55 protein-coding genes, 2 tRNA genes, 2 pseudogenes and 2 riboswitches (1 of these 61 running past the window's edge) are annotated in these 57,671 nt (G+C 35.3%); of the genes and pseudogenes, 11 read left to right on the plus strand and 48 right to left on the minus strand.

Annotation, left to right across the window (positions count from 1 at the left end; genetic code table 11):
* Positions 1–106: 106 nt before the first annotated feature.
* Positions 107–535: a hypothetical protein gene (locus FEU33_RS07880; RefSeq protein WP_146548846.1), complete on the minus strand. Its 429-nt coding sequence runs from the start codon at positions 533–535 to the stop codon at positions 107–109.
* 463 nt (positions 536–998) lie between these two features.
* On the opposite strand from FEU33_RS07880, the gene FEU33_RS07885 reads away from it, so the two are divergent.
* The 3 genes from FEU33_RS07885 (at position 999) to tatA (ending at position 3,283) form a co-directional block, all read left to right on the plus strand.
* On the plus strand, positions 999–2,033 hold the full coding sequence (locus FEU33_RS07885) for a PTS sugar transporter subunit IIC (RefSeq protein WP_146548847.1): 1,035 nt from the start codon (positions 999–1,001) through the stop codon (positions 2,031–2,033).
* A 286-nt stretch (positions 2,034–2,319) separates the two neighbouring features.
* On the plus strand, positions 2,320–2,841 hold the full coding sequence (locus FEU33_RS07890) for a hypothetical protein (RefSeq protein ID WP_146548848.1): 522 nt from the start codon (positions 2,320–2,322) through the stop codon (positions 2,839–2,841).
* Between the two features lie 238 nt (positions 2,842–3,079).
* On the plus strand, positions 3,080–3,283 hold the full coding sequence (tatA, locus tag FEU33_RS07895) for a twin-arginine translocase TatA/TatE family subunit (RefSeq protein ID WP_146548849.1): 204 nt from the start codon (positions 3,080–3,082) through the stop codon (positions 3,281–3,283).
* Positions 3,284–3,424: 141 nt separating this feature from the next.
* Here the strand turns inward: tatA and FEU33_RS07900 are convergent, their stop codons facing one another.
* Complete coding sequence (locus FEU33_RS07900) at positions 3,425–3,616, minus strand: hypothetical protein (protein ID WP_146548850.1); 192 nt, start codon at positions 3,614–3,616, stop codon at positions 3,425–3,427.
* A gap of 160 nt (positions 3,617–3,776) precedes the next feature.
* Here FEU33_RS07900 and FEU33_RS07905 point away from each other — a divergent pair, with 160 nt between their 5' ends.
* Together FEU33_RS07905 and FEU33_RS07910 are read left to right on the plus strand one after the other, a co-directional pair.
* Entirely contained in the window at positions 3,777–4,667 is an 891-nt protein-coding gene (locus FEU33_RS07905) for a ComEC/Rec2 family competence protein (RefSeq protein ID WP_146548851.1), read from the plus strand.
* Positions 4,668–4,883 carry a DUF3006 domain-containing protein gene (locus FEU33_RS07910; RefSeq protein WP_146548852.1) on the plus strand — a complete coding sequence of 72 codons (216 nt, stop codon included), beginning with the start codon at positions 4,668–4,670 and terminating at the stop codon, positions 4,881–4,883.
* A gap of 351 nt (positions 4,884–5,234) precedes the next feature.
* Here the strand turns inward: FEU33_RS07910 and FEU33_RS07915 are convergent.
* The 13 genes from FEU33_RS07915 to FEU33_RS07975 all read right to left on the minus strand — a co-directional run bounded on the left by FEU33_RS07915 (position 5,235) and on the right by FEU33_RS07975 (position 19,919).
* A tRNA-Phe gene (locus FEU33_RS07915) sits at positions 5,235–5,307 on the minus strand.
* Between the two features lie 100 nt (positions 5,308–5,407).
* Positions 5,408–5,479 (minus strand) — tRNA-Gly (locus FEU33_RS07920).
* 301 nt (positions 5,480–5,780) lie between these two features.
* Positions 5,781–6,158, minus strand: a complete 378-nt coding sequence (locus tag FEU33_RS07925; RefSeq protein WP_146549937.1) for a PH domain-containing protein — start codon at positions 6,156–6,158, stop codon at positions 5,781–5,783.
* Positions 6,159–6,270: 112 nt separating this feature from the next.
* Positions 6,271–7,875 (minus strand): M20/M25/M40 family metallo-hydrolase, encoded by a 1,605-nt coding sequence (locus FEU33_RS07930; protein ID WP_243881412.1) that lies wholly within the window; start codon positions 7,873–7,875, stop codon positions 6,271–6,273.
* Between the two features lie 791 nt (positions 7,876–8,666).
* Positions 8,667–8,888 (minus strand): hypothetical protein, encoded by a 222-nt coding sequence (locus tag FEU33_RS07935; RefSeq protein ID WP_146548854.1) that lies wholly within the window; start codon positions 8,886–8,888, stop codon positions 8,667–8,669.
* A gap of 254 nt (positions 8,889–9,142) precedes the next feature.
* Positions 9,143–9,328, minus strand: a complete 186-nt coding sequence (locus FEU33_RS07940; RefSeq protein ID WP_146548855.1) for a hypothetical protein — start codon at positions 9,326–9,328, stop codon at positions 9,143–9,145.
* 200 nt (positions 9,329–9,528) lie between these two features.
* A riboswitch (cobalamin riboswitch) is annotated at positions 9,529–9,709 on the minus strand.
* A gap of 677 nt (positions 9,710–10,386) precedes the next feature.
* Positions 10,387–11,001, minus strand: a complete 615-nt coding sequence (locus FEU33_RS07945) for a YdhK family protein (protein ID WP_244950995.1) — start codon at positions 10,999–11,001, stop codon at positions 10,387–10,389.
* A 327-nt stretch (positions 11,002–11,328) separates the two neighbouring features.
* Positions 11,329–11,991 carry a reverse transcriptase-like protein gene (locus FEU33_RS07950; RefSeq protein WP_146548856.1) on the minus strand — a complete coding sequence of 221 codons (663 nt, stop codon included), beginning with the start codon at positions 11,989–11,991 and terminating at the stop codon, positions 11,329–11,331.
* A 570-nt stretch (positions 11,992–12,561) separates the two neighbouring features.
* Positions 12,562–13,188: a class I SAM-dependent methyltransferase gene (locus tag FEU33_RS07955; RefSeq protein ID WP_146548857.1), complete on the minus strand. Its 627-nt coding sequence runs from the start codon at positions 13,186–13,188 to the stop codon at positions 12,562–12,564.
* 102 nt (positions 13,189–13,290) lie between these two features.
* Complete coding sequence (locus FEU33_RS07960) at positions 13,291–14,262, minus strand: NAD(P)H-dependent flavin oxidoreductase (protein WP_146548858.1); 972 nt, start codon at positions 14,260–14,262, stop codon at positions 13,291–13,293.
* A gap of 218 nt (positions 14,263–14,480) precedes the next feature.
* Complete coding sequence (gene metE, locus FEU33_RS07965) at positions 14,481–16,778, minus strand: 5-methyltetrahydropteroyltriglutamate--homocysteine S-methyltransferase (RefSeq protein ID WP_146548859.1); 2,298 nt, start codon at positions 16,776–16,778, stop codon at positions 14,481–14,483.
* Between the two features lie 538 nt (positions 16,779–17,316).
* A riboswitch (cobalamin riboswitch) is annotated at positions 17,317–17,495 on the minus strand.
* Between the two features lie 360 nt (positions 17,496–17,855).
* On the minus strand, positions 17,856–19,031 hold the full coding sequence (locus FEU33_RS07970; RefSeq protein ID WP_146548860.1) for an MFS transporter: 1,176 nt from the start codon (positions 19,029–19,031) through the stop codon (positions 17,856–17,858).
* A 57-nt stretch (positions 19,032–19,088) separates the two neighbouring features.
* On the minus strand, positions 19,089–19,919 hold the full coding sequence (locus FEU33_RS07975) for a MerR family transcriptional regulator (RefSeq protein ID WP_146548861.1): 831 nt from the start codon (positions 19,917–19,919) through the stop codon (positions 19,089–19,091).
* A 192-nt stretch (positions 19,920–20,111) separates the two neighbouring features.
* Between FEU33_RS07975 and FEU33_RS07980 the strand changes: the two genes are divergently transcribed.
* The gene (locus FEU33_RS07980) at positions 20,112–20,927 is read left to right on the plus strand and encodes a BRCT domain-containing protein (protein ID WP_146548862.1); all 816 of its coding nucleotides are present in this window, start codon (positions 20,112–20,114) and stop codon (positions 20,925–20,927) included.
* Between the two features lie 209 nt (positions 20,928–21,136).
* Here the strand turns inward: FEU33_RS07980 and FEU33_RS07985 are convergent, their stop codons facing one another.
* The 7 genes from FEU33_RS07985 to FEU33_RS08010 all read right to left on the minus strand — a co-directional run bounded on the left by FEU33_RS07985 (position 21,137) and on the right by FEU33_RS08010 (position 27,151).
* A complete protein-coding gene (locus tag FEU33_RS07985; protein WP_146548863.1) occupies positions 21,137–21,559 on the minus strand; it encodes an OsmC family protein in 423 nt (140 codons plus the stop codon).
* A 12-nt stretch (positions 21,560–21,571) separates the two neighbouring features.
* A complete protein-coding gene (locus FEU33_RS07990; protein WP_146548864.1) occupies positions 21,572–22,318 on the minus strand; it encodes an amino acid ABC transporter ATP-binding protein in 747 nt (248 codons plus the stop codon).
* Between the two features lie 44 nt (positions 22,319–22,362).
* Positions 22,363–22,962 (minus strand): amino acid ABC transporter permease, encoded by a 600-nt coding sequence (locus tag FEU33_RS07995; RefSeq protein WP_425328584.1) that lies wholly within the window; start codon positions 22,960–22,962, stop codon positions 22,363–22,365.
* A gap of 17 nt (positions 22,963–22,979) precedes the next feature.
* A complete protein-coding gene (locus FEU33_RS08000; RefSeq protein WP_186731355.1) occupies positions 22,980–23,798 on the minus strand; it encodes a substrate-binding periplasmic protein in 819 nt (272 codons plus the stop codon).
* A gap of 14 nt (positions 23,799–23,812) precedes the next feature.
* Positions 23,813–24,436 carry a TetR/AcrR family transcriptional regulator gene (locus FEU33_RS08005; RefSeq protein ID WP_146548865.1) on the minus strand — a complete coding sequence of 208 codons (624 nt, stop codon included), beginning with the start codon at positions 24,434–24,436 and terminating at the stop codon, positions 23,813–23,815.
* Positions 24,437–24,685: 249 nt separating this feature from the next.
* Complete coding sequence (locus tag FEU33_RS18770; protein WP_186731356.1) at positions 24,686–24,844, minus strand: hypothetical protein; 159 nt, start codon at positions 24,842–24,844, stop codon at positions 24,686–24,688.
* Positions 24,845–25,456: 612 nt separating this feature from the next.
* Positions 25,457–27,151 (minus strand): FAD-dependent oxidoreductase, encoded by a 1,695-nt coding sequence (locus tag FEU33_RS08010; protein ID WP_146548866.1) that lies wholly within the window; start codon positions 27,149–27,151, stop codon positions 25,457–25,459.
* A gap of 378 nt (positions 27,152–27,529) precedes the next feature.
* On the opposite strand from FEU33_RS08010, the gene FEU33_RS08015 reads away from it, so the two are divergent.
* Positions 27,530–28,096 carry a DUF6434 domain-containing protein gene (locus FEU33_RS08015; RefSeq protein ID WP_146548867.1) on the plus strand — a complete coding sequence of 189 codons (567 nt, stop codon included), beginning with the start codon at positions 27,530–27,532 and terminating at the stop codon, positions 28,094–28,096.
* Positions 28,097–28,099: 3 nt separating this feature from the next.
* Here FEU33_RS08015 and FEU33_RS19100 read toward each other — a convergent pair.
* The 14 genes and pseudogenes from FEU33_RS19100 to FEU33_RS08080 form a co-directional block, all read right to left on the minus strand.
* Positions 28,100–28,383: pseudogene (locus FEU33_RS19100) on the minus strand (IS1595 family transposase); the annotation flags it as partial.
* Between the two features lie 183 nt (positions 28,384–28,566).
* Positions 28,567–29,286, minus strand: a complete 720-nt coding sequence (locus tag FEU33_RS08020; RefSeq protein WP_146548868.1) for a Fe-S oxidoreductase — start codon at positions 29,284–29,286, stop codon at positions 28,567–28,569.
* Between the two features lie 229 nt (positions 29,287–29,515).
* Positions 29,516–29,896, minus strand: a complete 381-nt coding sequence (locus FEU33_RS08025) for an MMPL family transporter (RefSeq protein WP_146548869.1) — start codon at positions 29,894–29,896, stop codon at positions 29,516–29,518.
* Positions 29,897–29,901: 5 nt separating this feature from the next.
* Complete coding sequence (locus tag FEU33_RS08030) at positions 29,902–30,408, minus strand: hypothetical protein (RefSeq protein ID WP_146548870.1); 507 nt, start codon at positions 30,406–30,408, stop codon at positions 29,902–29,904.
* A 108-nt stretch (positions 30,409–30,516) separates the two neighbouring features.
* The gene (locus tag FEU33_RS08035; protein ID WP_186731357.1) at positions 30,517–31,116 is read right to left on the minus strand and encodes a TetR/AcrR family transcriptional regulator; all 600 of its coding nucleotides are present in this window, start codon (positions 31,114–31,116) and stop codon (positions 30,517–30,519) included.
* A gap of 252 nt (positions 31,117–31,368) precedes the next feature.
* Positions 31,369–31,869 (minus strand): preQ(1) synthase, encoded by a 501-nt coding sequence (gene queF / locus FEU33_RS08040; RefSeq protein WP_146548872.1) that lies wholly within the window; start codon positions 31,867–31,869, stop codon positions 31,369–31,371.
* Between the two features lie 627 nt (positions 31,870–32,496).
* The gene (locus FEU33_RS08045; RefSeq protein WP_146548873.1) at positions 32,497–33,549 is read right to left on the minus strand and encodes an ABC transporter permease; all 1,053 of its coding nucleotides are present in this window, start codon (positions 33,547–33,549) and stop codon (positions 32,497–32,499) included.
* A pseudogene (locus tag FEU33_RS08050) lies at positions 33,503–34,462 on the minus strand (ABC transporter ATP-binding protein). The gene FEU33_RS08045 and the pseudogene FEU33_RS08050 overlap by 47 nt, the downstream one beginning before the upstream one ends.
* Positions 34,463–34,464: 2 nt before the next feature.
* Entirely contained in the window at positions 34,465–34,884 is a 420-nt protein-coding gene (locus FEU33_RS08055) for a DUF3021 domain-containing protein (protein WP_146548874.1), read from the minus strand.
* A 2-nt stretch (positions 34,885–34,886) separates the two neighbouring features.
* On the minus strand, positions 34,887–35,243 hold the full coding sequence (locus FEU33_RS08060; RefSeq protein WP_244950996.1) for a LytTR family DNA-binding domain-containing protein: 357 nt from the start codon (positions 35,241–35,243) through the stop codon (positions 34,887–34,889).
* A gap of 494 nt (positions 35,244–35,737) precedes the next feature.
* Complete coding sequence (locus FEU33_RS08065; protein ID WP_146548875.1) at positions 35,738–36,400, minus strand: permease prefix domain 1-containing protein; 663 nt, start codon at positions 36,398–36,400, stop codon at positions 35,738–35,740.
* Entirely contained in the window at positions 36,393–36,743 is a 351-nt protein-coding gene (locus FEU33_RS08070; RefSeq protein WP_146548876.1) for a PadR family transcriptional regulator, read from the minus strand. The genes FEU33_RS08065 and FEU33_RS08070 overlap by 8 nt, the downstream gene beginning before the upstream one ends.
* Positions 36,744–36,757: 14 nt before the next feature.
* Positions 36,758–37,447 carry an ABC transporter ATP-binding protein gene (locus FEU33_RS08075; RefSeq protein ID WP_146548877.1) on the minus strand — a complete coding sequence of 230 codons (690 nt, stop codon included), beginning with the start codon at positions 37,445–37,447 and terminating at the stop codon, positions 36,758–36,760.
* Entirely contained in the window at positions 37,447–38,499 is a 1,053-nt protein-coding gene (locus FEU33_RS08080; protein ID WP_146548878.1) for an ABC transporter permease, read from the minus strand. The genes FEU33_RS08075 and FEU33_RS08080 overlap by 1 nt, the downstream gene beginning before the upstream one ends.
* A 617-nt stretch (positions 38,500–39,116) precedes the next feature.
* Here FEU33_RS08080 and FEU33_RS08085 point away from each other — a divergent pair.
* The gene (locus tag FEU33_RS08085) at positions 39,117–40,361 is read left to right on the plus strand and encodes an MFS transporter (RefSeq protein ID WP_146548879.1); all 1,245 of its coding nucleotides are present in this window, start codon (positions 39,117–39,119) and stop codon (positions 40,359–40,361) included.
* Between the two features lie 250 nt (positions 40,362–40,611).
* On the opposite strand, the gene FEU33_RS08090 is transcribed toward FEU33_RS08085, so the two are convergent.
* Together FEU33_RS08090 and FEU33_RS08095 are read right to left on the minus strand one after the other, a co-directional pair.
* On the minus strand, positions 40,612–41,157 hold the full coding sequence (locus tag FEU33_RS08090) for a superoxide dismutase family protein (protein ID WP_243881180.1): 546 nt from the start codon (positions 41,155–41,157) through the stop codon (positions 40,612–40,614).
* Positions 41,158–41,542: 385 nt separating this feature from the next.
* Entirely contained in the window at positions 41,543–41,845 is a 303-nt protein-coding gene (locus FEU33_RS08095; RefSeq protein ID WP_146548881.1) for a YunC family protein, read from the minus strand.
* 287 nt (positions 41,846–42,132) lie between these two features.
* On the opposite strand from FEU33_RS08095, the gene FEU33_RS08100 reads away from it, so the two are divergent.
* The 3 genes from FEU33_RS08100 (at position 42,133) to FEU33_RS08110 (ending at position 46,877) form a co-directional block, all read left to right on the plus strand.
* Complete coding sequence (locus FEU33_RS08100; protein ID WP_146548882.1) at positions 42,133–42,759, plus strand: RraA family protein; 627 nt, start codon at positions 42,133–42,135, stop codon at positions 42,757–42,759.
* 509 nt (positions 42,760–43,268) lie between these two features.
* Entirely contained in the window at positions 43,269–45,275 is a 2,007-nt protein-coding gene (locus FEU33_RS08105) for a catalase (RefSeq protein ID WP_146548883.1), read from the plus strand.
* Between the two features lie 1,143 nt (positions 45,276–46,418).
* Positions 46,419–46,877, plus strand: coding sequence for a phosphate-starvation-inducible protein PsiE (locus FEU33_RS08110; RefSeq protein ID WP_146548884.1), 459 nt, complete (start codon positions 46,419–46,421; stop codon positions 46,875–46,877).
* 220 nt (positions 46,878–47,097) lie between these two features.
* Here FEU33_RS08110 and FEU33_RS08115 read toward each other — a convergent pair whose 3' ends face one another.
* From FEU33_RS08115 to FEU33_RS08160, 10 genes are all read right to left on the minus strand, one after another.
* On the minus strand, positions 47,098–47,988 hold the full coding sequence (locus FEU33_RS08115) for a 3-hydroxyacyl-CoA dehydrogenase (RefSeq protein ID WP_146548885.1): 891 nt from the start codon (positions 47,986–47,988) through the stop codon (positions 47,098–47,100).
* Positions 47,989–48,150: 162 nt separating this feature from the next.
* On the minus strand, positions 48,151–49,197 hold the full coding sequence (gene rfbB, locus FEU33_RS08120; RefSeq protein WP_146548886.1) for a dTDP-glucose 4,6-dehydratase: 1,047 nt from the start codon (positions 49,195–49,197) through the stop codon (positions 48,151–48,153).
* An 84-nt stretch (positions 49,198–49,281) separates the two neighbouring features.
* Positions 49,282–50,178 (minus strand): glucose-1-phosphate thymidylyltransferase RfbA, encoded by an 897-nt coding sequence (gene rfbA, locus FEU33_RS08125; protein ID WP_146548887.1) that lies wholly within the window; start codon positions 50,176–50,178, stop codon positions 49,282–49,284.
* A gap of 5 nt (positions 50,179–50,183) precedes the next feature.
* Complete coding sequence (locus FEU33_RS08130) at positions 50,184–51,287, minus strand: DegT/DnrJ/EryC1/StrS family aminotransferase (protein WP_146548888.1); 1,104 nt, start codon at positions 51,285–51,287, stop codon at positions 50,184–50,186.
* A 219-nt stretch (positions 51,288–51,506) separates the two neighbouring features.
* Positions 51,507–52,763, minus strand: coding sequence for an ATP-grasp domain-containing protein (locus FEU33_RS08135; RefSeq protein ID WP_146548889.1), 1,257 nt, complete (start codon positions 52,761–52,763; stop codon positions 51,507–51,509).
* 1 nt (position 52,764) lies between these two features.
* Positions 52,765–54,249: a lipopolysaccharide biosynthesis protein gene (locus FEU33_RS08140; RefSeq protein WP_146548890.1), complete on the minus strand. Its 1,485-nt coding sequence runs from the start codon at positions 54,247–54,249 to the stop codon at positions 52,765–52,767.
* On the minus strand, positions 54,234–55,208 hold the full coding sequence (locus tag FEU33_RS08145) for a glycosyltransferase family 2 protein (protein ID WP_146548891.1): 975 nt from the start codon (positions 55,206–55,208) through the stop codon (positions 54,234–54,236). Before FEU33_RS08145 ends, FEU33_RS08140 begins: the two co-directional genes overlap by 16 nt.
* A gap of 62 nt (positions 55,209–55,270) precedes the next feature.
* The gene (locus FEU33_RS08150; protein ID WP_146548892.1) at positions 55,271–56,269 is read right to left on the minus strand and encodes a glycosyltransferase; all 999 of its coding nucleotides are present in this window, start codon (positions 56,267–56,269) and stop codon (positions 55,271–55,273) included.
* A 19-nt stretch (positions 56,270–56,288) separates the two neighbouring features.
* The gene (locus tag FEU33_RS08155; RefSeq protein WP_186731358.1) at positions 56,289–57,347 is read right to left on the minus strand and encodes an EpsG family protein; all 1,059 of its coding nucleotides are present in this window, start codon (positions 57,345–57,347) and stop codon (positions 56,289–56,291) included.
* 102 nt (positions 57,348–57,449) lie between these two features.
* A protein-coding gene (locus FEU33_RS08160; RefSeq protein ID WP_146548894.1) for a glycosyltransferase crosses the window boundary here: on the minus strand, positions 57,450–57,671 show its 3' portion. Its footprint extends 981 nt past the window's final position; 222 of the gene's 1,203 nt are visible here — the last part of the coding sequence; its start codon lies off the right edge, out of view; it ends in the stop codon at positions 57,450–57,452.

The raw sequence follows: 57,671 nt of genomic DNA on the forward strand, positions 1-57,671 counted from the left end.
TCAAGCTTTTCCCGTAGGAGTCGCCGTCTTCCGCTCCACAACTATCAAAATTAGTTATTCTTAAATGTTCGTATTTTTTAAAAAGAAAATGATTTATGAAATTGATTCAGCTATATTTATTTTTAAAGTAAAATACAACGGACACGATGATGACTACAAATAGAACGACGCCCCAAATCATAATAAATCCCATTGTATTGCCGTATAACTTAATCTTTTCATTCGTGTTTTCGCTTAAAAGCGTACTTTGGTGTTTCTCCATATACTCTGCAACATCTAACATATGTAAAAATTTCTCTTTTGAAAAATTATTGGTCAACCGAATTTGCAAATTTTGATAGTAGATTTTATCCCATTTATATGGATTTGTCTCAAAAGGCTCCCCATGATTGGCTTCCCAAAATTCTTCTTTTTGTTCATTTATCACTTGTAAAATAGACTCTTTTTCAGTTGGATGATCTACAATATATTGAATCAAAGCTTTTCGCCTTTGAATAGAATCTTCCAGTGATAATATTTTCTCCAAAGTATCCATCTTGCTCTCTCTACCTTTCTAATCGTATTTTAAGACGCAGCGTGGTACACATTCTAATTTGGTTTTCGTTTGAAGTAGAGGTATACGAGAATTACGGCTAATGGTGGAAAAACAAATAAAATAACGTTCGTTATTTTATAAATAATAAACATAACAACTAGGCTAATTAAAAAACTAATGAAATACCAAAACCACATATATGAAAACACTCTCCAACTTTTTTCTTTTAGTATACACTCTTCCCCTCCCTTCTTCATTATTTAGAGACAAAGTTAGACAGTATGGTAATTTAACCTATTTCTTTAGAGGAAGTTTCTTATAATAATCCCCAACTTTCTAACCTATGTTTCTAGTATAAATTTTAAAAAATGACGAATCCCCCTATTTACTTTGTCCGTTTAAAGCGTTAAACTACATGTGCGAAATAGAGTGTGAACACTCTGATTGAGGAGGAAATTTACTAATGAAAGATTTTTTCAACAAACTATTAACGGGGATGAGTATTGGAATTGTCGTCTCTCTAATCCCTAATGCATTGATAGGAGAGATTTTTAAGCTTTTAATTCCACATGCGCCCTTTTTGCAGACTATCTTAAATTTAACGGTTATTGTGATGAGTTTGTTACCAGCAATGATTGGCGTAACAGTTGGTATGACATTTAAACTAACCCCCATTCAAACAGCTAGTGTTGGATTAGCTTCAGTTATAGGTAGTGGTGTAGTGACGATGAAAGAGGGAATCATGACTTTATCTGGTATCGGTGTCGTCTTGAACACTGGGATCACTGCTGCTTTAACTGTCTTATTCGTCCAATTCGTCGGAGCAAAATTAAAGGATTATACTATTCTGTTGATGCCAACATTATCAATCTTTATTCCTGGTCTTATCGGTTATTCTATATTGCCCTATGTTAAAGCTGGTACTGGATTTATCGGTACAGGTATCCAACATGTCACAACTTTACAGCCTATTGTAATGGGGGCCATCATCGCCGTTATCTTCTGTGTATTGATCTTGTCTCCACTCTCTACTGTTGGTGTTGCAACCGTTATTATGCTTTCAGGCATTGGATCTGGTGCGGCAAACCTTGGTATCGTATCTGCAGGAGTTGGTCTTTGCATTGCTAGCTACAGAGCAAATTCACTTGGAACAGCACTTGCACATGTACTTGGTTCTCCCAAAATCCAAATGCGCAATTTCTTTATGAAACCCAAAATGGCCTTTCCTATGCTGATAACCGCTGCGATTTTAGGTGGATTAGCGGGCGTATTTAATATTCAAGGTACTCCAATGAGTGCTGGATTTGGTTTATCCGGTTTGATTGGTCCTTTAAACTATATAAATCTGACAAAGGATCACTGGACAGGAACGAATATTGCCATCATGGTGACAATGTTCTTTATATTGCCGATCGTTTTAAATGTGATATTACTTCGATTATTTGAACATAAATTAAAAATGATTAAAGCGAGCGATTACAAAATATCTATTGAATAATGGCGGAATCCATTTTTTATATTCTAAAAAACGATTGCTTAGAAACAAAACATTGTCCATAAATCTTCGGTAAAGGCAGTGACTTTCGGAAAAATATATTCATATTTTTATGAAATAGTACGACAATGAAATTCTACTTGCAGATGATATCCTTTTAAAACAGAAATCATCCATTAAAAAGAGCATTTACATTTATTTGAACTTTTGATCGTCAAGCAGATTTCTATCATATGAATATATTAGTTGATATAATGAAACGATTATATCAATGGAGGACTTATAACGTATGAAACAAAGTGAACTACGTAAGCGAATGTTTCGCAATGAAGATCATATAAAATATTTAGACGCAGATTTACGTGTGCTACAAGCAAAATTCGATATTGAATTTACACGTTTTCTAAAAAAAATCGGTTTAATCGATTATGATGATATTTTCGAAAAAAAAGCAACCATCGGTAAACTCTTTCAAGATCTGCCTGAAAGCAGTCCCATTAAGAAAGCCTATGATAAACATTTCAAGCATTTTCTTGCGGAAATGTTCTTCAATCTATCCATCGAAAATGATCATTTTAAAATAGAAGTATTCATAAACAATGATGAATATATCGTTTTAGATGAAGATAAAGCAAAGATTAAGCCATTGATTGAAGATATTCATAAAGCAATTGAAGAAATCCAAGTGGAGTATATGGCCATCCAACAAAAATATGTCGATATGCGTTATAATTTGATGGAATCGGCAGAGGATTTAACGACAGAAAAAAATAAGATTCAAAGCGAATTACAAAAAACACAGCTTGGGTAAAATCTTTACTTATAAAGTGAAGCTTCTATCAGTGGGGTTTTCTTCATCCCCCACTGTGCGTTGATTATTTTACAGGCAGTGAATCTCCCTTCCCTATTCACCATGTATTATTAAAAATTTGTAGTGAAAGGATACTGCCTGTTCATGTGGATAAAGAAATTAAAAACGATTTGTTTTTCTTTTGTTATTCAGTGGTATACTATATATACGAAATCTTAATAGTTGGGAGGTTTTTGTCGTGGGACTTTCAAGTATCGGTGTGCCCGGATTAATCATTATTTTAGTCATTGCATTGATTGTATTCGGACCTTCCAAATTGCCACAAATCGGTAGAGCTGCTGGTGATACGATTCGTGAATTTAAAAACTCTACACAAGAACTTAGAGATGATGTTTCACCAACCAAAAAATCTGATGACAACAAATCTACATCAGACAAATAATCATATGTGAAAGAGCAAGGCAAGATTGCCGACAAAGTCATAACTTTGTCGGTATTTTTATGTCTTCTAATGACTATAAAGCTACTAAACAAGACAAAACGCAAATAGAATAAGACAGATATTGCTTTGAACCTCTACTGACTAAAGTCGCAAGTATTCTCGGCTATTCGATAAAGTGAAGCTTCCATCAGTGGGGTTTTCTTCATACTCTACTGAAATAGAAGAACGAAAATGAAAAGCGCCACGTCCTGTGGCAACACTGAGTGACCAACATCCTGCCCCCCCGAACCAATCGGGCGCATACGGCAGTTGATCCCCACCTATCTTTCTCATTTCTCTCTAAACTTTGAGGTGGGGTCTTACTACCCGTTAACGTGGGATAAAAATGTTGATCCATTCTAATTGAAAAACATTGCATAATTCCCCTTTTTATATACAAACATTTGTTCTTATACAGTGTTTCATGTTAAAATACTGCTAGGAGGAATTTTTTATGAAAATCAAACTTAGAATACTTTTCACTCTTTTTAGCATCCTACTGCTGACAGGATGTACAATTACATTAAACGAAGCCGATTCATCAGACACTTCAGAGACAAAGCCTGTTACTTCAGCAAATGATCAAGTCTTTGTACATATTATAGATATAGGACAAGGTGATTCAATATTTATCCAAACACCGAAAGAAAACATTGTGATTGATGGTGGGAACAAAGGAAAAGGTGAAACAGTCATCGATTATTTAAAGGAGCATGGTGTAAAACAGCTAGATGCCGTCATTTCCACACATCCAGACGCTGATCATATCAGCGGACTAGCTGATATCATTAATGCTTTTCCTGTTCAATCTGTTTATGCACCACGTATTACACATACAACCGTTGCATATCGTAACTTTTTACAATCTGTAAAAGCTCAAGGATTAAAAATAAAAGTAGCTAAAAAAGATGTTCAAATACCTGTAAGTGAACAATCCCTTGATCTACATTTTATTGGACCTACAAAAAATTACAGCAAAAATGACTTAAATGACTGGAGTGCTGTATTGCTGATGCAACATGGTGACAAGAAATTCTTATTTACAGGTGATGCTGAAACACAAGCCGAAGAAGATATGTTGGAAGCTGGTATTGTCCCTAAAGTAGATGTATTAAAAGTCAGTCATCATGGGGCGAGAGAGGCTTCTAATTCAGACTTTTTAGCAGTGGCAAAACCTACTTATGCCGCAATTAGTGTTGGTAAGGATAATCGTTATGGTCACCCAACAGCTGAAGCCTTACATCGTTTAAAAACTATTCATGCAAAAATTTATCGAACTGATCAACATGGAACGATCGTCTTTACTTCAAATGGTACTAAAATTTCTGTAAAGGTGGAGAGATAAATGCAAAAAGGCATTATTGACCGTTTTGAAGGGAATTTCGCGATCATTGAAATTGGTGATCATACAATCGACATCCCTAAGTCAAAATTACCTATAAATGTTAATGTTGGCGATCAAGTGATGATTGATGGAAAAACCATTACATTGGATTCTGAAGGTACAAAAAAATTAAGAGCTGAAATCGATGCACTAGCAGATGATTTATTTGAAGAATAATATTTTTCGACAAATGTTGATTGCTTTCCAAACAAACATTTGATACTATTATTACACATAAGTTTTATTTAAAAATATCATAATTAGAAGAGAAATCATGATGATTTCTCTCTCTTTTTATTTAGACTTTTTATTGATGGCACAGCTACCTTTTACAGAAGACTTCTCAGTAAATCTTCGTTTGTATTAAAAACGATAGCCACACATACAAGGATATCAGAAACACATTTTCCTGCTTTTATACTGATTTTGCCGATGATCAACTACAATATTTAAAATAGAGACTTTTTATAAAATTTTCAAACCCAAAAAGAGATATTCAGCCAAATTCTGAATATCTCTTTCTTCTTATGGGTCGGGACAGAATCGAACTGCCGACACTTAGAGCTTCAATCTAATGCTCTACCAACTGAGCTACCGACCCGATATGGAAAATGAAAAGCGGATTTGCCACCATATTTGAGACATTAAATGGTTTCCAAACCCAATCCTTTCAACCGCATTGGATGCTCTTCCATTTGTGAAGCGGAAGACGGGGCTCGAACCCGCGACCCTCACCTTGGGAAGGTGATGTTCTACCACTGAACTACTTCCGCAAAATTATAATCATATATCTTTTCGACAACTAATATTATAGCACTGAATATTTATAATGGCTAGTATCCTATACAAACTTTCCAATTTTTTTCTGACCTCTTTTAGGTTCCTAAATCAATCAAACTTCACACGGTGAGGATTCCTTCATCCCTCACTGTGTGTAAGTTAATGCAGGCTTGTTAAAATCTATTGATCATCTTTTTGACGCTTGGAGAGTAGGAGTCTTGCTACCAATTAGGTAGGATAAACTAATAGCCTATGGTAAGCATCTAGTTAAAATATATTAGATGTTACAGTAGTTTATTTTAATACATAATCTGCTAGAACACTTTGGATTTTATAGATATCTAATGTTTTATTGAATCTTTTTTGAATAGGCTCTGTACCATTCGATAACCATATTTTCAGCTCTGCTTCGAGATCAAAAGTACCCGCTGTTTCAACAGAGAAGTGCGTAACACTCCTATATGGAATGGAATGGTATTCGATTTTTTTACCAGTAACCCCCTGCTTATCAATTAAAAGCAAACGTTTATCTGTAAATACAAACATATCTCGGATCAATTTATAAGCTTGCTCTACCCTTTCACTTTTGCCTAATAATTTTTTCACTTCAGATTCGATTGCATTCAAATTGACTTCTGATGCATTTCCTATTAGACCATCGAATAACCCCAGCACAACTCCTCCTCTTTCTCATCTTCTTCTTTCACATTATCATCTCGATATAGCTCAGCATCGTTAAAAAAATCATTTTCTTTATCACATTCTATTAAAGATGATTCCTGCATTATTCCACGACTTGAATCCTTTTGCTGACATATTTTAATAATTCGTATAATAATTCAGGCATTTCTTCAAAAGCACTTTTGACATGTAGTCGTTCGGAAATTTGATGAGCGTCTTTACCATATGGGCCTACATTTAAAACAGGTGCTGAAAACTGCGACATTTCTTGAAATGGAATATCATATGTTTCACCCCATACTGGTGTATTTTTCTCATATGCTTTCCAATCTTTATCTACACGAAATTGACAATAGCTTAAATCACAAATTCCATTAAAGTAATGAATCTGTTCAAGAGGGATATTGTATTTCTTGGCTTCTTCAAGTAAAAGTGAAATAGCACCTTGTATCAACAAATTATTGGATGAATTGGCTGGTGGATAGTAAGGTGGTGCAAAAAGTAATATGACTGCAGGTGCCAATTCCCGACAATGGATCAATAATTGATCTGCAATTCGCAATGACCTTTCACGATCATCATAGGATCCATTGGCTATAACAAATGTTTTTAGCTCATTTACCTTTTCTGTCCCCAGTTTTTGTACTGCATACGCGTACAATTCTTCAAATCGTATTACACTGATCGTCCCAATGGTAGAGACCCCTTGTTTTTGACAAATTATTTCATAACGCGACTGACACTTTGCCATCGCTTCTTTTGCTACTTCCTCAAAGATGTCCATGATTTCACCTGCACTACGTTTCATCAAGAAAACATTGTACATGGTCATAGCACGATAGGGCGTTTGTGTCGAATATTGATTCTTTAAATCTTTTAACTGTAGTGAAACTGGGAGCGGTGTCAGCTCTCCGAAGTCTTCTTCACAAAATTTATCATTCCATTCCATCTCTGCTGTTAAAAAAGCACTCATAAATGGTGCAGTGATTCCTTTTAACGGTTCCCCAACATGAGTTTCTTTTCCGTAGAAAAGAGCTGCCGGCATAATCTTACCGATTGTCCCCGAATAGACATATTCCTTTAAGTCGGCAGGACCTTGTGAAAAAGATGGTTCGCTATTTAAAAATAATATAAATGTTAAATCTTGTTTCTTTTGTAATTCTGATATATGCTTCACTGCTTGCCGCATGCCTGCAGAATTCACTTCTTCATCAGGTACGGTGACAAGTAGAAGATTTATAGGCCATTCTTCCATTATGGCTGTTTCTACCAATTGCAAATGCAACGCTAAACCCATTTTCATATCCATTACACCACGACCAAATAAGTAATCTCCACTTGCCAAATCCTTTTTAGCCGATAAATTTAGCATGCTCGGGTCCGCTCTAAAAGCATTTGTTAACTCTTCCGGCATTGTTGCTAAAGGCATAAACGAACCATACTCTTCAATCTGAACTGTATCAAAATGGCTGATTAATACAACTGTTTCCTCAACATTTGGATTTTTATATAAAGCTGACACTAGTTGCCTCTCATGGTCAACATCACAAAAAGTTAAATACGATGGATGATCTACAAAATATTGAAGTTGCTGCAATTTTGCCTGAAGCTTCTTCGAAAATTGTTGCTCCCCTTTTGTCAATGTCTGACTTTCCCAACTTACAAGCTCACAAAGCAATGCACGTAATTTTTCCGGTGTATCCCACATCATTTCCCCCACCATCCTTTAAAAATTATGAAATTATCTTGCAGTATTCTTCCTATTGCTCCTAAATTTCCATCCGAAAGAACACCATAAAAAGGAAATAGTACAGTTTGAATATACGTGAGTTTTACTATATAGTCAATGTTCAGAAATCTGACATATCATAATTTTCCTAACATAAAACGTTAGATTTAATTTAATTCTATCTTTTTATTCTATTTAAAATCATTTGATCATTTAAAATTGTACTATCACAGCAATTAAATGTAATAAAATATAACATTTTAATAAATTTTTATCTATTAATGATGCTATCCAAAGATTTTATTTTGGGATTTTTCCCCATTCATTCACAAATTCTTTATAAATATCATCCAATGTAAAAACTTTTTTATCCATTAATTTACACTAATTGAATACTATTTGTCGAATAGAAAAGCACCTACGATAACGTAAGTGCTTAAATTTAAAATTATTTTTACCAATACAAAAGTTGCCACTAGAAGTTGTTTTGAAATACGCCCGCAGAAACAATTATAGGGCCACAAAGCCTAATTTCGCCACATCCTGTGGCAACGACTTCACATCTGTCGCTTACGCTTTCGATGCGGAAGAAAATCTGCAATCAACATCGTGTTGACCCAAGGAGCTTAAGGCCAAGCCCGTGAAAAGCGCCGTATGTAGCGGAACAAAATTTCTGAATATTAATGCTCATATAGATGTAAAATGTTCGCATTTCTTATCTGAATTTTGCATTATGAAATTGATTCAAATATACAAATAAAGTTTTATTTTCATAAATTCTGATTTTTATTTCTTCTTTCGATTTTTTTTATGATTTCATTGATTCTTATTAACAGCGTGATAATTACACTTAATATAGCAACATTTAAAATATTCATAAGAATGATTACTTCTGATGCAGTTGGGGCACCTTGACCTATTTGCAAAATCACAATTCCTAATATACAACAAAAGGCAAAAATTAAAATAGCAATTGATATATAACGACTCATGGAAAATCACCCTTTTTTATACAAATATACTATTTATTTATTAATTATACAATAAGAATATTATCAATTTTTACAATTATGATGATGACTTTTGGAAAGTAATGCTAGCAAACGCAAGTTCATCCTAGTTACGATAAGGAGTCATTTGCATGATATAATGACAAATAAACAAAGCCACATGAAACAATTGAATATGTTTCATGTGGCCCTAATTTACTTTTGTACAAATTTTTTATAAGATCATTGCTTAATGATTATGCTCCAACAATCTCATGTTTTACTTTTAAATAAGCATAATTTATATTCAAATACTGTTCTTCATGATTTTGAATCAAATCACACGCTATTTCTTTCAATGTTTTCGGATGGTCCATTCCCATCGAAAGCATAATACTGTCTTTCATGATTTGTTCATACTTGGTGACAATTTCGTGATCCATTAATTTCTCTCCCTTTCTCATAAAAAAACACATCCCTCTAAAATTTGAAGGATGTGTTATGAAAAGCTTGCTCGTTTATACGACTTCCGCCATAGCCAAATAAGCCCTCTATTTTTGAGTGCAATTTGCGGCTTTGTCGTACAATGAGCATGCAGAAGATATTCTGTCACACTCTACACCTCCTATCCTCGTAGGTATTATGGCTGTACTCGGAAAAGGCAGGTCTCCTGGCTTATCTTCTTCACTCATCGCACCTTCCCATTTTCACAGTGGTTTTGCGATTTGCTCCAAATTACAGTTGCGGGACAGCGTCGGATTCACACCGATCTTCCCTTTTAAACAAATCAAAGAATGATTTGTACCTTTTTCGTCATATTCCGTTTCTATGATTATAACATATTATTAAGAGTTGGTTATAATTTATTATTTTAAAGTAAGTACTCTTTCGGAAATATTGCTTCGCATAAACTATTATAAATTATAAGATACTGCTGCCAATAGAAACCGTTGAACGTTTTGAGGTCTTTCAAATTATATTGTTTAAATTCTGCTTCACTTGAATCAATTTCATAATGCAAAATCTAGATAAAAAACACGAACATTTCGAATCAACATGAACATTAATATTCAGAAGTTTTTGTTCCGCTCCAGACGACGCTTTCCAAGGGCTTGGCTTCAATCTCCTCGGGTCGACACGATGTTGACCCCGAAGCCGTTGCCACAGGACGTAGCGAACTTAGGCTTTGTCCCTTAAAACGTTCCTGCGGGGCTTTCAGCTCAAGCTTTTCCCGTAGGACTTTGAATAAGCCTTCTTGAACTCACACCGCACGAAGGAAATGCGCATGCATTTTCGAGGAGTCGCCGTCTTCCGCTCCACAACTATCAAAATTAGTTATTCTTAAATGTTCGTATTTTTTAAGAAGAAAATGATTTATGAAATTGATTCACTTAACTTATAAATCAAATCATTTTCTAAAAGATGTCTATATAAATATGAATACGTTTTATCAAAAATAGCATGATAGGATAACTCCTAACATGCTTTTATTTTAGGATCATTATGATTGATCTGCTTCTATTTCACTTTCGATTAGCCACTTATGGTTTTTAACATCACTAGTACCATTCGTTGGCTTATAATTAACCATATAAACGGTTGTATGAATCCCTGATTCGACGGTTGCAATCGCGCCTTTCATACCGGGTAAATGATCCGCTTCAAGCGTTACCTTTGCACCTGGTTGGAGTATTTTATCTTGCGGTTTCTTTATTTCTTCTTGAATCACCCATTTATGATTTTTTACTTCTTCCCCACCCGTTGTAGGTTCATAAGTAACCGCATAAGCATTCGTATTATAAGCACCAACGATTATGCCCTTCGCACCTTTCATGCCTACCATGTGATCTGCCTGTATGATGACTTGACTTCCCACTGGATACGTGGGATTTTGAGCCTTTTTCACTCCCTTAGGAACAATTCCAGAATTGGTATGGTTCACATGGTTATTGCCTTCCGCTACAGACTGTTTTTCATCCATACTTAAGTCGTCATCTGGCGCTAAATTCACATTTTTATTGGTATCAATATTTTCACCCTTTAGGACATTACCACAGCCATATAAAGTCATAAAGGCCATAAAAATTAATATACCTATTCTATATTTGTTTTTCATATGCTTCCTCCAAATAAATGCTAAGTTTTATCATGCATGATGATCCAATGTGTTATGCGTAACAATAAACATCTGCGAACTAAAAAATTATGGCCTTGTTATCGATCCATTTTATTTCTATTTTTTCTTAGTCAACGCGCTTAAAGTTTTATATGTTTATAGAAATGCCTTTTCATTCTTTTAAAAAAGTATTCCCAATAATCAACGGTTTAAACATATTGAAGCATACATAAAATTTTAGCAAGAGGAAAAAACAATAGCACAAACCTTGATTTGTAGTTTGTGCTACTAATGTTCCTATATCTCAAATTATCTGATGAATATATCTTATTCTGCTAATAATTCTGTTTGCGCAATAATTTCTATTCCATGGATTGCTTGTGTAGCGAGGTGATCTGCTTCTGTATTAATTTTTCGTGACACATGTTCATATTTAGGATGAATGCCCAAATCCTTTAGTTTGTTATCGATACGATCAGCCCAGTTTAATAATTCTGGTTCCAATACTGCCCAATCACCATTCATTTGATTGATAACAACTTGTGAATCGCCAATAAAACGTACATTCATATTTTGGACATTTAATAATTCGAGTTCCGTAATACTCAGCTGAAGTGCCGCATATTCAGATTCATTATTTGATTTGAGCCCCACTGTTTGGGCATTTTTTCGAACTCGAAACGGCTTGCCATTTTGTTCAAAATAGATGGCACAACCTAATCCTGCGATGGCAGTTTGTCGGTCATAACCACCATCAAAATAAACGATAACATTATGTGGTTCTCCCTCGATTTCTGTTAAATAATGTTTCATTTCCTTCATCGTCCACGAACTATCATACTGGTCTGTGAATGTAATCGTTTTTGCTCGCCCCGTTTTGTCGATATCCTGAGCTACTTTATACGCTTGTTCCGCTGGCATTTCATCTGAACGAAAAACGGTTTCTATTCCTTTTGATGTTCGATATATCCATTCAATCATAACATTCATCCTAAGGCCTCCACTATCTTCATCTATATGCGCTTGTTATATATAGGGTCATTTTCTCCATTGTCGATATAATTTATGAAATTTTTTTGCTAATTGGAATGGTTCTACTCATAGGGTGAGACTCTATCCACAGGAAAAATCTTCTATCTATGGAAGAAGAGTTTCTATTCTCAAAAGTGACTCTTCTATCTACGTGAAATATTCTCTTATCCGTGGGAAATTACCTCCTATCCACGGAAGAAGAGCTTCTATCCACGAAAGTAGCTCTTCTATCCACGGGAAATGGCCTTCTATCCACGGAAGAATGAATTGTATCCACGAACAAAAATATTTACGTCACCAATTGCTTCTTTAGAACTCAGAATAGTTGAGGTTTTTTCCAAAATAAAAAGCGTTCAGAGGCTTTGACCTCGTTTGGAATCTGTTGATTTATGGGCTGCCACGGCCCACACTCATTCAATAGGGATTAAAATCGCTTTCATCTTGCCACACCTATAAAGATCTGGATCAGGATAAAATAGGCTTGAACCGTCCGTCCTCATGAATTCCGATATTACCCATATATATATTTTATTTTGAAATAACAAAAATGCCGCCACAATGAGAAAGCGGATAGAAATCGCAACGGCAAAAAGTGTTCAGAATAGGAGAAAGTTCTTCATCAACAAAATAGAATTCATCTTCATCCCAATCATCTATACTATTCTTTCTACAGCTTTCCAGATTTCCCCTTGTTGCAAAAGCAATATCACCGATGAATAGCTTCCCATCCTCTTTAAGTAAGGCTAATAAATTTTTTATAAAAGGCACCTTTTCTTCATCTATTAAATGATGCAATGCATAGGTACTAACGATCGAATCATACTTGTGTCCTTTTAAAAAATCAGGCAACCCTTTTGAAATATCCCACTCCATCAAATTGGCTTGTGGCATCTTCACTTGTGCGATTTCAATCATCTTTGGTGAAAAATCAATTCCATCTATATTATGCCCATCTTCATATAGCTTTGCTGTCAATACAGCTGTTCCAAAACCTATATCTAGCACATTTGAGTGTTTCTTTTGCATCACTTTGTTGTAAATAGTATTCAATATTTCTTTATACCCAGCGAAAGGATATCTTTCATTTTCTTCACTTTGTTGTACTGTTTGGTCATAATGATTCGCCCATAAGTCAAATCCTGTTTTGTTTAACAATTAACATTCCTCCAATTGTTTGAGTGAATCATCAAGCAATTCAGCATTTTTTAATTCATTATTCATGTAAAATGTACTTTATGTTTAGGCGTACAGAACTTTTTAGATAGTCCCACCGAATATTTCATCAAGGCGTTTCCGACCTATGGTAGCTGATTGAATCATATCATCTATTAGTTGTTGTACTGTTGGCACATCATGGATTAATCCCATTACTTGACCTGCCCAACCAAAGCCGCTTTCCACATTGCCATCATAAATATAATGCTGATTGGCTTTCCCACTAATATCGTTTTTTAAGTCTTCATACGTCGCACCTTCAAGTTCCTTCTGAATAATCGCTTCCGTATATTGGGACTTAATCGCCCGTGCAGGAGCTCCTAATGATCTTTTGATCACAACGGTGCCTGTTTCTTTGCCATTTAATAAGGCTTGTTTATAAGTATCACTAGCATGTATACATTCTTGTGTTGCAATAAAACGCGTTCCCATCTCAACACCTTCAGCTCCCAGTGCTAGAGCGGCAAGCAATCCCCTTCCATCTCCAATACCTCCACTAGCCAGCACTGGAATGGAAACCGATTCAGCAACTCTTGGGACGAGCACCATTGTTCCAATATCATCACGCCCAAGATGACCGCCACCTTCTTGCCCAACAGCCATTACAATATCGGCTCCCAGTGCTTCAGCTTTTTGCGCTTGTCGTACACCAGAAACAAGTACAAGCGAATGAATATCTTCATCTTTTAAACGCTCTAATACAGGCTGCGGATTACCTCCAGTTATTGAAATAGCAGAAACCTTTTCTTCAATGGCAACTTCCAACAAATGCTCATACTTTCCTTCATGTCTTGAAATCGCAAAATTGACGCCGAATGGTCGATCCGTCAGCGAACGTGTCTTATGAATCTCTGCTCTAAGCTTTTCAGGTGTACCTAATGTTGCTGCAGTAATTTGGCCAAGTCCGCCTGCATTTGAAACAGCCGCGGCCAATTCAGCATATGCTAAATAAGCCAATCCCCCTTGAACAATTGGATAGTTCACTCCTAAAATTTCCGTCACGCGTGTTTTCAAACATGACACCCCCATGATCAATGTATTAATACCAAAAACCTCTACTAATCATTATAAGGAATTTTTTGCTATTTTCACACAGTTTTTTATTTAGATAGGTTTTCTAATATTTGGCTAAACTGATTTTTGTTGAAAATAAAAACAAGGAGTTAAGAACGCTGAACAACATTCCTAACTCCTTGATGGTCAAATTATAGACTAAAACGATGATCTTATTGTTATGATTTTACAGAGGATGCTACGTCTTCTCGCAATGTTTTTGCTGCCTCTACCATGTTTTGAAGAGATGCAACAGTTTCTGTTTCACCACGCGTTTTTAAGCCACAATCAGGATTCACCCAAAATTGTGTTGGTTTCAATACTTCAAGACTTTCTTGCATGATCGTTTCCATCTCTTTTATCGATGGAACTCGTGGACTATGAATATCGTAAACACCTAAACCAATGCCTTTGTCGTATGGTGTTTCTTTCAGTGAATCGATTAACTCACCATGACTGCGAGATGTTTCAATGGAAATGACATCTGCATCCAATGCACTTATAGGCTCGATAAAATCATTGAATTCGCAGTAGCACATATGTGTATGAATTTGTGTTTGATCTTCAACAGATGAAGTAGCTAAACGGAAAGCCTTTACACCCCAATCTAAATATTCTGACCAATTTTCCTTGCGAAGAGGAAGTCCTTCACGCAAAGCAGGTTCATCCACTTGAATAATGGCTATTCCAGCTTTTTCAAGTGCTTCTATTTCTTTTTTCAATGCCAATGCAATTTGATAAGCAATTTCTTTACGTGGAATATCATCTCGTACAAATGACCAATTTAAAATGGTCACTGGTCCAGTGAGCATGCCCTTGACATAATGATTGGTTAAACTTTGTGCGTAAACGGATGATTTTACAGTCATTGGTTCTTTCCAAGCCACATCTCCATATATAATTGGTGGTTTTACACATCTAGATCCGTAAGAAACAACCCAAGCATTTTCTGTGAAAGCAAAGCCGTCTAATTTTTCACCAAAATATTCAACCATGTCAGTACGTTCAAATTCACCATGTACCAAAACATCTAGTCCTAAATCTTCTTGAATATGAATCCATCGTTCTGTTTCTTCCTTAACAAATGCTTCATAATCAGCATCTGATATTTTTTGTTTTCTCCACGCACTACGAGTTTTCTTTACTTCTGTAGATTGTGGAAAACTTCCGATTGTTGTTGTTGGGAATAATGGAAGTTCTAAAGCTTCGCGTTGAATTTCTTGACGTTTTTCAAATACACTTGACCGTTTAAAGTCTTCTTCTTTAATAGATGCCATCTCAGCTTTGACGGTTTCATTGTTACGTGATGCATCTTCTCTTAACAATTGAATAGCTTTAATACTTTCTGAAATAGCGTTATTACCTGGATCTTTTGGATTGTTAGCATAGCTTGTTAATTCTTTAAGCTCTATTATTTTTTCATCTGCAAATGCTAAGGCATTTTTTAATACAGGTGCCAATTTTTTCTCATAAGCAGTTGTTACTGGTACATGTTGTAGACTACAAGATGACTGAATCCATATATTTTCACATTTGCTCAACTGTTGAATGGCTTGTAATGTATTATATTTTTCTGCTAGATCAGCTCTCCAAATATCACGACCATTAATAATACCTGCCGCTAATACTTTATTCTTTGGAAAGCCAAATTTTCGAAGTGCATCCATATTTCCTTTATAACCATGCACAAAATCTAATCCAATACCTGCAACTGGAAGGTTTACGATTTCTTCAAAAAATGAAACGGATTCAAAATAAGTTTGAAGTAAAATTTTCGCGTTCGGCACTTCTTCAACAATTTGTGAATAGATTTCTTTAACAGTTGCGATGTCGGCTTTATCTAAAGTTGTAACAAGAGAAGGTTCTTCAATTTGTATCCATTCAGCTCCTGCTTCAACCAGTTGTTTTAAAACCTGAATATACAATGGGATCAGTTTTAAAATATACTCTGGTTCCGTTTTTGCATCATAACCTTTTGTTAAGCGACTAAATGTATAGGGCCCGATAATAGTTGGCTTAGCTTCAATACCAAGCTCCTCTTTCGCTTCCTTGTAGGCTTTTAAAATCGTGTTTTCCGTAAGATATAATTTTTGACCTTCGTACTCTGGTACAATATAGTGATAATTTGTATTAAACCATTTGGTCATTTCAGAAGCAACTTGTCCTTCTCGACCACGTGCCATTGCATAATAGGTTCCAAGATCAACGGTTTCAGCTGTCCATTGATAGCGTTTTGGCACAAGTCCAAACATCACCGCTGTATCAAGCATGCGATCATAGTAAGTAAAATCACCGATCGTTACTTGATCGATCCCTAATGCTAATTGTTTTTTCAAATGGTCAAGGCGAAGTTGTTTCATGCGCTCATGTAATTCATGTTCGCTAATTTCTTGCTTCCAATAGCTTTCTACTGTGCGTTTCCACTCTCTATTTCCCCCGATATAAGGGTATCCAATCACTGAATTTGTATATTTCATATTTTCCGCTCCTCGTCTTTTAATAGTAGAATCAGGCGTATTGATTATCCATTTTAATCCATAAAAATATAGAATATTTGTTGATTTCCGCTCCGGCTTGCTCGCTTTCCTGCGGGCGAGCGCTGGGGGCAACAGGATGTTGGTCACGGAATCGTTGCCACAGGACATGGCGTTCTTAGATTCCGTTCCTTCAATCGCTACGCTCGTGCAGGGTCTCAGACTGTCTCGCTTTTTCCGCTGGAGTCGAGCAAACCTCCGCTCCAATATATGTACATGGAGCCAAAAATACAGGGATTTTAAGAATTGCAGCAAATATATCCTAAATATTTCCTAATCAACACATGTGTAGTAGAATTCTTTTCTGAACTACTGTTATTTTTAAAATTGAATCCTTAGGCAAATAAAAAAGCCATCTCCAAATACAGGAAATGGCTGTGTAGAAAAAAGGCTATGCACAAATAAGCAATACCTCGAAATTGCTTTCTTATCACTTCGTACTGTGAATCTCACTCCCACCCCCTATCCTCGTAGGTCAATCGGTGTGTACTAGCTATTGGCAGGTCTCCTGGCTCATGATCATTGCTAATCGTACCTTCCCATTATCATAGTGGTTATTACGAGTCGCTTCCATTTACAGTTGCGGGACAGCGCCGGATTTTCACCGGTCTTCCCTTTTAATCCAAATTGTCATTTGGAACCATAACTTACACGGTATTAAATTGTCCTTTTACTATATCATACTTTTATCATTAGATTTTAAATATTCTATAATTTTAGAAAAAAATATGAAAATTACCTTGTTCTTAAAGCTTAAGTAGAAAAATCCCTCTATACCGATTTTTCTAATAGATTTACTAAACTATATTTTCAGGCGTATTGATTATCCAATTTTATCCACTAGAATTTAAATAATTCGCTGATTTCCGCCTCCACTCCAATCTATATAAATTGGCGGATTGTTTTCATGCATAATCAGATCGGGCGCATGCGACAGTTGCTCCCCCACCTATCCTTCATTCTCGTTTCTCTCTATACTTTGAGGTGGGAGTTTTACTACCGTTAATGCGGAATAAATATTTAATTTGAAACTTTTTTTGCATTTTTGCCGTATACGAAATAATAAACGATTAAACAAATTAAAATCCAAACAGTAACCGTACCATACAATGCTTTAAATGACATAAATGTCACTAAAATGCCGACTATATAAGGTCCGATCCCATTCGATAAATCTAGAAACATGAAGAACGTTGAAGTAGATAGTGACTTTCGATGTGATGGAGATTCTTGAATAGCGATTGCTTGAAAATTAGAAATAAGTGTCCCGTAACCAATACCGATCAAAACAGCAGATAGTAAAAATACCAAGCCAGTTTGTGCTATGCTCAATGTAAAAAAGCCCATAATGGTTAATATGAGCAATGGATAATTCACTCGATTCGCCCCAAATTGATCAAACCATTTTCCAGTAAAGGGTCTAGTTATGATCAGTGCAATAGCATAAACAATAAAAAAGAAACTTGATACAGAAACCAAATGGATTTCCTTGGCGTACTGTGTCAAAAATGATAGCAAACTTGAATAAGCTATCGCAATGAGGAAGATAACTATTGAAATAGGGATCGCTTTGGGTTCGATAAAATCTCTCCCATGAAATCCTTTCCTTGGTTCTTCCATTCCTTTAGGTTCCGGTACTTTTAAAAAACATGAAACTAGTAAATCAACAACAGCCACTATACTCCCTACTACAAAAACCGTTGTAAATGATGCGTGTTCATAAAGGAAAATGCCTAGAAATGGACCAAAAGCCATGGCAATATTCATAGAAGTTGCATAATATCCAGTACCTTCTCCGCGGCGATCATCTGGAATAAGCTCTGCAGATATAGTGCCAGCCGCAGTTGTAATACATCCATGCATAGCCCCCTGTATAAATCGGATGATGAACAAGACATATAAATCATCCACAACAATATGTAACAACATAGAAACTGTAAAGATACTAAGCGAACCAATAAGCATTCGCTTTCTACCCAATCGATCTAAATATTTTCCCGCAAATATTCTCGCTATAAGGGATGCTAATACAAATATTCCGGTTGCTAATCCTGCAACACTTTGATTTGTATGAAATTTTGTTGCAGTATAGACAGCGATCATGACCATTAGCAGGTAAAAAACAACATGTGTAAAAAAATTAATTAAAAAGATAATGATAAAATCTTTTGTCCAAAGTTTGGATGACTGTACCAAAAGTCAATCCCTTCTTTCTTTCTGTCTATTTTACATTATCTATCGTAAACCCTCCTCTTAGTGGAGAGTCAATGGAATTATTTTAACCCGTATTTCTTTTAGCCATTCTTTGGAATGATTAGAAATGATGCCATCCACAATTTTTCGAATATATAAAGGCCCTTCCGTTTGATAATTATGAACTCTGGCAAAACGTAAAAGTTTTTCTATGTATTTTCGATCATCTCCCATTTCCTCCCGCCATCTGATCACTGCAAAATCTCCTTCATCCACCGGTGTCATCATTTCCATCTTCATATGCAATGATTGATCTACTAATAAAAAAATGCCATCATAGGTATTAACATTTTCAAGCTGATTTTCTATGTTTTTTAAATACCCAACATTCCCTATAACGATCGGTGCAATATGTTCATAATGGGATTTCAACTGACGCAGCTCTGCCTCTATTTCTTTTAGGGAACCAACTTTCTTATTGACCTGAATCATATTATGTGCCTGAAGATGCTCAATATATGGTTTTTCTATTTTGTTTTCATCCTTTGTACCTTCCAATTCTATGACACGTGAAAAAAGTCCTTTTTCAATACGTTTTAAGACATCAATCTTCTCTCGTGTTATTTTTCTAACATTTTCTAATACAGAGATAAAATCATCCAATTTACGATTTTCTAATTGTTTTTTTATATCTTTTAGAGGGACTCCCATCATCTTCATATACAAAATAATATCAAGTTCCTTAAATTGCTCGATAGAATAGTATCGATAACCAGTTCCTGCATCCACCTCGCTCGGCTTGAATAATCCAATCTCATCATAGTAACGAAGCGTTTTAATAGAGATATTATTCAAGCGCGCCATCTGACCAATCGAGAATTTATTTTTCATCTATTGTCCTCTTTCTACATTTCTCTATTCTATTATAAAAGATTATCCATACATTTTTACAATATTTTCTTTATTTTTCATAAAATCATTAAAAGATACCGCTAGATTGGGCTTATTTTCTCAAAAATTTTTGAACGCATTATGCTAATATATTGATATACTAGAAACACCGTAACTACAGGAGGAAATCAGTTGGATTTTATTGCTATTGGAATAGAAACAGCTAATCAATGGAGAGATAGTGTTTGTTCGATTGAGCTTGTGAAAGTCGTACAAAATGAGATTGTAGATTCACTTTTTTCATATATAAACCCTAAACAAACATTTGATGAATATCATATTTCTCAGCATGGCATTACAGAAGATTTGGTGCAACATTCACCTACATTTCATACATTTTATCCAATTTTAGATGAATGGCTCACAAATCAATTTGTCATCGGTTATTATCATGATTATGATCAATCAGTTATAGAAGAAGCTTGTGCAACAATCGATAAACTTTCGCCATATTGTCGATTTGGTAGCATCCTTCCATTTGTGAAAAATAAATGGCAACATCAGCAAAATTTTTCGTTACAAACCCTTGCATCTCAATTTGGGATCTCCCTTGAAAAAGAACGCGCCGAAATCATTGCTGAACTTGTATTAACTTTCCCAAAAAAATTTGACAACTTTTCCATCAATGAACTTACACATCAAGTTGTTTTTCCAACAGCTCATCAATCATCCTTTTGTTCCCCCATCGACTTTCAAGATAAGACAGTTGTATTTACAGGTAAGCTGGAAGGATTAAGTAGATCGATGGCTGCAAAAAAAATCCGTGCAATCGGCGGGATATTCAGCAACACTGTCACTAAGCAAACAGATATCCTTATTGTTAGTGACAGTAGTTGGCAAAAAGCACAATTGGGTCAGAAAAGTACAAAACTCCTAAAAGCCGAGCATTTACAAACGCTCGGCTTTACGATTGATATTATTCCTGAAAAAAACTTGAAAAAGATCTAACCCAATTAATCATGAATTGTAGGAATTTCAGTCATATTCTTCGAAGTTCTATTAAATTCTTGAACATAAAAATTGTTTGATTACCTTTAATTGATGACGGAACCTAAAATGTCCCTATATCGATATAAATTCTGGAGTGCAGAATGGGATTAGAAAGACAAATTATTTAGGAATCTTAACAATAGTAATTGTATCTTTTCCTGATTCTGCTATTCGAATGGTACATCTTTTCCATTTAAGATTAATGAATATGTAATGTCTGCTTTTAAAGAAGCTGAGACAGCACAATATTTTTCCTCACCCAATTTGATAGCTCTCCATATTTTGTGTGCATCGAGATCTCCATCAACTTTAAACGTCAAATGTGCTGCTGTAAACGCAGTCGGCATTTCTTCTCGTCGTGTGCCATCTACAACAATTTCTAGATTAGTGATTTTATCTAAATGTGGTTTCAAAATCATCGTTACATCAATACCGATACATCCAGCTACAGCGCTTAGCAGCATTTCTGTAGGTGTAGGTGCCTGACCTTCACCTCCATAATTTGTTGTCGCATCCATCGGCATTTTATAACCCGATGCTCCAATTGCTTCAAAAGCACGTCCACCTTGCCATTTAGCAGTAATTTGCATAGTATTCTCTCCTTAAAATTCAGTTACTTGTTGTAAGAATTGCTGAGCTCTATTCGTTTGTGGCCGTTTAAAAAATGCTTTAGGATTCGCATCTTCTACGATCACACCATCAGCCATAAATAAAATACGATCAGCTACGTTTTTGGCAAAGTTCATCTCATGTGTCACAATGATCATCGTCATACCTTCTTCAGCCAAACTTTTCATCACTTTCAGTACTTCACCAACTAATTCTGGATCTAATGCTGAAGTCGGCTCATCAAAAAGCATCAGTTTCGGCTCCATCGCTAGTGCTCTTGCAATCGCGACTCTTTGTTGTTGGCCCCCAGATAGCTGTGATGGATAAACATTCTCTTTATCTGACAGTCCAACTCTCTTTAATAAAGCTGAAGCAATAGTGTATGCTTTCTCTTTTTGCATTTTTTTCACGACGATAGGAGCTTCCGTCACATTTTCGATAACCGTTTTATGTGGGTACAGATTAAATTGTTGGAACACCATACCTGTTTCTTGACGTATGGCATAAATCGCTTTTTGCCATACTTTCTTAGAAGCATTGGCATCGATCTCATGTCCATTAACGGTTATCTTACCTTGTGTCATCTCTTCTAGCCCATTTATACATCTTAAAAACGTACTTTTACCTGAACCACTAGGTCCAATGACAGCAACTACTTGATGTGCAGGAATGGTTAGGTTGAGGTTCTTTAACACTTGATGGCTACCATAATTTTTATATAGTCCTTTAATATCTATCATTATCTGCACCTCCTAGTATACTGATAATCGTTTTTCTATTTTGTTTAATATGAATTACTCATCAGCCAATACATGATGCCGATTGATAGATAGAATGGCATATATACATAATATTGAGCCACTAATAATTGAGCTGAGCGCATTAATTCCGTCACAGCAATAACCGAAACAAGAGAGGTTTCTTTTAACATACCAACAAATGTGTTGCCAAGTGGTGGAATCGCATATCGTATCGCTTGCGGAATAATGATGCGACGCATAGCTTGTTTCTCCGTCATCCCCGTTGCAAGTGCCGCTTCCGTTTGACCTTTTGGAACGGATTGAATCGCACCGCGGAATGCTTCAGAAACATAAGCCCCTATATTAATACTTAAAGCAATATAAGCAGCTGTTAATGGGCCAAGTTCGATTCCATAATCGACCAAACCATAGTAGACAATGACAATTTGAACAAGTGGTGGTGTTCCTCGAATAATGGAAACATAAGCTCTTGCGACATTACGCACAAAGCGATTGCCCTTTATACGAGCAATCGCAGCTAATAAACCAATGATTAAACCGAAGAACATGGATACCACTGTAATCAGTAGTGTGTAATAGGCTCCTTTTAATAGAAAAGGGATATTTTCTAAAACTAGATCCATGTTTGTTCCTACTTTCTCTATTCTGCTGGTGGTTCTTCTCCAAACCATTTGACGAAGATCTTCTTATACGTACCATCATTTTTCATATCTTCTAATGCTTTATTGATAGCTTTTACGAATTTAGGATTTCCTTTTTTAACTGCTACAGCTGCTTTGTCTGCTTTAATGGCTTCTCCAACAGCTTTAATCTTATAACCGTTTTCTTCAATGATTGGTTTTAATGCATAAACATTGTTGATCGTTGCATCGATACGACCAGCATCTAAATCTTTTAAAGTGGTAATGACATCATCATATGTGCTGATTTTAAAATTGCCGACTTCTGGCATTAAATCATTCCGTAAATAGGTTTCATCATTTGTACCAAGACCTACGCCAATCGTTTTACCTTTAAAATCTTTTACTGATTTGATGTTGTTATTATTTTCTTTTACAATCACTTTTACTTCGTTTGTAATATAAGGTTCTGAGAAATCAATGGCTTTTTTACGTTCATCTGTAATAGTTACTTGACTAACAAGCGCATCAAATTTGCCTTTTTGTAAGCCTGGGATTAATCCAGAGAAATCTTGTGCGACAAATTTGGCTTTTACATCAAGACGTTTTGCGATTTCCTTTGCAATATCAACATCGAAGCCCGTATATTCTTTATCTTTCCCCATATAGTTATAGGGTGCATATGTTCCCATGATTCCGATGGTCATTTCCCCATTTTTTTGAACCTTTGTTAAAGCATCGTTGTCTTTCGTTTCTTTTTTTGTTGCTGTTCCTCCGCACGCACTAAGTACCAAAACGGATGCAACTACAAGCGTTAATAACCAATTTATTTTCTTCACGTTTTTTCCTCCTGTTAGACACCGAAAATACCGAAAAATTCAAAATGTACGGTTTTTTCAATGATTTCTTGTAACGATTTTTCAGCGAAAGGATGATTTTCGCTTCGTTCTGTAAATAGCCATCGAGATAGCACACCTTCTAACAGACTCATGATAAAGACGGCCTGCATTTTAGGTTCCATTGATTGGTTTAACATTCCTAATTCTTTTGCACGTTGAATATTATTTGCAAAGGCTATCTCCATATCAGATTTGATCTCATCCACTTTTTGTTGTAATAACGGTTGAGAATGCACACCCTTTAAAAGTATGTGTATCAAATATGGATTTTCCTCGGCAAAATGAAAAATTTGTTCAAATAAATGACTTGTAGAGATAGTGGATTCTTGGATAGAAGCTTTTGAATCGCGATAGCCAATTGCAATAGCCTCTAATATTTTTTTGCGTCCATCTTCAAGCATTTTTAAAGCAATAGCCTCTTTGCTTTTGAAATACCAGTAAAAAGTCCCTTGAGAGACATTTGCTTTTGCCACAATATCTGAAATCTTGGTATTCTCATAGCCGACAGTTGCGAACAACTCAAGTGCTATTTTAATCAACTGCTGCTCTCTTTCCTGTCTACGAACATCCGCTTGCATTCTTTTTCACCTCGACTGACTCGTTAGTCAATTAAATCCTATAAGATTACTAAAAATTAGTCAATAGTAATGCTCAAATTTTTTTACACACGTGTTTATTTTACAAAAATTAGGAATACATATTCGGGTGCAATTTTTGAAAGACTCTGTATTTTTAAGACCATTTATATAGATCTTCGCTGCGGCTTGCTCGAGTCCTCGAAAATGCATGCGCATTTCCTTCGTGCGGTGTGATTCGAGGAAGAAAATTCAACGTCCCGCGGGAAAAGCGAATAGATGAGACCCCACAGCGTAGCGATTGAAGGAACGGAATCTAAGAACGCCACGTCCTGTGGCAACGATTCCGTGACCAACATCCTGTCGCCCCCAGCATTCGCCCACAGGAAAGCGAGCAAGCCTTCGCTGCAATCAACAAATCCCCCTATTTTTATGGATTAAATTGGATAATCAACACGCCTGATTTTTTTACTGTTTCAAGCAAACTATCATGATTGCTCCATCTACACTTTATATAATTACAGCTAAAATTGTTCATAGAACATCACAAATAAGCCGCTAAAACCAATTTCAAATGCATTGGTTTTAGTGGCTTATACTTAGGTCTGTTCATGTGTGACTAAAAATATATTTATTTGAATCAATTTCATAAATCATCATCTTCTTAAAAAATACGAACATTAAGAATCACTAATTTTGATAGTTGTGGAGCGGAAGACGGCGACTCCTCGAAAATGCATGCGCATTTCCTGCGTGCGGTGTGAGTTCAAGGAGGCTTATTCAAAGTCCTACGGGAAAAGCTTGAGCTGAAAGCCCCGCAGGAACGTTTTAAGGGACAAAGCCTAAGTTCGCCACGTCCTGTGGCAACGGCTTCGGGGTCAACATCGTGTCGACCCGAGGAGATTTGAAGCCTAGCCCGTGGAAAGCGCCGTCTGTAGCGGAACAAAAATTTCTGAATATTAATTTTCATGTTGATTTGAAATGTTCGTGTTTTTTATCTGAATTTTGCATTATGAAATTGATTCATTTAAAATTATAATTTGTTACAATTTTTTCACGATTCATAGTCACATCGTGAAAATATTCATATAAAGAAATACCTAAGAAGGATCCAGACACATTATATACATGATCATACCCTGAATTTTGTAGTGCCATGACTGCATTATAACTCCGTTGACCAGAGCGACAATGTACATAGACTGGTACATTTTTTGGAACTTCATCCATACGATCGCGTAATTCGCTCAATGGAATATTCATAGCATTGACTAAATGTCCATTAGCAAACTCTTTTTTTTCTCGAACATCTACAAATACAGCTCCACTTTCAACCAACTCGCGGACTTCTGAAACATGAACTTGTTGATAGCGACCATATAAGATATTCAATCCGACAAGCGCCGCCAAGTTTACAACATCTTTTGCTGTACTGAACATTGGAGAATAGGTTAATTCTAGTTCTTTTAAATCTTCTAATGTACCATCCATCATGATAAGTGTTGCTATAACATCGATCCGCTTATCGACATTTCCTTTCCCAATAGCTTGTGCGCCTAAAATGCGGCCTGTTGGTACTTCAAAAACTAGTTTAAAATGAAGTGGATGACTATTAGGCATTAAACTTACTTTATCTGGTGCAATAATATACACGCTATCAGCAGGAATTCCTGCTTTTTTGGCAGTCTTTTCATTCAAACCGGTTACTGCACAATTCAGATCGAAAATTTTTATACTCGAAGAACCGATTACTCCTTTGTTTTGATGTGGAATACCATACATATGATCAGCTGCTGCACGAGCTTGTCTTTGGGCAGGACCCGCTAGAGCAAGACGCGTTGGTTTACGTATAATACGTTGATATACTTCAATCGCATCTCCTACTGCATAAATGGAAGGATCTGATGTTTGATAATTTTGATTTACTTTGATCCCGCCAAGTTCTCCGATTTCAAGACCTGCTTCTTTTGCCAAAGTGGTTTCAGGGCGAACACCGATTGCTAAAACGACTGCTTGTGCCTTCACTTGCTTACCTGAATTTAACTCCACATGATCTTCTGCAACTTTTGCAAGACCATCTCCTAGAATCAATTGAATACCTTTATCTGTCATTTCTTTATGAAGGATTTGAGCCATATCATCATCAAAAGGCACCATAATTTGATGATTAAACTCTACTAAAGAAACGTTTTTACCTGCTAATTTTAGATTTTCTGCTACTTCAACCCCAATAAATCCTCCACCGATGACAGCAATATCATTTAAACCATCGCTTTTTATATAGTGATTTAAGCGTTCAATATCTGGTACATTACGTACAGTAAACACATGTGGCATATCAATACCTACTAGATTGGGTACAAATGGATTTGCGCCAGGTGATAACACAAGCGTATCATAGCCTTCATCATATTGTTCACCCGTAGCTACATTTTTGACTGTGACTGTTTTTGGATCACGATTAATTTTCACGACTTCTTGATGAACACGTGCTTCAATATTATATTTTGATTGAAAGCTTTGCGGACTCATCAGAACAAGCTTTTCGCTATTTTCAACAATCCCGCTTAAATGATATGGTAAAGAACAGTTTGAAAAGGAAACATGAGGTCCTTTTTCAAACATGATAATTTCCGCTTGTTCATCTAATCTTCGAATACGTGCAGCAGTTGATGCACCACCTGCTACTCCACCAACAATTAAAAACTTTCTACCCATTCACTATCACTCCTTGGATTTATTAGCTCTGTGGAACCATACAGTTATCGATTTGTTCAAATAAAGCAAAACATTTTATACCTACTAGGGTATATAAAATAACAAAATGACCTGACTGAATCTATTTTATAAAGTGAAGCTTAAATTTTACTTTAATCTAAATTTATACCCATGTAGGTATTTTGTCAACAAATAAAGTTTACTCGCATCAGAAGTAACAAAAAACACGATCTATAGAGATAAAAACCATTAAAGATGACGAAAAATTTTATTCTTAGGCTACTTTCGTAAACTTTGTTGTTTTTGTTTGTAATTCTTTTTGCTGATAAAGAACAAATGTTCTATAATATATAATAAAGAAATATGGGGGCGTAATTTATGAGACCTAACCTAACGAAAGATATAAGTGTAGAAGGTTTTAAAGATTTCTATTGGTTAAAGGAAGAATTACAATCTTTTTGTAGAGAAAATGGAATAAGTGCTTCTGGTTCTAAAATAGAGATTTCCAATAGGATTGAAACATTTCTTCGGACAGGAGAAATAAAAAATCCTACCAGAAAATCGAAAGCGAATAAGAAGATGGAGCCTCAGGTAGATTTAAGTCTTGATACAGTTATTACAGAAAACCATCGTTGTAGTCAAAATGTAAGAGCTTTTTTTAAGACAGTTATTCCGAAATTTCATTTTTCCACCTATATCCAAAACTATTTTAAAAACAATGTTGGAAAAACATATTGTGATGTAGTAGATGCTTGGTATGAGGAAGAAGAACGGAAAAAAGATCCTTCGTACAAGAAAATCATTGCACCCAAATTTGAATATAATCAATTTATTCGTGACTTTTTTGCCGACCCCAAAAATCAAGGAAAAAGTCGTGAAAAAGCGATTAAAGCCTGGAATGAAATTAAAAAACTTCCTGGAAGCCATAAATATACGTCTAATTAGTTGGGTACATTTTAACATTTCTACTATGCTGTGATTTGACTTTTGACAAGCGGAAACAAGCATTTGTTTGACTCGTTCATCAAATGCCTTTTCCCCTAATTCAATCCAACTCGACCAGTATGGGTAACCTATCCAAGTATTTTTGCCCATACCTTGAGAACGCTCCACCCTCCCCTTCAAACAATTATAAAAATTATTAACGTGTTGGATATGGTATATCTTTTTACACGCTGTTTTTGGTGTTCAACCACTGTTTCGTGTTGTAAGCATTTTAGTTTATCGAATTCTTATAGTTTATGCTATATCTGAGCAATCCTTGAGAAAATCTCATAAGATTGCTGACATGACATGTATAGATAAGTGCTTAGAGTAGTGACCACTCTTGCACAATCATTATGTGATTACAATCCAAAATAACATGATATCTTCAAATAAAATCCTCAAAAACCTGGAATGGAGGTAAGAATTTTCTAGTCACGTTCAAGAGGACAATAACCACAAGCGCCAAGACCCGGAATATCTTTTGACAAGCAACATGATCTTCGTATGGGCTGATTAACGAGGCTTGCAGGTGCTCTGCCTTTCGTATACTCATAAAACAAAGACTTTTCACTAAAACGTGACCACACTTCTGTTGACTCCAATATTTCTAAATCTGCCATTGCTCGATCAGCAAGTTGCGGATCATCAAGTAATTTTGCATAAACGTTTACTATATGTACAAAAAAATTATCCCAAATAACCCGTGGCGAGATGGAAGTTGTGTTACGTAAATCTTGAACGATTTGATAACATTGCTTATATAAAATGGTTGACATGACATGTTCACGTTCTAAGTCTTCTACATAACGCCAATCATTGGGACTCGCAAACATGCAAATCGTATAAAGACCATTTTCTTTTGTAGCATCGAATTGCAAATCACGATCACTACCATCCCAGATTTCATCATAAGCACTTAACATATAAAATTGCATCGCTACAAATTGACCATAACGCTTGGAAAAATGCGAAATAGCGGCCGTTTTCGAACGAGCATTTGTAATGCCCATCATTAAATCTGCAAATTCATCTTCTTGAAAAAATTCTTTATGCACACGTTCTAACGTAAAAAGAGTGCGCGCTGGCATTGTTGTATAAACATTGTACGAATCAAGCATCAAAACTTGATCTATCGTAAGTGCTGGCATCTTATCACCTGATTACTTCATCATATTTCTTCTCTATCATATTACAAATTACACCTTTTAGCTTTAAAATTGCATCTTTATAGAGAGAACTCAGATATGCTATTTCAAATGAAAACAATCATTACATTTGCTTATAGCCTGATGGCAAATCATTTATACAACATAGAATAAAAAGCATCGCAAAATCAAAATACGATGCTTTTTATGCTAGATTGATCGACTCAGATGATCATTTACTACGCTTACGGAACAAAGTTATGAGCCCTGGCAAGATCGTTAGTGCACAGATCAGGCTTAATAGCGTATCAAGAACCGTCGTAACACCAAAATCTTTTAGCACTGGAAAGCTGACAAACATCAATGTCGAGAATCCCAAAATCACTGTTAAACCAGAAGCTGTAATAGCTTGCCCCACTTTAGAGAGCGACACTTTTATAGCTTCTTTAGCATTTAAACCTTTCGCTTCCTCTTCTCGGAAACGTTCCATTATAAGAATTGTAAATTCTGTACCAATCCCTAACACTAAACAACTAAGAGCAATCGTTAATGGATTGTACGACATATTTAACAATAATAAAGTACCTGGTGAAAATCCTAGAACTAATGCGATTGGAACTAATGGATATAATGCTTTGGTGTCAGAGAGTCTTCCATATTCTTTTCAATTCTCTTGACATCTTTTGGATCAAACTCATTCATCATCGTCTCTTGCATTAAATGGTTATTTTCCTCAGAGGCACTACCATTCATTGAAGAAACATTACCTGATTGAAACATCTCGTTCATCAACGTTACATAGTTCAGTGTCCCAGTAATATTATCTATTTTAGTGGCTTTTTCGTTAAAAGATACTAATTTCTTGGTCATTTCATGCGAAATCAGTTTATCCCTGTCGCCACTGATTAATAAGTAGACGCCATCACCACCAAAGTTTTTTTGATACGTTGTTGTGTTTTTATAAGCATCAGAATTGGAACTTACAAAAACATCATTCCCCATTTTCATATCGATTTTTGTTATACCGAAAGCAAAGAAAATGGTTAAAATTGCAATACTAATTAATATTGGCTTTGATTTTTTTACAATCAAATGACCAATTCTATTAAATAATCGATCTAGCAATTTATCTTCCTCCCTCTAATACTTCTACAATATATACAATTAGTAATAGAGGAACAAACGCCAAAATAGAATAGATGTTTTATTTTAAGACATGTGTCTTAAAATGTCTTACTTTTGCACCATTTCATCTAATATATCTACCAAATTTTGTCTATTTATATGTCCTTCCCGATTAATCCATTTTTTGATAAGGACAAGAATCATATTTCCATAAAGTTCGCTGATCACTTCTGGATGATTTAAATTTTTTACTTTTAATGAAATGGGGTCATTGCGATTTTTTGCATTTTCATAAATCATTTCCCCGCAAAGCTTTGACAATTTATCAATAATATTCGTAACATCACCCTTTCTGATAACATTTGCAACCAACGTATTATGCTGCTCTACATAATCAATAACCACCTCCGAAATATTTTCATATTGTCCCTGACTTTCAAGAACCTTTTGTTGAACTTCTTCCCCCATTATATTGATCACCTGTTCTAACAATTGATATTTGTCTTCATAATAACGGTAAAAAGAACTGCGATGAATCAATGCCTGCTGACAAATATCATTTACTATAATGGTAGAGAATGATTTTTTATATAATAGCTCCATAAAACTATCCAATATATTTTTTTCATACGTTTTTCTGTATTGGTAGACATCCAAAAACCTCCCTCTCCCTGCCCATACCCAGATAAAACATGAATCATCACCCATATCATATCTTTTCCCAAAGAAAAAAGCTGTTCTTAAGTCCATGATGAGAACTTTAGATACAGCTTTAAAAGAGCATTCATCCTACAGTAACAGGCAATTATATCCTCCCCTTTAAAACACAAATAAAAAAGAGAGTCAACTGCTTATAAAAGCAAGACGGGTTTGCCTAACACACAATAGGAGGATGAAGAACCCCCCACTATGAGAGCTTTGATTTTAACAGGTAGATTTGTCATTGGATTTTTAAAATATTTAGCGATTATCAACTTTTTCTGGATAAAGATCATGATGAAACAACCGATGCTCAGCCATTTTTTCATACTTTGTACCTGGACGTCCATAATTGCACCATGGATCAATGGACAGACCACCTCTAGGTGTGAATTTCCCCCATACTTCAATATAGCGGGGATCTAATAGCTTCACCAAATCTGTCATAATCATATTGACACAGTCCTCATGAAAATCTCCATGATTGCGATAGCTAAACAAATACAATTTCAGCGATTTACTTTCAACTAACTTTTGATCCGGAATATATGAAATATAGATCGTTGCAAAATCCGGCTGTCCAGTCATCGGACAAAGACTAGTAAACTCTGGACAATTAAACTTTACGAAAAAGTCATTTTCGCTATGCAAATTATCCACCGCTTCTAATACGTCTGGTGCATAATCATATGAATATTTTGTATTTTGATTACCTAAAAGCGTTAAGTCTTTCAATCCCTGCTCATTCGTTCTTCCTGACATGAAAATGCCTCCTTATAAAGTGAAACTTCCATCAGGGGGATTTTCCTCATCCCCCACTGAAATAGAGGAACTCAGGTTAAGAACGCCACGTCCTGTGGCAACACCTGAGGAACCCAACATCCTGTTGGCCCGAACCAATCGGGCTTTTACGGGCAGTTATTCCCTCATCTATCTTTCTCATTTCTCTCTAAATCTTGAGATGGGGGTCTTACTGCCCGTTAATGCGGGGTAAATAACAGAAGCCACGATCGCAATAACCCAAACTAAAAAGCCATGTCCGCAAAAGTGGACATGGCTCGAATCGCATGTTCCATAGTTTTTTATAGAGGGTTTGCGCTATGAACCTCATTTTATATTCGAATAAATCATATGGGAAGTTTTCAATTCTGTCAAGGAACCGATTTCTGATATAATTCTATTCATGAGAAAGCCTCTTTCTAGATGTGTTCCGCCGTCCAAGCGTACATTTTATGATAGAGTGCTTTCTCTTTTTTTATCAACTATTTTGTTCGAGAACTATTTTACACATAGCACTCAGTCGACCATTTTATCCTACATGAATAGAGGATCACAGACCATTTTCCAAACTAATTTTATTTATTTTTGAATCGATAAAGTGAAACTCTATCAGTGGGGGTTTTCTTCATCCCCCACTGAACTAGAGAAACTCAGGTTAAAAGCTCCACGTCCTGTGGCAACACCTGAGTGACCAACATCCTGTTGGCCCGAACCAATCGGACTTTTACGGGCAGTTGATCTCCCATCTATCTTTTTCGCTTCTCTCTCAATCTTGAGATGGGGGGTCTTACTGCCCGTTAAAGCGGGATAAACTAAAATGGAAAAAATACAAAATAAGATGGAAGCACCTAAGATAAACACTATATGGGTACCCTGTGATAATAGATGATGATGCCATTCATACGTAACTCCATACATAGACATATACTCTTCTTTTGCTATAGGTGCACCAGCAAAAACCTTCCCTAATGAATCATTCATCAATAAGTTTCTTAACATGACTGTTGGATGGCTTAAAGGAAAGTAAACCATGAATTTCTGTACATATTCAGGAAGTGCACCCATAGGTACATAAACACCACATAAGAAGCCGATCACTGTACCGATAATGGTACTTAATGTTGAAAAAGCAGTCTGAGATTCAACCAATAACGTGCATACCAAGTTAAAAGAACTTGCCAGTGTAACGGCTAATAATAATACACCAACCATTTTAAGCATCGTTGGAAATTCAATCCATTTGTCACCTGTCGATACTAGGAAAATTTCGCAACCAATCAATGCTAAAATAGAAAAAACACTCCCAATGATAAATGCATTTATCACATAACTGATCAGTAAGTTTCCTCTTGAAATCGGCATAGTTAAGAAATCTTCTGCCCTTTTTGTTTCGAGATCTTGTACATAAATACCAAACGCACCTAATGTGGTTGTAATAGCTAGAATAGATAGCAATCCAGCAACCATCCATTCATTGACCATCGATTTGATATCCGTTGTTACCGTCACCATCTGTGAAATCGCATCCAACTGCGTTTTCTGTAAAAACAAAGCATACAACAAAATCACGATCAAAACAGATAACAATGAAAAAAATACGGTTGTTCTTTCTCTTCTAAATACTTTTGAGTGTCTGCTCACTAAGCTTAGCATCGTTGACATATGGCAATTCTCCTTCCTCATTGATTCGAATGAACACATCATCCATAGATCCCTTAATCACTTCAAATGATTGTAATACCGGTTCTAATTCCTTTAAAATTTCTAATGCCTCTATGGTTGATCGGATAGGCATGGTGAATGTACCTTAATTGAACGTGTATGGATGTGATGATAAATATTTTGCCCCATCAATCGCCTTATTGAACTCAACAGATAGCTGATCGTATGCATATCTTTCTTTTAACTGATTGGGTGTTCCTTGTGCCACGATTTTTCCACTTTTAATGACGACAATCTCATCCGCCATTGTGGCCTCTTCCATATAATGAGTCGTCAAAAATACTGTCATATTCGTTTCTTCTTGTAGCTTTTGGATAGCTTGCCAAACAAATTGCCGCGTTTTCGGATCTAGTCCTGTTGTCGGTTCATCTAAAAAAAGAATAGAAGGTCGATGAATGAGCGCACGGGCAATATCTACACGCCGTCTTTGTCCACCTGAAAGTTTGCCATATTTTTTCTTTGCAATATCCTCTAAATGCAAATAGTTTGCAACGAATCGGTAATTGTTCTTCCATTCCTCTTTGCTTAATCCATAAGCGACACCTCTGTGCCAAATATTTTCATAGACGGTTAATCGTTCGTCTAAAATGCTGTCTTGAAAAACGACTCCAATTTTTTTACGAATTAAATCATTTGCACTTCCTGTTCCAATCGTATGGCCAGCAATTTTGACAGTACCAGATGTCTTTGCTGTTAACGTACATAAAATATCAATCGTCGTTGATTTGCCTGCACCATTTGTTCCTAAAAAAGCAAACAACGACCCTTGTTTTACTTTAAAAGAAATTCCTTTAACAGCTGCCATTTCGCGATAATTCTTTTTTAAATTTTGTACTTCTATGACATCGACCATTTTTACATCTCCTTTCTTTTTTGAAGCAATTGATTCATCTCACTTATATCATGCTTTGCTTTTCTATAAAAATAAGTCCAAAGTACAGCATAGATCATTAATTCGGTGAAAAAGACACTTACAAATGACCAGGCATTATCATAATCAAACCAATGGCCAAAATATCCAGCGATACCGACAAAAATAGTAACCAGCAAAAAGTGAATAATGATTTGTACTGCAAAAGGGACTCGTTCAATATGATAGATCAACATACAAATTCCGATAGCTATCCCAAGAATAGCGGCTACAACTAGCTGCTCTAATAGTTGCTGCCCTGTAATGGAAGCATTTTCAACCAACACACTGATCGTCACCATAATATAGGAGATACTAAGACTAATGAGGAAACCAATTAAAGTCGATTCTAAAGCTTTCTTCATCGTTACTCCCTCCCTATCCCCAGTTTTTTCTTCAAATCTTTTAAATATTTGCGGCTTACATGCACGGTCGTTCCATTATGCAAAATCAATGCGGTTGTGCCAAGTATATCCAGTTGAAAAGAACGTATGTGATCCACGTTGACCAATGTGGACTTATTGACTCTTGAGAACTTTTGAGTAAATAACTCTTCTATTTCATATAATTTCTTTTTCGATTGATACTCTTCTTCGTCCGTTTGAAAATATACTTTTCCATCTTCCACATACACGGTATAAATCTCTGAAACTTTCAACATACGAATTTCTTGATCAACATAGCCATCAATCACATTGGTCATCGGCATTTGAAGCTGTTTCATCAGTTGTTCTACTTCTTCATCAAAGCTTCGTGCATTTATGTGAACTTCAATTTCTTGATACTAATCATCTATCGTCACCTGAACTTTCATCCACAGATCCCCTTTCCTCAATAAGAATATAGCATAGAAAAATTTAGATGTTCTTACTTTTTTAATAAGTGGTTAAAAATTGTGGGTAAGAAGTCTATTTTGGAAGATAAGTGACAATAGCGCATTTAAATGGAATAAAAAAATACAATTCAGCCTCCAAACTGAATTGTATTTTAATAGTTGATGTCTGTTCCAAATAAATGATTAGTGCCCTAGCATCTTTATACTTGTAAAATCTCAAGCTCTCACTTTCTCACAAAACTCCGAATAAGCATCTCTGAGTGGGACACTGCATGAGGAAAGCGAGCATGCCGTAGCGGAAATCAACGAACTCTCCCTGTTTTATGTGCAAAATCGGATAATCATCACGTCTGAAACTGGAGCATAAAAATATCCGCTAAAAATTACTTCAATCGGCTATATCCAGTAAGTTGCATGCCGACTAAAAGAACAATCCCTGTACACATAAAGACCATCGAAGAACTTATACCTATAAACACCTCATTTGTAGCCCCCCATGATGAAAAACCAACAAAAACACCGAATAGAATGAGAGCAAAACTCAATGTATAAAACAATGCTCGATAAACGTTCATACCATATTTTTTATCTGTTTCACGGATCAATACACTAAATACAAGGACTGAAACACCAATAACAATGAAAATGGTGGATCCTGTGACAGCCGCCAACTTATTATCATGCAGCTGTCCATTCGGCATAAAACCAACAGTCGAGCTGATAAATAAACCAAATAAAGTGAACGCAAGCCCCAATAGTATCCCTATAGTTGAGAATAGATGGCGCCTTTTTCCAGAAAGTTTTTGCTTCACCTGCATCGCTCCATTCAATTCGTTCATCATATCATCGATATTCCCCAATGCATCAAAGGCAAGTTCTATAGCCGTTTCCATATCTGCTCCTGTTTTAATATGATCCTTCGCATGTTCGCGTATATTGACGAATAGTTCTTCCTTCATCTCAAAAGTTTCCTGAGTGGATGGATATTTTGAAAAAAGTGAATCTAGCTTCTTTTCTATGAGTTGATTTAATTGACTATTACTCATTCTCCTTGATCTCCCCATTAATTAGAATTTCAATGATTTCTTTTGCAAATCTCCATGATCTCCGATGTTCTTCAAGCACTCTCTTTCCACTATCCGTGATGCGGTAATATTTTCTTCGTCCTCCTTGGGTTTCATCTCCCCAATACGACTCAATCGATCCTTCTTTTTCAAGCCTTTTAAATACGGTATACAATGTAGCCTCTTTTAACTCATACCGATTTTCACTGAGAACCAGAATATGCTTATAAATCTCATAGCCATAACTATCTCCCTGGCTAAGAATATTTAAAATAATGGTCGCAGTATGCCCCCTAATGATCTCCTTTGAAATGGATTCTTCCATTTTATTTCCTCCAGTTATTTGCTGTTTTCAACCAATGTCCCATCTTGCATATAAAATACACGATCACATAGATCAATCATTCGATGATCATGTGTGACCATGATGGCAGCTTTTTGTCGATTTCTCACTTCACATGCAATCATTTCTACAACATTTCTTCCTTTTTCCGAATCTAAACTTGCAGTTGGCTCATCTGCTAAAATAAGATTGGCATCATTCATAAGAGCTCTCGCAATGGCCACTCTTTGTTTTTCACCACCTGATAATGAGCGAGGATAACTGTTTCTATGATGGGATAATCCTAAATTCTCTAGTAATTCTAGGCTTTTTTTGTCACTTGAACGGCGTTTTCCCTTTGCCATGTTTTGAATAAGTAAAAGCTGATCTTGTACCGTTAAATAAGGAATAAGATTGGCAGATTGAAAGATAAATCCTATTCTTTGGGCACGAACTTTTGTCAATTGCTTTGAATTATAGTTTGTTATCGTATCATTTTCTATATTGACATGTCCCTGTGATGGTGTCAGGAGCGCTCCGATAATGGATAATAATGTACTTTTACCAGATCCAGATGGTCCTAAAATGGCTACAAATTCACCTTTTTGAATAGAAAAGGTTATATCTTTCAAGACCTCGATAGTAGAATGACCATCCTTAAATGATTTTGAAATATTTTTTACCTCTAAAATGGTTTCTGCTGGCATTATTCAACCCTCCCAATTGCTTCTAGCGCATCTGCTTTTATAACTTTAAATACTGACAACATCGAACCAATGATATTTAAGCTCAAAAAAACAACTCCTGTTGCCAAGATTAATTTGAAAGGTAATACAAATGGCATGGTGTTAGGCAATATAGATTTAATCCCATAAATACCTAAAGTACCTATTCCCCACCCTAAAACCGTCAGTATCGCAACTTGTATCAAAATACCTTTTGCAATGTACCATGATTTTGCTCCAATGGCTTTTAATACACCAAATTGATGACTCTTTTGAATGGTAAGAATGTAGAAAAATACACTAGATACAAAGGCGGCAATGATAAATAAAAATACTTTCATCATTGTAAATGATCCTTGCGTTTCTTTATAACCCGGCATCGCTTTTACGGTTTCTTCTCTTGAAAATGTTGCAAAGTGATCGACATCTACTTTCTTCCCACTATAAAGAACGGCATTGTATATTTGTTGTGGTTTGTTTAAGTTTTTGTTACTTATAAATATGATCGGTGCAAATGAATACGTGTTGTCTTTCGTAAATCCAGCAATCTTATATTCTTTTTTTGAATTTTTGTCTTCCAATGTATCATTCAATTTATATCCTTGTTGTTTCATACTTTGATCAACAATGACCTCGTTTGTTTTTAAATCATGAATTTGTTTTCCTTCTATGATTTTCAAATTCCCATATTCTTTGGTATCTACTGCAAAATACATGATATCTAAGTCATTTTTGTTTTGCTGCTGGATACTAGACATATACATTTTAATCGGAGTGGCATGTGCATTTACTTCTTTTTGTATTTGTTTCACTTCTTTTGGTGTTAATTCAGATTTTACTAAAACACCGTCCGCCTCCTTGTTCGTCACTATGTAATCCGCTTTTAGGCTTTGAAGTGATGAACTATCTGCATGGGATAGTCCCTTCGCTAAACCTGTAATAAAGAATACAAGAAATAAAATAGCGACCATAATCGCACAAACTAGAAAATAACGTAGTTTTGCTTGTTTTAATTCGCGTAATGCTAAAAACATTCTTTCACCCTCTTCATTTACTGTTTTAAATTGTAAATATATTTTAACACAAATTACTATGTGTTGAAAAGTACTTTTTATCAAAATGTTTTATGTAACAAAAATAAAGGTTGGTAATTATGGTTATTTTCACGATTAGTGAGTCCCTTCTTCATCAAAAAGGTCATGTTTGTCATTTATAAAGGCAAGGCAGGCTATGTGTACAGTTAATTAAAAAGAAATTTCACTGTTCAAAATGTAGTCGATCACAAGTTATGGAGATAAATCGCCTATTGATTGATATACCTTAAATGGACATGTTAAAATATATTTAATTTACTAATATTGAAGTTTTCGCTATCACAGCATCTATTAGACTACGTTTCCAAACTTTGAATCAATAATTTAATATGTTCAAAGCTCTGCTCATTGTGTGGAGTAAAAAGATTGGTCTGCCTTTTAGTGAAATTTTCAATTGATGCGAACGTAAAAAAGAGGGTGACGATGAGTCTACCCTCTTTTTATTGTACATAGATACATTTTTATCTATATTCAATAATTTCTCTAAAACAACAGCCTAGCTCACTTGCTCTTGCGACAGAAATACTATATTAAGAAACAGAAAAGGAAGTATCTACATGCCACAAACCAATACATTTTCTTTTGAAAGCTGGAAGAGAAACATTATTCTCTTTCTAAGTAGTCAAACCATCTCACTTTTTGGTTCATCTTTAGTACAATATGCCATCACATGGTATATTACCATCCATACACAGTCAGGTATGATGATGACGATTTCGATTCTATGCGGATTCGTCCCGACTTTTATACTTTCCCCAATCGCAGGTGTATGGGCTGATCGTTATAATCGTAAATTTTTGATCATTTTATCAGATGCCTCGATTGCCCTGTCCACGCTATTGTTGGCCATTTTGTTCTTTATGGGCTATGGTGAAATTTGGCTACTTTTTGTTACTTCAGCAATTCGTGCAATCGGAACAGGCATTCAAACACCTGCTGTTAATGCGGTTCTTCCTCAGCTAGTCCCAGAAGAAAATCTAACCAAAATTAATGGTGTAAATGGAAGTATCCAATCACTAATTATGCTCATCTCCCCAATGATTAGTGGTGCATTATTGGCGACTACTCCTATAGAGTACATTTTCCTGATTGATGTTCTTACTGCTGCCATTGGTATTTTGATCTTAGTGATATTTGTACCCATTCAATCTCACACAAAAGCAGCACAAAAACAGACAACTAGCTATTTCCTCGATTTAACAGAAGGTTTTACTTACATCAAGCATCACGATTTTATCAAAAAGTTTTTTACATTCTGTGCTATTTTCATGGTGTTAGCAGCTCCTGTTGCTTTTTTAACCCCACTTCAAGTGACACGAAGTTTTGGCAATAATGTTTGGCGTCTTACTGCTATTGAAGTTGCCTTTGCATTGGGAATGTTAATCGGTGGTATTATCATTGCTGTTTGGGAGGGTTTTAAAAATAAAATTCATACGATGATGCTGGCTAGTTTGTTGATGGGTTTATGCACCTTTTTACTTGGTGTTGTTCCTTTCTTTTGGATTTATCTCTTATTCATGGGATTATGCGGGATAGCTATGCCATTTTTCAATACACCTTCCATCGTACTTTTGCAAGAAAAAGTGGAGGGCGATTATCTTGGTCGTGTGTTTGGCGTGATGAGTATGATTTCAACTTCTATGATGCCACTTGGAATGTTGATTTTTGGACCTTTAGCAGACTATATAAAAATTGAATGGATGCTGATCGGGACTGGCATTCTAATATTTATACTTGGATTTTTCTTAGTTGGAAGTAAAGTATTAATGGAAGCCGGAAAGCCTAAAATTACTGAAGGATAATTACATCAACATATTTATTATAGAAAAAACAGGATAATTATATATAATCGTCAAAAAGTTCATATTTTACACTTCATTTTAATGAATTAAAATGTGAAATTACTTGTTCTTTGCGAAAAAGATGAAGAAGCCTTTAGTCTTACAATAAGTAGCTGCTCACATCAAAAGGAAGTGAACTCCTAGAGCAGAAAACAACTATTAAAAAAGTACAATTCAAATTGGCTGAATTGTACTTTTCGACATACCCTATTTATGATTTTTCAATTACACCACATGCAATACGTGCGCCTGAATTGCCGCTAGGATCTGTTTTGTAATCATCTTTATCTTGATGGATGATAAAAGCATTTCCATTCGAATCAAAAAGGGAATTATCTACTCCTGTTTCAAGAGTAAAATCCTTTGATATAAATTGTGCATCTACTGTCCCATCTGATTCAACTTGTAAGTTCGGTAAATCGCCTAAATGATAACCTTTTGGATTATAATACCCATGTTGCTTATGAGCAGGATTCAAATGGGCACCTGCCGATTCAAATGTTGGCTTTTCGCATACCCCTGCTTCATGAATATGAATACCATGCTCGCCAGGAGTTAGATCATGTAACTTTATATCAATTTTTACCCCCGTTTCAGTCTGCGTTAAATTCGCTACTCCTATATCTTTACCTTCTGTATTGATAAATTTTGCTTTTGCGGTCAAACTTTTTTCACTAGTTACAGGTGTCATTTCTTTGTCCTCTTTCATTGCTGAACAACCTGCAATTAGACTAATTGTCGCTATTAATAAAAACATTTTTTTCACGTAGCAACACTCCTTTTTTTCAGAATGTGCAAAAATTATACGATTTAATCATTTCAAATTCTTATCTAGTTTATTCCCCGTAGAAAAGAAATGCATTCTCCCAAGTAAAAAAACGCATCCTTTGTAGAATGCGCCTTTTCAGGTAAGATAACATATTGATTCACTTTTTTAACCACCAAAATGATCCTCATCCACTGATTTTCATTTTGGATAGTTGGGTTTCTCGAGAAAGTTGAGCAATTTGTAGCGAAACTATATAAAGGATCGTATCAACAATTTAAAATAAGGATGGCAACTAACTATTCATTTTCTAATCAATACAAGATAAAATGAATAAATATAAGTGCATTTCTTTCTCATCGTTTTGAAAATTCCATCAAATCATCTTTAACAAAGCTTCTTCCCCGATCATGCCTTTTGTAATACCGATTTTTTCTGCTTCCAAAGTGACAGACTCAAGCGGTGCATAAAGCAAATCCTCAATCGTTTTGACCCCAACAGCCCTACCTGCAATAATTTTTCGATCTGCTAACCTCGTATTTAAAAGCTCTACATCTAATGCACCACACATAATGTACCCCTTGTCATTTGAAATTGTCAGCAATGTTGTTTTAGGCAAAAAAACAGAAACAGCCGTGAACGAATATCCCTGAATAATGAATGTCTCGGTTGCAACCATCTCTCATCCTCCTTAATATATACATATGGAGCTGGGCGGAAATGGTTCAATTAAATTTTCGTTTGCACGAAGACTAGGACCGAAATCTTATGATGCTCTGTTAAAATGGGACCAACTGAAAGTCAAAATTAACATATAACAGAACTTTGTATTACATATGAAACTGCATTCATCCTTCAAAAATCACCTTTTAACATCCAAATTCTCTATTTTATCCGAATTATATTGTTATATAACACCTAATTCCATTAGAATAGGTCATATATGCCTTGAGGGGGGATTTAGATATGTCCAATTTTGAAGAATTATTACATACTCTACCTACTACAGCGATTTCTGATGCGCTAGCTGGTACTACGAATGTGAATGCTGCGATTAAACCATTAAAGGATCAATATCATATTGCAGGTCGTGCGGTTACTGTGCGATTACCTATTGGAGAAAATGGTGCTTTGTTAGAAGCAATTCGAATAGCACAACCTGGATCTATTTTAGTTGTTGATGCAAAAGGCGATACAAATCGAGCTGTTGCTGGAGATTTTGTTGTCTCATTGATGAAGGGAATGGAAATTCAAGGGCTTGTTGTAGATGGCGTTATTCGAGATATTCAAGCAATCCGTGATTTAAACTTTCCTGTTTTCAGTCTAGGAACAACGGTAGCTGCTGGGAATAAATTTGGTGGCGGTATGATACAGGTGCCGGTTGCAGTCGGTGGAATTAGTGTGCAGCCAGGTGATTTTATCGTAGGAGATACTGATGGAGTTGTTGTCATTCCTCAATCTCAGGTCAAAGAAGTCATTCAGAAGGCGCAAAACAAGCTGGCAAAAGATGAGGCACGCGCTTTAGCTGTTGCTAATGGAAAAGAGAATATCATAGCCTATTTAGATCAAGCGATAGGAAAAGAAAAGGCTTAACCTTTTTAACATTCTTTACTGATCTAAAGAATGCAAATATATGACAAGTTAATAAATGTTTTAGTATGAAAAAGAACCATCAATTCATAAACTGTACACCCATTTTCAGGGATGAATGAATACTTGGAGTCAGTTCAGATTGGTTCTTTTTTTCTAATGATTGGCCTTATTTGAAATGTATAGAAACATAGAAACAGCCTTTCTCAGAGTAAACCTTATAAAAAAGTTTGAATTGTGACTATTGAAAAATAAGAAATAAAATGAAGCTTCACCCAATACAAGATTTCCTTCATCCTGTATTGGGTGTTTTTTATTTGTATCAATCAGTTTTTCCCTTTTGGCTGAATCTTAATATCGAGATCTCCTTATCAATATGAGATAAACAAATGATTCATTCAAATAATCCTATATATACATTTTTTCGACACATAATTTATAACCACAAAATGTTTTATGACCAATAAAAAAGGAAATAGATAGACTATAACGATAAATTGGAGGGAATCTATATGACCAACAAAAAAGATGAGCAATTAAAAAAACACACCATCAACAACGAAAACACAGCTCCGTTGACAACCAATCAAGGGTTAAAAATGACTGAAGATGCTTTTTCTTTAAAAGCTAGTTTACGTGGTCCAACATTAATGGAAGACTTTCATTTTCGGGAAAAAATAACGCATTTTGATCATGAGCGAATTCCAGAACGTATTGTTCACGCTCGTGGTGTTGGTGCCCATGGTATTTTTCAGCTTTACGAATCATTAAAAGATTATACAAAGGCGGATTTTCTGACAAACACCTCTAAAATAACACCTGTCTTTGTACGTTTTTCAACAGTACAAGGATCTAAAGGATCAGCGGATACAGTTCGAGATGTACGTGGATTTGCAACAAAATTTTACACAGATGAAGGAAACTTTGATTTGGTTGGCAATAATATTCCTGTTTTCTTTATCCAAGATGCCATTAAATTCCCTGATTTTGTACATGCAGTGAAACCTGAACCAGATACAGATATTCCTCAAGGTGCGAGCGCTCATGATACCTTTTGGGACTTTGTCGGGCAGAACCCAGAAACAGCCCATATGGTTATGTGGATTATGAGTGATCGTGCAATCCCTCGAAGCTTAAGGATGATGGAAGGCTTTGGCGTCCATACTTTTCGTCTAATCAATGCTGAAGGCACAGCACATTTTGTCAAATTCCATTGGAAACCTAAACTTGGCTTGCATTCCTTAGTTTGGGATGAAGCTCAGCGAATTGCGGGGAAAAATCCAGACTTTCATCGTCAGGATTTGTACGACGCTATTAACCAAGGAGAATACCCGGAATGGGAGCTAGGTTTACAAATTATTCCTGAAGAAAACGAGCATCAATTCGATTTCGATATTTTAGATGCAACAAAATTATGGCCTGAAGAAGATGTTCCTGTCAAAATAGTGGGTAAATTAACTTTAAATCGAAATGTGGATAATTTCTTCGCAGAAACAGAACAAATTGCTTTCCATCCTGGACATGTTGTGCCAGGAATTGATTTTACAAATGATCCACTTTTACAAGGTCGCTTGTTTTCGTACACGGATACTCAACTTTCACGTCTTGGAGGTCCAAACTTTCATCAAATTCCTATCAACCGACCTGTATGTCCATTCACTAATAATCAACGTGATGGAATACATCAAATGGTGATCCATAAAGGTCAAACAAGTTATCATTCAAATGCTTTAAATCATAATCAACCTGCTCCAATACCAGCAGATCAAGGCGGATATGAACATTATCAAGAAAAAGTGGAAGGTCAAAAAATTAGAGGGCGCAGTGAAAGTTTCTTGGATTTCTACTCACAAGCAAAATTATTCTATAATTCTCTTGCTCCTCATGAAAAAAGGCATTTAAAAAGTGCACTTAGCTTTGAAATCGGAAAATGTAAATCGCCAATGGTCCAAACAAATGCAGTAGCCATTTTAAATCATATTGATCGACAAATAGCTGAGGAAGTGGCTGATACGATCGGTATTCTACTACCTGAAGAAAATCACGAAATCACCTCCACTAAAAAATCTCCTGCCCTTAGTATGGCAAATACGATTTACAAAACGAATACAAAGAAAGTAGCTATCTTACTAACCGGGCAACCAGATGAGAAAAAACTAAGAAAATGGATAATGGCTTTATTAGAACATAAGATCAACTACACGCTTGTTGAGAAAAAAATTCAGCCCTCCAATAATACGGGGGAAACTAAGGAAACATACGAGATTGCCGATCCAGTTCTTTTTGATGCCGTTTTACTGATTGGTAATGAAGGCGCGATCGCAAAACCAGCGATAGAATTTATCGAAACAGCGTTTAAACATTTCAAGCCAATCGCATTATCTCTCAGTCATCCAGATTTCCTAAAAAGTAGCAGCGTCAAATTAGAGGCTGATGGTATATTCGATTTAACAAACTCAACCATTGAACAATTTATAGAAGGCATTGCCATTGGTCGTTTTTGGGATCGAAAATTATAATTTCTAAGCAGAATCTTCAATAAGTTTTACAAAATGGGACTTACACAGTGTGGGTTTTCTATATCCCCCACTGTGTTTATGTGTTAAATCCCAACTCTCTCCTAAACAACCTGTCAGTTTTAACATAGATAACCTTGAAAATAAGATCCTCCTGAATCCATGCTAAGACCAAAATGATCATGTTTTTCATAAATTCAATGCTAGAATGATATAAAAACACGATTTATGATTTTTAAGAAAAAGTGATGGATAAAATTGATTCACTTATGTAAAAATAAAATGATTTTCCTCAGGCATGTTAATTAGGAAAAAACTAGGATAAATATTTGGTACCATTTTAAAAAATGCTGTATTTTTAGCTCCATTTATGTAGATTGGAGTGAAGGCTTGCTCGACTCCAGCGGGAAAAGCGAGCAGATGAGACCCTGCACGGAACGATTTAATGAACGGAATCTAGGAACGCCACGTCCTGTGGCAACGATTCCGTGACCAACATCCTGTTGCCCCGAAGCGGCTCAGCGTTCGCCCGCAGGAAAGCGAGCAAGCCGTAGCGGAAATCAACGAATACCTAATATTTTTATGGATATAATTGGATAATCAACACGTCTGGATTTTCCTATTTTAATTAGGCTCTAACTTGCAATATAGACAATTTCAACGTATATTAAAAATTAAAACATATAATAGTTGTTTGTATATTTAAACCCCATAAATACAATAATTTAACTCATCTAAGTTTTCAGCTCAAAGATGAGTTATTTCTTTTAGTTCATCCAGAATTGTGACAAACACATACAAATGTCATTTCAAACATCCAAATCTAATATACTAGTAATGGTATTACCTACTAGCCAATCACACAACCTGAAATGGGAGGCTATCCTCGGCATTGTTATAAATTATGTACCCACTAACCAAAGTTATATTGAAAAAAGTAGAAAACTATACGAATCAAAACATTTCAAATTCATACGACTAAATATACCCATATTTTATCATTTCAACCTGTATAAATTTTTCTTCTTTTAGGGAAAATAAAATGTATCATTATCGAAAATTCTATTAAAATTACATAAAATTAACATTTCCTTATAAAGGAAAATATATACTTTATGATAGAAAATAAATGGGAGGTGCGCTGAGATGGAAAAAATAAAACGTTTATTATATATGATCCAAACGATTATCCCAAGAATATTACAACTATTCCTTAATATTTGTTTAATCATTCTCGCTCTTTTTTTAGTTTTTCTTATGTTTCAGGAGATGATTGTGTTTTCCAACATTTTATTTAGCCACTACAAAACATCTTATGAACATGAAGTTTTCTTAGCAAATATTTTAATCTTCTTTCTCTACTTTGAGTTCATCACGATGATTGTGAAATACTTTAAAGAGGATTATCACTTTCCACTTCGCTATTTCATCTATATTGGCATTACTGCCATGATTCGTCTTGTTATTATTGATCATTCCAACCCCAAAAGTATGCTACTCTATGCAATTGTCATTTTATTTTTAGTCATTAGTTACTTTATCATTAATATTACGCCATTAGAGCGCCCTAAAAGCTTCTGGTACAAGCAACCAAAGGAAAAATAAATGTATTCTTTATTAGAATCAAAATTATTTCTCCACTATAAAAGGATTATTGACCATTTAGCTACACTGATTCCGACATGGTTTTCTTGTTTCTGACAAATTACATCATTTTTCTGAATTTTTAAAAAATATTTCCTGAGAAATAATTTTTAGATGATTATGTACTAAAAAAGAGAGTTACCTTTTGATGATAACTCTCCTCCAACCCTTTAGGTTTTTCCTATGCTTTTAAGAAATCTGGATCTAAGAATGATGGATTTGGATATTTGTAGAAGCCTTCTCCAGTAGCTCTACCCATTTTTCCTTTGTCAATGTACTCTTTCTTTAGTAAATCAGCTATTGGTTGTGCAGCAGGGTTTTGTTTTGCTTCTGTTGCAACAATATTGTATGCAGTTTGAAGTCCAACGACATCAAGAATGGCGAATGGTCCAAGTGGAGCTCCTGTAGCAAGCATCCATGTTTTATCGATTGTTTCTGGATCAGCCACACCTTTGGCAAGTAATACTTGACCAGCGTTTAAAAATGGTACTAATAAAGAATTTAAAATATAACCAGGTTGTTCTTTTAAGATATGAAGAGGGATCATACCAATAGATTTTGCAAATTCAATGACTTGCTCTTCATATTGCTTGTCCGTTCCTGGATGACCCATTACTTCAGCAGTGTTGTTTTTCCATACTTCGTTTGCAAAGTGAAGTGCTAAGAATTTTTCAGGACGACCTGTGTATTTTGCAAATTGGCTAGGTACCATTGTAGACGAGTTCGATGCAAACACAGTTTTTCCTGGTGCAAATGTTGCTAATTCCTTATAAAAATTGATTTTGATTTCTTCTAATTCAGGAATCGCTTCAATAACTAAATCTGCATCTTTTACAGCCTCTTTTAAGCTTGAACTAAAAGTAAAGCGTTCTAGCGCCGCTGCTGCCTTTTCTTCATCTTTGAAATAATTTGCATAAGTATCTTTTAAAATCGTCAAACGTTCTTTTGCTTTTTCTAATGCTGCATCATTAATATCATAAACGCTTACATTATAACCATGAAAAGCTGTTTGAAAAGCAATTTGACTTCCTAGTACGCCACTACCTGCAACTGTAATATTTTTGAAACTCATATGCACAATCTCCTTTTGAATGTTAATCATTACATGCCTATTATGGCAACGATTCTATTCAAAAGTCAACAAATAAGTAAGTGATTACTAACTTTTGTGAAAAGGTTCAGCTATGATCATAATGTAATGCCTTTTTGCAAATAGATCCAACCTATTTTTCTTTTAAAAAGAGTTTTTGCATATGCTCGATAGCCTCGAATCTTGTCTATTAAAATCATGATGATCCGGACGATTCATCATTTGTTTCCACCACTCTTGGTGCTCCATATACCAAGCAATGGTTTGTATGATCCCTTTTTCAAAAGTGTATGCCGGTTTCCAACCAAGGCGCTCTATTTTGGATGGATCAATTGCATAGCGTTGATCATGCCCTAATCGATCTGGCACAAATTCAATAAGCTTTTCTGACTTCCCCATTGCTTGGGCAATCGTCTTCACCACGTCTAGATTTGTTCGTTCATTATGACCACCGATATTGTAAACTTCTCCATCTAACCCTCTATGCAATACCAGATCTATCGCCATGCAATGATCTAATACATGTAACCAATCTCTAATATGATTTCCCTTTCCATATATCGGAACCTTTTGATTGTTCAAAATGCGTGTGATTGTCAATGGAATAAGCTTCTCAGGGAAATGATACGGTCCATAGTTATTAGAACAACGTGTGATATTGACTGGTAAACCATACGTTTCATGATAAGCACGAACGAATAAATCGGCTGATGCCTTCGTTGCACTATAAGGACTATTCGGCTGTAATGCGGTATCTTCTGTAAAAAAAGTTTCGGGATCATCATCTAATGCCCCATATACCTCATCTGTAGATACATGAAGAAATTTTTTAACGCTGATTTGTTTTGCAGCATCTAATAATACTTGTGTTCCCATTACATTTGTATGAACAAAGATTTCTGGATCTATTATCGACCGATCTACATGGCTTTCTGCTGCAAAATGAATAACAAAATCAAATTTTTCCTTTTCAAACAATCGGATGATTGTATCACGATCCGCAACATCAGCTTGTACAAAATGATAATTAGGTATCGACTCAATATGTTGATGTTTGGTTAAATCCCCAGCATACGTTAGTATATCCAAATTAAAAATATCATATTCCGGATATTTATCTACCATATAATGTATAAAGTTTCCACCGATAAATCCTGCTCCACCAGTGACAAGTAATTTTTTGTACAGCACCATTCACCTCTCTTTATAGATGTTGATATACCAACGTTTTGAACCGTTTTTTATGATCAAAAAATTTTTTAAGATGCTCTTCTCTCAATTTTTAAACGAATATTTTTTTCCAAATGGTTGAAGTGCCATTTCTTGTAGATAGCGCCCATACTCCGTCTTCAAAAGTGGCTTTGCAAGCGCTAATAATTCCTCTTGTGAAATATAGCCTCTTCTATATGCAATTTCTTCTATACAGGCGATATACATTCCTTGCCTTTTTTGAATCGCCTCCACGTAACTGGAGGCCTGTTGTAAAGAATCATGTGTGCCAGTATCTAGCCATGCCAATCCTCGCCCTAGGACCTCTACTTTTAGTTTCTTTCTCTTTAAATAATGATCAATGATCGATGTAATTTCTTTTTCACCTCGAGCTGAAGGTTGAACATTTTTAGCGATTTTCACAACTTCATTATCAAAGAAATATAACCCCGGAACTGCATATGAAGATTTCGGAAATTCAGGCTTTTCCTCTATGGATATAGCATTTCTTTGTTCATCGATTTCAATCACTCCATAAGCACGGGGATCTTTCACAAAGCAAGCAAAAATAATTCCCCCATTATCTAATGTTGACGCGCCCTGTAGACGATTCCCAAAATCGGAACCATAAAAAATATTATCTCCCAATATTAATGCAACGGACGAATTCCCAATAAAATACTCCCCAAGAATGAATGCTTCCGCTAAACCATTCGGCTCCACTTGTACTTCATAGGATAGTTCAATCCCTAGTGCACTTCCATCTCCTAATAATTCTTGAAAACTATTAATATCTCTAGGTGTTGAAATAATGAGAATCTCTCTAATCCCTGCGAGCATTAGGACCGATAATGGATAATAGATCATCGGCTTATCATAGACAGGAAGCATTTGTTTTGAAACAGCTTTTGTCAAAGGATATAATCTTGTACCAGCTCCACCTGCTAGAATAATTCCTTTCATACATGCTATGCCTCCTTTATGATGCTGCAAATTCGATCTACATCTTCTAATGCCAAATCCGCATAAAGCGGCAATGTTAGTACTCTTTCTGCTATATAGTTAGCGATAGGCGTATCCGTAGAATTGAATCGATCTTGATAACACTGCAAACGATTGGTCAAAGGATAAAAATATTTTCGTGCGAATATATTGTGTTTTTTCAAGCTTTCAAATACTTCTTCTCTTGAAAATCGATAGCCATCAAAGACAACCGGGAAATAAGCATAATTACTTTTTACGCCGTTCTGGGGACCAACCAGTTTTATCCCTTTTATTTCGCTAAGCTGTTCCATATATCTATCATAGATACTCTTTCTTTTTTCAATTTCTCGATGAATATAGCGAAGATTACAAATCCCCATAGCAGCTTGGAATTCATTCATCTTTGAATTTCCACCAACATACTCAATAGTTTCTGCCCCAGTCATCCCAAAGTTTTTATAAGCATTTAAAATATCGGTTAGCTTAGGATCACTAAAAGCAAGCGCTCCTCCTTCAATTGTATGGAAAACTTTAGTCGCGTGAAAACTAAATATAGAGGCGTCACCAAAATTAGCTATTCCTTGACCATCTGCGGTTACACCAAAGGCATGCGCAGCATCATAAATAACTTGTAAATGATATTTTTGCGCAATTTTTTCAATCTGACGTACATTGCATATATTTCCATAAACATGGACTGGGACAATTGCTGTTGTCTTTTCGGTAATACAATTTTCTATTTGTTCAACTTGTATGGTGTAATCTTCTGGATTAATATCACAAAAGACAGGAGTTAATCCATTTCTAACAATTGCGTGTGTAGTTGAGGCAAATGTGAAAGGCGTCGTAATAACTTCTCCACTTAGATGAAAGACAGCAAGAGCTGTTTCTAAAGCAGCATGTCCATTGGAAAAAAGGGAGATATTAGGTGTTTCTAAGTAGTGTGTTAAGGCTTTTTCTAATTGCTGATGTTTTTTCCCCATATTCGTTAACCAATGATTTTGCCATAGGCCCTTAATTTCTTCTGTATATTCTTCAAAAGGAGCAATAGAAGATTGGGTTACTTGAATTGGTTTGTTCACTCTCATTATTACCTCACATTCCATATTCAATTCTATTAACAAATTATTTTCAAACTATTTTATGTTTTGAAAATGATTATATGAGGGATTTTATCAGAAAGCCTGATAAATTCTAAAAATAGCAGTCATTGATAAAATTTTTAATGTAAATTCCTAATCAATATATGTGATTTATGAATCATTATCCCCATCCATAAATAGGATAGAAAATTTATCAGCAATCCTTCATTTAAGTATTTGTCTATAAGTTTTTTTCTTATTTAACTCATCCTGGCAATCCGGTTCTTCAATGATTACCTGAACCCAGTCCGTTATATTTTCCATCTTTTCTAGCATCTCGTTCATCGATGAAAACTTCAAAATCATGATTCCTATTTTTTGATGAGCACCTGTTAAAGCTGTAATAACATCACCCGGTTTGACGATCAGTTCACATTCCACAATGTGATTTTTTTCAAACTCTTCATGGGTTGAGATTTCCTTCAAAATGCCTGTTTGCTGACTGTTGATGATATACATGCCCCAAAAACCCTTTGTTTCAACCATTTTTAAATCACTACAATCTTCTCCTAATGCTGCCCTTATCGTATATTCGATTAAATCCACTCCTGTCGCATACTTTGTTGCTTGAGCAACCCATTCCCCACCATTACGAGCAGCGATTTCTATCAAAAAAATATTTTCCTGCTCATCAACTATGACTTCAAGATTATAGGCACCTGTCTTCATATGCAGTAGCCTCAATAGTCTTTGAATTTCAGCATGAATCTTATTTTGAATATGCTTTGGCATATTATAAGGCCAGCTGGATCCAATTGGGACAAATGGATTAAAATCCGATAATGGGAAGTTTGTATTTGCAAAGCTCCTAAACACAAGTTCCCCATCAACTGAAAACCCATCTCCCGAAACTAAACTACCGTTTTTTTCAATATATTCCTCGATGATAAAACGCTTCTCTCTTGAAAAGCTTAATGCATACTCCACTTTCTCTTGAAGATATTCTATCGAATCTATTTTTGAAATCCCCTTACTTCCAGAAGAATCAACAGGTTTAATCATGACCGGCATTTTATATTGATGAAAATCTAACCTTGCAGCCTCTAATGAATCATAGCCCTTAGCCTTTGGAACATGAAAACCATTTTGCTTGAGGAACGCTCTAAACTTATCTTTATGAGATAAGATTTCAACAGATTCATAGGGCTGTGATGGCAATCCTAATTTTTCACCTACGTATGCCGCTGTAGGAGCAGCGGGATCTGATGCATAACAAATAATGCCATCTATCTTTAATGATCTTGCCAAAGCGAGTACTCCTTCTTTGTCAGTCGTGCTGACATTATGGTATTCATGTGCATATTGATGACCAGGATTATCTTCTAAATAATCACATGTAATGACATAATGTCCCATTTCTCGTGCTGCCTTTATCATCGGGATTTGAATATAAGCGCCACCAAGCATTAGTATTTTTTTCATTCTAAGGCACCTCTCTTTCAATGATAAACTTCGATCTTTTTTTACTGCCAACCATCTCTTTTAATGTGTTCAATAGATAAGTAAAACGTTCTAGTTTCAAAAGGATGGATAATCCTACATAAATAATGACTCCCAGTGTGATCTGTACAATTAGCATGATGATAGGTAATAACTTTAGCCAATGGATCGTATATACCATTGCTCCCATAATCAGCGCTAATGCTAAAGAAGGAACAATATCTTTGCATTGTTCCTGAATACTATAATGAAGAAGTTTTACATTAGGTGTTGCATTGATAAAAAAGGAGATAACGCCACTCACGAACACCCCCAATGCTAATGTATGTGCTCCAAACGGTACACTAATGACTAAAATAGTAAACGATATGATTGTTTTGATAATTTCCAACTTTAAAAAAAGATCGCTTCTTCCTAATGCATTAATCGCTTGCAAATTAGCAGAATGAATTGGGAAAAATGCATAGGCAGCACAAAATATTTGAAGGAATGGCACAACTTTTGACCATTTATCTGTTAATAATATCTGTATCAATGGATCTGCAATAACAGCTAAACCAATCATTACAGGAAATATGATAAACGTACCTGTAACAATAGATCTTCTGACAATTTCTTTTAGTCTTTTTGTATTATCTTGATAGGATGATAATGTTGGTAGCATCACAGATTGTATAGCTCCATTGATATTACTAGCTATTAAGTTAGGAAACTGTTCTCCTCTATTGTAAAATCCGAGTATAGCAGGACTAAACATTTTCCCGACGATCAGACTTTGTAAATTCATATAAAGCGTATCTAATAAATCCGAAACTAAAAGCTTCCATCCAAATGCAAAAAGGCTTTTGATTTTTTCCATCGAAAAAGTAAGCTGAGGCCTCCAGCTAAGTACGAGCCATAGGATGAAGGTAAGAACGAATTGATTCGATAATTGTTGACCTACGATGGCCCACACACCCAAATTTAAATAGGCCATAACGATACCGATTGTTCCTGACACCATAATGGCTCCTAAACTACTAACAAACAATTTTTTAAACTGCATATATCGTGCAATGACAGCGATTTGAATGGAATTAAGTGCTCCAAAGAATAATAGTAACGACAGGACCCGAAGTACAACTATAAAATCCGGCTGTTCAAAAAATATTGCTATAAAAGGCGCAGCCAAAAAAAGAATGAGATAAAGTATAGTTGCAATAACAATGTTAAAATAGAACACGGAAGAAAAATCTACCTCATCCGCATCTTTCTTTTGAATAAGGGCGGTATTAAAGCCACTTTGTACTAAAACTCTTGCAATTGTTACAAAAATCATGACCAGAACGATCAGTCCAAATTGCTCTGGTTTTAGAAAACGTGTTAACACAATGATAATGATGAGCTGAATTCCCTGTACGCCACATCGTTCTAACATTCTCCATAATAAAGAGGAGATCACTTTTGATTTTGTTATTTCATAGCCCACCTAACCAACTTCTTTCTTGTCAATTTTAGAAAGTTCAGTAGTGCTGGACAATATTGACTCATTGTTATCATGCATTTTCTTTTAAAGTCTAATGTTGAATATATGTTATATAACTGTCCTGATTTTATATCGCTAAACTTTCTTTGCTCCACTAATAGAAAAAAATGATTCCGAAGCTTCGTATTTTCTATGACATGTTCATATTGATAATTTGTATAGATATTTAACTCGTCTAGCATTTTGGCAATATGATGAAAATGTTCTTTTCGATCTTCCATATTTGAAAAATTTAGCGCAGTCCATGAATTGGCATCCCCAACCCGATAGGCGGACATACTATCATCCATATAATAAACCGTTCCTAATAGTGCTAGATGAATAGCTAACGGGTAATCTCCTACTGGTGAAGCTTCAACAAACTTTGGCTTTTTTTGAACCATTGCTGTTAAACAAAGCATGGAGTTAGTAAGGAAAAGACCTCCTCCTCCTGCTATCACATCAGAAACACTAACAATCGTGCTTTCCTTATATGAACGATATTGTGCTAGCAATTTTTTCTCCGATGCAGTCACTATATTGCCTGCATGAACACATAAACTGCATTTTGGATGTTTTTCCATATAATCTACTTGTTTTTGTAGCTTACATGGATCTATCCAGTAATCATCGCCTTCACAGATAGCCAAATATTTTCCCTTTGCTCTCTTACTATTAAAATTTTCTACTGCTACACCTTTTGAATATTGATTTTCTAGTTGATAGATTGGTTTGATAATTTCAGGATACCTTTTCTCATACGCTCGAATAATTTCCGCCGTTCGATCTGTAGACGCATCATCATGGATTAATATTTCATACTTGAAATTGGTCTGCTGCATTAAAAAACTATCGAGCGCATCCGCTATATACTGTTCATGGTTATATGTTATACAGTCAATACTGACTAAAATATTCTCCATCTAACACAAAACTCCTGACTTCTTTATCATATTTTGGAAAATGCTCTAAAAGATAATCTAGGCTAAAATAACTTATGTTTGACAAACCAAAGAGATTTACAGATAGCTATACATACGTTAAAACCAAAAGCTCTGCATATGAAAGCAGTCGTTTTTTTAACAAAGCCCTTGCCGCATTTCAGAAAGATATCATTTTCCTTCAGCAATCTGATCATATTCCTTCTTTCATTTTTTCTTAATTTTCCCGAAAACCATATGGCAACAAAATATCGTGTACAAAGATTATTTAAAAGTCGCATTTTAAGCGATTCATCCATATCCAGCGCATCATCCATCAATTTTTTATACCAAAATTTCGAGATGAAAATACCATCTTCTAAATTTTCACTTGAAAAGTCAGAGGTAATAGAGCCCGTTCTTTCTCGTCTATAGACGTATACAGATTTATCAACATATGTTATGCTCTTTGCCTTTAAAAAAATTTGAGGGGTCCATAGCATATCCTCGTACTTCTTTCCTTTTTCAAAAAACAATTGATGCTGAATGATATAGTCTCTTTTAATAAGGTAAAGAACAGCAAACCAATTGAATCCTGGATTATGCGTAAAAATATGTTTTAGAAATGTTGGACCATCTGCTTTCGTCAGTTCTTCATTCATATTTAAGTGAGAATCTACTATTATATTTTTCTGCTGGTAAAAATTTTTATATCTAAAAAACAGAAAATCTAGATCCTTATATTTTTTTAGTATCTTTACTACATCACTTAAGAAATCTTCTGACCAAAAATCATCAGAATCCAAAAATAGTAAGTAATCTCCTGAAGCATTTAAAATGCCATCATTTCTTGCTTCCGATAAACCTTCATTTTTTTTATTGATCAGTTTGATAAAAGTATAATTTTCCACATAATTTTCGCATATGCTTTTACTTCCATCTGTTGAGCCATCATTGATCAGCAAAATTTCCTTATTATCATAAGATTGCATCAAGACGCTTTCAATACATTGTGTTAGATACTCCTCAACATTGTATACAGGAATAATGACACTAATTTTCATTTAAAATGACCCCTTGTTCTTATTCATCTAGAAAATCGATATATCTGTTTTTAAAATAGTAATCATTTTTGTGGAAAATATTTGTATACGGTGTTTGGAAAGAATCTACAGAATCTAGCCCTGTTAGTTTTTCTAAAGAATTCAACTCCTTGGTTAAATAAAGAGCACTTAAAGCGATCAAGCAGATTGCATAAATTAATTTGTTCACTTGATCCTTATATAAATAATAAAAATTTGCTAATAGAATAATATTCAAAAGCCCTCCATAGAGCGCTATTCTTGCTGCAGTAATTTCAGAGAATTTCAATAAAAAATAGAAGCAATAGCTGATGATATAGACATTGATGATTCGTTTTGAGTATCCACCTTTGGATGTATAAGCATCGTAATAGAAAAAAATAATACATAAAAAAATAATTCGAATCGTACTTTGAAAATCAAAAATATTATTGAGCCCATTACTGAATGCTGTGTAGGGTAAAATCCGATCCATAAAGGGGATCCAAGCCAAACGTTGGATAAAAGCACCAACAGGTAATAGCGAGATAAAAATACTAAATAATACAAAATAAATAAGTGTTTTTTTCTTAAAATGAATTTTAGAAACTAAATATAGTGGTATTAATATAATGGAAGAGGTGTGAACAAAAGATAATACTATCGTGATGATGATAAGTTTCAAGAATTTATTTTTCTCGATACACTGGAGTAAATAATATATACCTATCGCTAAAGTCATTCCTTGCCTTAATCCGCTAAATGTCCATACAAAATAATAAAAGCAAAAATAAAGAAAAAGCGAAAGTGTTGGATTTTCACTATATTTCCTGCATATTTTGCTAATGTAGTACAAGTTGATCATGGCAATAACCATAAGATATTGTTGATAAGAAAAACCTATACTTTTTAACAAGGACCCAAAAAGTCGAAAGAGAATTTCTTGTTGATCTAAACCAAACGAAAATTCATGAATAGGTGATTCATCTAAGCGATTAAATAAATATTCATATGCAAAATAATCCGGACCTACTCCATATCGAAAGAACGCTAAACATGCTAAAGAAATGAAAAATAGCATAAAAAGGATTTTACTCCTACCATTTATAAAGGAAAAAATCAGTCCTAAAACATAAACGGCATAATACATGATCGAATCACCTTCTTTTTACAGAAACACTATTCACGTAACATTTGTATAAGTGGAAATATATTCGTTAAATCGATCTTCTTTTTTATATAATTTTGCTCTTTTTATACAATGGTGCATGTAGAGAGGTTTTCCGTTGTTATATACGGTTTCAATTGCCTTATTTAAAGCGTCCATATTTTCCTTTTCAACTACTATGCCACATTGGTCATTCAAATTCTCCGAGCAACCTCCCGCATCAAATGTAATGACAGG

This window comes from Rummeliibacillus suwonensis (assembly GCF_007896435.1).
Classification (GTDB): domain Bacteria; phylum Bacillota; class Bacilli; order Bacillales_A; family Planococcaceae; genus Rummeliibacillus; species Rummeliibacillus suwonensis.

What these genes read in the sequence shown, in the direction of transcription:
- FEU33_RS08100 (WP_146548882.1), top strand. Translation starts at nt 42,133, where the DNA reads ATGTCCAATTTTGAAGAATTATTACATACTCTACCTACTACAGCGATT.
- FEU33_RS07975 (WP_146548861.1), bottom strand. Translation starts at nt 19,919, where the DNA reads ATGAAAAATAAATTCTCGATTGGTCAGATGGCGCGCTTGAATAATATC.
- FEU33_RS08035 (WP_186731357.1), bottom strand. Translation starts at nt 31,116, where the DNA reads ATGGGTGATGATTCATGTTTTATCTGGGTATGGGCAGGGAGAGGGAGG.
- FEU33_RS08115 (WP_146548885.1), bottom strand. Translation starts at nt 47,988, where the DNA reads ATGAGTTTCAAAAATATTACAGTTGCAGGTAGTGGCGTACTAGGAAGT.
- FEU33_RS07950 (WP_146548856.1), bottom strand. Translation starts at nt 11,991, where the DNA reads ATGAATGTTATGATTGAATGGATATATCGAACATCAAAAGGAATAGAA.
- metE (WP_146548859.1), bottom strand. Translation starts at nt 16,778, where the DNA reads ATGAAATATACAAATTCAGTGATTGGATACCCTTATATCGGGGGAAAT.
- FEU33_RS08015 (WP_146548867.1), top strand. Translation starts at nt 27,530, where the DNA reads ATGAGACCTAACCTAACGAAAGATATAAGTGTAGAAGGTTTTAAAGAT.
- FEU33_RS08145 (WP_146548891.1), bottom strand. Translation starts at nt 55,208, where the DNA reads ATGGAGAATATTTTAGTCAGTATTGACTGTATAACATATAACCATGAA.
- FEU33_RS08110 (WP_146548884.1), top strand. Translation starts at nt 46,419, where the DNA reads ATGGAAAAAATAAAACGTTTATTATATATGATCCAAACGATTATCCCA.
- FEU33_RS08055 (WP_146548874.1), bottom strand. Translation starts at nt 34,884, where the DNA reads ATGAAGAAAGCTTTAGAATCGACTTTAATTGGTTTCCTCATTAGTCTT.
- FEU33_RS07900 (WP_146548850.1), bottom strand. Translation starts at nt 3,616, where the DNA reads ATGAGAAAGATAGGTGGGGATCAACTGCCGTATGCGCCCGATTGGTTC.
- FEU33_RS08095 (WP_146548881.1), bottom strand. Translation starts at nt 41,845, where the DNA reads ATGGTTGCAACCGAGACATTCATTATTCAGGGATATTCGTTCACGGCT.
- FEU33_RS07940 (WP_146548855.1), bottom strand. Translation starts at nt 9,328, where the DNA reads ATGGATCACGAAATTGTCACCAAGTATGAACAAATCATGAAAGACAGT.
- FEU33_RS08065 (WP_146548875.1), bottom strand. Translation starts at nt 36,400, where the DNA reads ATGAGTAATAGTCAATTAAATCAACTCATAGAAAAGAAGCTAGATTCA.
- FEU33_RS07990 (WP_146548864.1), bottom strand. Translation starts at nt 22,318, where the DNA reads ATGATAGATATTAAAGGACTATATAAAAATTATGGTAGCCATCAAGTG.
- FEU33_RS08075 (WP_146548877.1), bottom strand. Translation starts at nt 37,447, where the DNA reads ATGCCAGCAGAAACCATTTTAGAGGTAAAAAATATTTCAAAATCATTT.
- FEU33_RS07985 (WP_146548863.1), bottom strand. Translation starts at nt 21,559, where the DNA reads ATGCAAATTACTGCTAAATGGCAAGGTGGACGTGCTTTTGAAGCAATT.
- FEU33_RS08085 (WP_146548879.1), top strand. Translation starts at nt 39,117, where the DNA reads ATGCCACAAACCAATACATTTTCTTTTGAAAGCTGGAAGAGAAACATT.
- FEU33_RS07885 (WP_146548847.1), top strand. Translation starts at nt 999, where the DNA reads ATGAAAGATTTTTTCAACAAACTATTAACGGGGATGAGTATTGGAATT.
- FEU33_RS08105 (WP_146548883.1), top strand. Translation starts at nt 43,269, where the DNA reads ATGACCAACAAAAAAGATGAGCAATTAAAAAAACACACCATCAACAAC.
- FEU33_RS07880 (WP_146548846.1), bottom strand. Translation starts at nt 535, where the DNA reads ATGGATACTTTGGAGAAAATATTATCACTGGAAGATTCTATTCAAAGG.
- FEU33_RS08060 (WP_244950996.1), bottom strand. Translation starts at nt 35,243, where the DNA reads ATGAAACAGCTTCAAATGCCGATGACCAATGTGATTGATGGCTATGTT.
- FEU33_RS07905 (WP_146548851.1), top strand. Translation starts at nt 3,777, where the DNA reads ATGAAAATCAAACTTAGAATACTTTTCACTCTTTTTAGCATCCTACTG.
- FEU33_RS07945 (WP_244950995.1), bottom strand. Translation starts at nt 11,001, where the DNA reads ATGAAAAACAAATATAGAATAGGTATATTAATTTTTATGGCCTTTATG.
- FEU33_RS08090 (WP_243881180.1), bottom strand. Translation starts at nt 41,157, where the DNA reads ATGTTTTTATTAATAGCGACAATTAGTCTAATTGCAGGTTGTTCAGCA.
- FEU33_RS08150 (WP_146548892.1), bottom strand. Translation starts at nt 56,269, where the DNA reads ATGAAAATTAGTGTCATTATTCCTGTATACAATGTTGAGGAGTATCTA.
- FEU33_RS08135 (WP_146548889.1), bottom strand. Translation starts at nt 52,763, where the DNA reads ATGAAAAAAATACTAATGCTTGGTGGCGCTTATATTCAAATCCCGATG.
- FEU33_RS08080 (WP_146548878.1), bottom strand. Translation starts at nt 38,499, where the DNA reads ATGTTTTTAGCATTACGCGAATTAAAACAAGCAAAACTACGTTATTTT.
- FEU33_RS07890 (WP_146548848.1), top strand. Translation starts at nt 2,320, where the DNA reads ATGAAACAAAGTGAACTACGTAAGCGAATGTTTCGCAATGAAGATCAT.
- FEU33_RS07930 (WP_243881412.1), bottom strand. Translation starts at nt 7,875, where the DNA reads ATGTGGGATACACCGGAAAAATTACGTGCATTGCTTTGTGAGCTTGTA.
- FEU33_RS07935 (WP_146548854.1), bottom strand. Translation starts at nt 8,888, where the DNA reads ATGAGTCGTTATATATCAATTGCTATTTTAATTTTTGCCTTTTGTTGT.
- FEU33_RS07910 (WP_146548852.1), top strand. Translation starts at nt 4,668, where the DNA reads ATGCAAAAAGGCATTATTGACCGTTTTGAAGGGAATTTCGCGATCATT.
- FEU33_RS08010 (WP_146548866.1), bottom strand. Translation starts at nt 27,151, where the DNA reads ATGGGTAGAAAGTTTTTAATTGTTGGTGGAGTAGCAGGTGGTGCATCA.
- FEU33_RS08020 (WP_146548868.1), bottom strand. Translation starts at nt 29,286, where the DNA reads ATGCCAGCACTTACGATAGATCAAGTTTTGATGCTTGATTCGTACAAT.
- FEU33_RS07995 (WP_425328584.1), bottom strand. Translation starts at nt 22,962, where the DNA reads ATGGATCTAGTTTTAGAAAATATCCCTTTTCTATTAAAAGGAGCCTAT.
- FEU33_RS08005 (WP_146548865.1), bottom strand. Translation starts at nt 24,436, where the DNA reads ATGCAAGCGGATGTTCGTAGACAGGAAAGAGAGCAGCAGTTGATTAAA.
- FEU33_RS08045 (WP_146548873.1), bottom strand. Translation starts at nt 33,549, where the DNA reads ATGTCAACGATGCTAAGCTTAGTGAGCAGACACTCAAAAGTATTTAGA.
- FEU33_RS08130 (WP_146548888.1), bottom strand. Translation starts at nt 51,287, where the DNA reads ATGAGAGTGAACAAACCAATTCAAGTAACCCAATCTTCTATTGCTCCT.
- FEU33_RS08155 (WP_186731358.1), bottom strand. Translation starts at nt 57,347, where the DNA reads ATGCTATTTTTCATTTCTTTAGCATGTTTAGCGTTCTTTCGATATGGA.
- FEU33_RS08070 (WP_146548876.1), bottom strand. Translation starts at nt 36,743, where the DNA reads ATGGAAGAATCCATTTCAAAGGAGATCATTAGGGGGCATACTGCGACC.
- queF (WP_146548872.1), bottom strand. Translation starts at nt 31,869, where the DNA reads ATGTCAGGAAGAACGAATGAGCAGGGATTGAAAGACTTAACGCTTTTA.
- rfbA (WP_146548887.1), bottom strand. Translation starts at nt 50,178, where the DNA reads ATGAAAGGAATTATTCTAGCAGGTGGAGCTGGTACAAGATTATATCCT.